Origin of the sequence: Leptolyngbya sp. KIOST-1, assembly GCF_000763385.1 — a bacterium.
GTDB lineage: Bacteria > Cyanobacteriota > Cyanobacteriia > Phormidesmidales > Phormidesmidaceae > Nodosilinea.
On sequence record NZ_JQFA01000004.1, the window covers coordinates 798871 to 853260 of the forward strand.

Here is a 54390-nt window from a genome sequence, read left to right on the forward strand (position 1 = left end):
ATTCTGTTTGACGAAATTGAGAAGGCGCACCCCGACGTGTTCAACGTCATGCTGCAAATTCTCGACGACGGCCGCGTCACCGATGCCCAGGGGCACACGGTGGACTTCAAAAACACCATCATCATCATGACCAGCAACATCGGCTCCCAGTACATCCTCGATGTGGCCGGGGACGATGCCCAGTACGACGAGATGAAATCCCGCGTTATGGAGGCCCTGCGGGGCAACTTCCGGCCTGAGTTTCTCAACCGGGTGGATGAGATGATCATCTTCCACGGACTGCTCAAGTCGCAGCTGCGCGACATCGTCAAGCTGCAGGTGGTTCGCCTCGAAGATCGCCTGGCCGACCGCAAAATGGCCGTCAAGCTCACCGAAGCGGCCCTCGACTTTTTGGCCGAGGTGGGCTACGACCCGGTCTACGGCGCCCGTCCCCTGAAGCGGGCCATCCAGCGAGAACTGGAGACCCAGATCGCCAAGTCCATTCTGCGCGGCGAGTTTGGCGAGGGTGACACCATCTACGTCGATGTCGAAAACGAGCGGCTGGCCTTCAGGCGGCTGCCCGCCGAACTGTTGACCCTGTAGGCGCGACGGCCAGGGGAGGACCGTTCCCTTACCTGGCTGATTCCCAAAGATAAGCCGCTGGCCGGTAGGCTTTGTTAAGATCCCCCCGCTTTACCGCTGAAGTTTTGTGCCTACGGTTGCAGGGATCCACAAAATTTTGCCATCATAGCCAGATAGGCCAATTCGGCATATTTACCCGGTCAGGTCATCCACTGCTCGATAGAAAATTCCGTAAGTTTTCGGAATTTATTTGGGCATACTGTTGTTAGTACAGGCCATTGCCCTCAACCATCCCCACTGCCTTAGTTAACCCCTGGGTACATTTTTAGGGAGTTTCTGGTTGAGGGGGGTGGTTAACCAATCGGGGGCATCGCCGTGGCGATTCCGATATCTCGGAGCTGCACCAGTTTATTCAACCGAAAATGGGGTTGGTTATGAAAATCGCTCATGATGTTCCAAGACATAGCTATATGAATGTTATGGAACTCCTCGTTGCCGAAGAGGTGGACAAGCAGGTCAAAACCATGCACCCCCGCATGCTGAAATATCTCAAGCGGGTCGAGGTGGAGACCTACGCCCTCAACCGCCTGCCGTCGCTTTACGCCTCTAGCGAGAAGGGGTGGCAGCTGCAGTACGAAAAAGCCAAGCGCGAGCTGCACAACCAGATCAAAAGTGCGGTGCGTCAGGCTTTTGCGGCGGTTCAGGTAGACCCCATTCGCGCCTCACAGCCCCTGCGCGGGCAGGAGGACGAAGCCGCCAACGTGGCCCTCAACGCCCTGCGGGAAATTCTCAAGCAGCCCGATCTCAGCTGGGATGGCGCTATTAACCGGCTGCGGACGGTGCTGGGTCGCCGCAGTGATGGGGCCCTGCCGACCGCTGACGCCACCGATACCTCCCACCGCACGCGCTACCGGGACGGGGCGGCTAATATGACCAGCGCCGAGCGGGCCGACGGTAGTCATGCTCACTACTGGCGCCCTGGCACCTATGGCTCCGATGTGTCATGGCAAAAGACGCACACCCCCTCAGAGACAGGGTTCGACTGGAATGACGCCCGCTACTCCAAGTAGCTTGTTCCACGTCACGCTGGGCAAACACCGTTTGCCCCTACACCAGTCCCGTCTGGGCCAATAGTCCGGTCGGGATTCCCAGTTTGGCTACCCCCTGGCGCAGGCTGGCGGCGGTGGCCGGGTCGGTGGTGTCGTAGAGGGCGATCGCCCGCTGGAAGGCCTGGAGTGCCTCGGGCAACTGACCCAGCTTGAACAGGGCCACGCCCAGGTTCTGGTGAGCGGCCGCGTGGTTGGGGTCGAGGGCGATCGCCTGACGGTAGGCCGCAATTGCCTCGTCGAGGTAGCCCCGGGCTCGGTGGGCGGTGCCCAAGTTGTAGTGGGCCACCGCCAGGGTGGGGTCGGCGGCGATCGCCTGCTGAAACAGGTCGATAGCGGCCTCAAAATCCCCCTCAGCTTTCTTCAAACTGCCGCAGTTGATCCACGCGCCCAGCTTGAGCACCGGGGGCACCGCCTCGGCCAGGGCGGCCTGGTACTCGCGGGCGGCCTGCTCGGGCTGGGAGGCCAGGGCCAGGGCGCGGTGGTAGTGCAGCTCGTAGCGGGTGATCTCATCAAGGGCACCTGCCTGCTCCAGGGCGCGGTTCAGCAGGGGCAGAGCCGCTGCATTCTGGTCGGACTCGATGTAGAGGGCGGCCAGCTTGTTCAGTAGGTAGCCGTCGTCGGGGTGGTCGGCCAGGTAGCCTTCCATAATGGTGCGGGCGCGATCGAACTTGCCCCGCTGCATCACCACCGCCGGGTCGTAGCCCGTGTGGTGCAGGGCGGGCTCGGCCAGGGTCACCACCTGCCAGTGGGGAGACTGCGCCTGGAGGGCCGCAACGGCGTCGTCTACGGTTTCGTGGTAGGGGCGGCTGAAGCTGACCTCGCTCAGGCGGCGAAAAAATCGGGTGATCAGCGTGTAGGGGGCCTGGGGCGCACCCAGCTCCAGGCGCAGCAGGTTCACCGCCAGCACGTCGGCGGCGGCGACCTCCCCCAGGGGCTGCCCCCGGTCAAGGGCCATCAGCACCTGGGCGGTTTGGGGCAGCAGCACCTCGTCGGCATCGAGCACCAGCACCCAATCGCCGGTGGCGTGGCGCAGCGATGCGTTGCGGGCGGCAGCAAAGTCGTTGGTCCAGTCAAAGCGGTGAACCTGGGCTCCGTGGGCCTCAGCGATCGCCACCGTGTCGTCGGTGGAGCCGGTATCGACCACAATGATTTCTCCCACCACCCCCTGCACACTGGCCAGGGTGCAGGGCAGGCTTGCCGCCTCGTCTTTGACAATCATGCAGAGGCTGATCATTACCCTTCTCCCAGCGCCTGTTTCGCCCGCGCGATCGCCTGACGCACCTGCTCAAAGCCGGTGCCGCCGTAGCTATTGCGGGCTGAAACCACCTGCTGCGGGGCGATCGCCGCGTAGATGTCGTCCCCAAAGGCGGGATGGATTGCCTGCCACTCCGCCAGGGTGAGTTCCCGCAGCAGCTTGCCCGCCGCCAGCGAGGTTTTGACCACCTGGCCCACCAGGTTGTAGGCCTCGCGGAAGGGGATGCCCCGCGCCGCCAGGTAGTCGGCCACATCGGTGGCGTTGGCATAGTCTTCGTTGACGGCTTGGCGCAGGCGCGGCACCTGAAACACCACCCCCTCCCCCAGCAGAATGGTCATCGCCTCCAGACAGCCCTGGACGGTTTGCACGGTGTCAAAAATCGCCTCTTTGTCCTCCTGGAGGTCTTTGTTGTAGGCCAAAGGCAGCCCCTTCATCATCACCAGCAGCCCCTGTAGGTGGCCGAACACGCGCCCGGTTTTGCCCCGCACCAGCTCGGGTACGTCGGGGTTCTTCTTCTGGGGCATGATGCTGGAGCCGGTGGAGCAGCTGTCGTTGAGGGTGATAAAGCTAAACTCCTCCGAGGCCCAGAGAATCATTTCCTCCGATAGGCGCGACAGGTGCACCATGATCAGGCTGGCGGCGCAGGCAAACTCAATCGCAAAGTCGCGATCGCTCACCCCGTCCAGGCTGTTGCCGTAGACCCGCTCAAACCCCAGCAGCTCGGCTGAATACTGGCGATCGATGGGGAAGGTGGTGCCCGCCAGCGCGCCGCTGCCCAGGGGCAAAATGTTCACCCGCTTTTGGATGTCACCCAGCCGCTCCCAGTCCCGCTGAGCCATATCAAAGTAGGCCAGCAGATGGTGGGCCAGACTCAGGGGCTGGGCCCGCTGCAGGTGGGTATAGCCGGGGATCAGGGTTTCCACATGGACCTCGGCCAGATCGAGCAGGGTCTGCTGAAACTGGCGCAACTGCCCCTGAATGCCTTCGATCTGGGCCCGCAGGTAGAGGCGCACGTCGGTGCCCACCTGGTCGTTGCGGGATCGGGCCGTGTGCAGCTTTTTGCCCACATCGCCAATCAACTCGGTCAGCCGTCGCTCCACGGCGAAGTGCACGTCCTCGGCCTCCACGCCGGGGGCAAAGCTGCCGCAGCGGTACTCCTGGCGAATGGTCTCCAGACCGTTCACGATCTGCTCCCCTTCCTCAGGGCTGAGAATGCCGGTCTTGACCAGCATTTTGGCGTGGGCCTCAGAGCCGGTGAGGTCGTACTCGATCAGCTCGATGTCGAAGCCGATGCTGGCGTTGAACACCGCGATCGCAGGATGCAGCGCTGTTTCAAAGCGCTGGCTCCAGGTCTGGGGATTGGGCGTTTCCATGGGCAGGCTAGTGCGTTTAAGCGATTGCGGTTAAAAAGCGGTCAGGTTGCGGATCATATAGCCAAGCACAATGCCAAACAGCAGCGCCCACAGCTGGCCCGACTCGACAAAGTTATTCCAGATATCGACCATATCGCCGAGAATATCCTGGTCAAACTGCTGGGCCAGTACGGGGGAGAGGGGGGCTGAAGACGGCGAGAAGCCTGCCATTCCGGCTACGGCCAGGGGCTCCACTCCGGTAAAATAGCCGCTGAACCCATCCCCGGTATCCAGACTGACGGGGCGAAGGACTGTATCTATAGAAAGGGACTGAGCCGCGCTTTGAAACAGAGAGTTGGGCAGAGAAGAACCGTGAGGCTGGGGTATAGCGTCCATGGCACCGTGACGACCTGAACATGGTTAACACCCAACAGACTATCACCATACCGCAGCGACCGAGCCTCTGGAACCCAAAAACGGTCAGCGCTTTAGCGGTTTTGATCGGCCTCGGCCTGGCCGCGTACCAGGCGGGGCTGGGCCGACCCGGCTTGGTGCTGATCAACTGGGGCGGCTGGCCGCAGCTGCGGGAGTTCTGGCTGGCCAGTCTGCACCCCGACCTCAGCCCGGAGTTTGTGGCGCTGATGGGCCGCGCGGCGCTAGTCACCCTGGCCTACGCGGTGCTGGGCACCACCCTCAGCGTGGGGCTGGGGCTGGTGGGGGGAGTGCTCTCCTCGGCGGTGTGGTGGCAAACGCTGCTGCCTGGCGGCGGGCCGCGTCAGGGGCTGCGCCAGGGCCTGTGGCTGGGGGTGCGGGGGCTACTGGCCTTTCCCCGCGCCATCCACGAGCTGATCTGGGGACTGGTGCTGCTGCAGGTGCTGGGGCTGGACCCCATGGTGGGGGTGCTGGCGATCGCGATTCCCTTTGGCGCGATCGTGGCCAAGGTGTTCTCAGAAATTTTGGACGAAACCCCCCAGGAGCCGCTGTACGCGCTCCTGAACGCTGGTGCGCCGCCGCTGGCGGCCCTGGTCTACGGCCTGCTGCCCCAGGCGTTGCCCAACCTGCTCTCCTATACCTTCTACCGCTTTGAGTGCTCCCTGCGGTCCTCGGCGGTGCTGGGCATCATTGGAGCGGGGGGACTGGGCTACGAAATTTTTCTCAGCCTGCAGTCCCTGCGCTATGAGCAGCTGTGGACCGGATTTTACGCGCTGATTCTGCTCAACGGGGCCGTCGATGCCTGGAGTGGCCTGGTGCGCCGCCGCATGGGCTTTACCAGCCGCCTCGACATCAACCGCAAACCGGGGGATGTTGCCCCCCGGCCTGGACTGAAGGCCCCCCGCCAGGACCGATGGCTGCGGCTGTCCTGGTTGGGGGTGGTGCTGGCCATCCCCCTGAGCGGGTGGTTTCTGGGGCTGGATGTGGCGGTGCTGTGGTCGGCTCGCACCCAGCGGCTGCTGGGCGAACTCCTGGCCACCGGCTGGCCGTCCCCGCCGAGCTGGCCTGAGATCATAAATCTGGCCCAGCTCGCCTGGCTGACGCTGGCCATGTCCATGGTGGCGATCGCCCTGGCAGGCCTCTTCGGCATTTTCGTCTCGCTGCCGGCGGCCCAAAACCTGCTGCTGCCGGGGGGGCTCCTGCAGCCGATCGGGCAACATCGGCCCTGGCCCTGGGTGGAGTACGGACTGCTGGGCCTCAGCCGACTGGTGCTGCTCATCAGCCGCGCCATCCCGGCCCCGATCTGGGCGCTGGTGCTGCTGTACATGCTGTTTCCGGGGGTGCTGCCCGGAGCCCTGGCCCTGGCCCTGCACAACTTCGGCATTCTGGGCCGGCTGATGGCCGAGGTGAACGAAAACCTGGACGATCGCCCTGTGCGTGCCCTTTCGGCCCTGGGGGCTGGCCCCGGCGCGGTCGTAGCCTACGGCATTTTGCCGCAGAATTTGGGGCGCTTTCTAGCCTACATTCTCTATCGCTGGGAAGTGTGCCTGCGCGAAACCGTGATTGTGGGTCTGGTGGGAGCCGGGGGGCTGGGCCGCCTGCTGACGGAGCAAATCAGCAGCTTCGACTACCGCGGCGTGACGATTACCCTGGCGGTGTTTGTCGCCCTCACCTTTGGCGTGGATGCGGTGAGCCAGCAGCTGCGCGGAGTGCTGAGGGAGTGAGGGGTAGAGGGTAAGGGGTCAGGGGTAGAGGGTAAGGGGTCAGGGGTAGAGGGTAAGGGGGCAGGTGCAAGCCGCAGCCGTCAACCCAAAACCCCACTCCCCACTCCCCACTCCCCACTCCCTACTCCTTACTCCTTACCTCGCCAGTCGGGACACTCCCCACCCCCCTGCCAACCGTGGGGATGGATGGCGCACACCAGAATACAGCGCTTGGCGCGGCTGGTCCCGTAGGCAATGCCATGGTAGTTGGTGCAGCCCTGGCAGGGGCTGGGCCGATGGGTGGGGATTGCCTGAAACCCCACCTGCGATCGCAGAATTTGCTGCTTGCTCTGTTTGCGATGCCACTGCTCGTAGGCCCGTCGGCGGCACAGATCGTTGGCTCGGTAGAAGAGTTCGTTGGTCACGCTCATGACCTATCCTCCCTGTAGGGGCTGATGACGCGGGACGCGCCGGGGTAGCTGTGGATGAAGGCTAATCAGTCAGCCGCTGCCAACCGCTTATCTGCACAGTACCAGCGATGGCCCTAAAACTAGACTACCCAACGGAGCAGAGCGATTCGGTAAACGTTAATGGGTTGCAATGTCGCGTTTTGACCCTGGGGCGTATTGTCAATTCTAATTACACGTCTTATCTCGTCAGGGTTGCCACGCCCGACACCAAACTCAGGCTAGCGCGCCACCCAACCTACGGGAACCCTAATTTTTAGCTTTGACGCTGCACTAGTCTAGAGTAGCGGCTGAGGAGAATGGATTCCCGTAGACCCATCCGGCCGCAGTGTTATGCAGAAGCCGCATTGATTATCGCAAATAACGCATATTACGGAACCGCAACAGTCAATGGTGTGCTAGGCGACAAAATTACAGCATTTGTTAATGGCACAGCCTCTTCATTAAGGGGAAAATAAGCGCAAGCTGCTAGTCAAACCCTAAAAACTATCAGTAAACTGGGATACGGAATCTAAAGATTCTTGTCTGGCTTATTTGACCTTTGTCTTGTGCAGCTCCTCCGTCGTTAACTGGGTTTAGGTATGCTTCAGTCCCTCCACTATTCCATCGACATCATTCGTGACGAAGCCCGACAGCTGATTCAAAAGGGCGTAGTTAGCCGTCAGCAGCCCATCTATACCCTCTGCCGTCACATCCCCGCCCGCGAGTGGGCACTGGTGGAGACTGAGCTAGAGTCTTCGGGTTTTCTACTGCGCGATCGCGTGGGCGATCTCATGGGCCGCGAAGACTGGGAAAACGACTAGACTGTCACTCCCGTGGCCATTTCAACCGTTATCCAAACAAACTGAGCTGGGTCGAGGAGGCTTCTTCCTCGGCCCTTTGTTGTGCGACCACATCCCACAGCAGCGGGGGCAGTGGGGCACCGGCCTGCTGTAGCTGGTGATAGACCTCGCGGGCCACCGCTGGGGACCGGGCCTCCTGGGGACAGTGGGCAAAGAAATAGACGTCGGTACCCCCCGCCAGCCACTGGCACAGCCGGGGCACCCACTCGTCGAAGTAGGGCTGGTTGTAAGCCAGGTTAGGGTGGCTGATGTAGCGCACGATCGTAAACGCCGCCGTCACCTCAGGCTGTAGCGGCAGCTTGGGCTTTTTGCGCTCTGAGCCGATCTGCGGGTCGTCACTGGGGGTATTGATGCAGTCGTAGATCGGTCGGGTATCCAGCAGCACCCGACCCACCCCCAGGCCGGTGAGCAACTGGTTGAGGCGGGTGGCGTGGGGCTCGGCAAACCACCCCAAGTGGCGCACCTCCACGGCGATCGGGGACTGCTGCCGGGGCCAGCGGGCGAGAAAATCCCTCAGATCGGCCAGGTGCTCGGGGCCGTAGGTGGGCGGCAGCTGAATGAACAGTGGCCCCAGGCGATTCTCCGCTGGAGCTGCGCCAACGCCCAGGGGCATCAGCGTCTGTAGAAATCGGTGGGATGCTTCGACAAAGGGCACCAGTTTGCCCTGGTGGGAAAACGCGCGGGGCAGCTTAGGGCAAAACCGAAACCCTGGGGGCATGGTGGCCGCCCAGCGATCGATGGTTTTGGCGTCAGGCATGGAGTAGAAGGTGGTGTTGCCCTCCACGGCGGTCATGCGATCGCCGTAGAGTCGCAAAAAGTCTCCCGCCTTGCTGCCCCTGGGGTAAAAGCTGCCCACCCAGTCTTTGAACGCCCACACGGCGCACCCGGTAAAGTAACGTCCTGCCATGGCTTTCCTACTACCCTGCCCGATTCTAGTTTAAGGAAGGGTTGCCCGGAGTTTTGGACGCTCCCGTCAGGGTTCGTTATGCTGAAACCCCACTTGGCAAAGGTAATCTTTGTCCCTCTCCCTGCCGTTTACCGTGCTATCCATGGAATCTTCCTCTGTTCTGGCTGCTCTCCATCCCGACTCGATGGTGATTGCCCCTGGCACCCAGGTCAACCTGAAAGACTTTGACTCGGGCTTTACCGGTGCCCTGAAGAAAAAAGAGGCCAAGGACCTTTTGCAGGTCAGCGTAGGGGAACTGGCCAAGTACCAGGACGTGCTCTACGCCCAAAACACCTACGCCCTGCTGCTGATCTTTCAAGCGATGGACGCAGCGGGTAAAGACAGCACGATTAAAAACGTGCTGTCGGGGGTGAACCCCCAGGGTTGCCACGTGGTCAGCTTTAAGCAGCCCTCCAGCGAAGAACTCGACCACGACTACCTGTGGCGGGCCAGCAAAGCCCTGCCCGAGCGCGGCAAAATCGGCGTGTTTAACCGCTCTTACTACGAAGAGGTGCTGATCGTGCGGGTGCATCCCGAAATTTTGAACACCCAGCAGCTGCCCGACAGCCTCAAGAGCGAAAACCTTTGGCAGCAGCGATTTGAAGACATCAACAACTTCGAAAAATACTTGGTCAACAACGGCATTCTGGTGATGAAATTCTTTCTCAACGTGTCGAAGGAGGAGCAGCGGCAGCGGTTTCTCAAGCGGATTAATCGCCCCGACAAAAACTGGAAATTTTCGGTCGGCGACGCCAAAGAGCGCGGCCACTGGGACGACTACCGCATCGCCTACGAAGACGCCCTTACCCACACCAGTACCGACTGGGCCCCCTGGCACGTCATACCCGCTGACCACAAGTGGTTTACCCGCCTGGCGGTGGCCAGTCTAGTCCAGCAGAAGCTGGAGTCGCTAGATCTGGCCTACCCCGTACTGGAGGAAAACCATTTGGAGCGGCTGCAGGAGGCAAAGGTGATGCTGGAAAGTGAGGAGGAGTAGGTGAGTGGGGGGTGGATAAGGGAATGGAGGGATGAGGGGATGAGGAAGTCTTAGGTTTTGGATTTGGACTTACCCTTCCTCACCTCCTCATCTTCCTCACCTCCTCACCATTCCGTTTTCCGCCAACCGCGCGGCGACTCGAAACAACTGCGCCTCCTGATACGGTGCGGCTATCAGCTGAACACCCACGGGCAGTTGTCCCGGTCGGTGAATGGGCACAGAGAGCACCGGCAACCCGATAAACGAAAGGGGCTGGGTGTAAAACCCCAGGTGGGGGCGCAGGGGGTAGGTGTCGCCGTCGATCTCTAAGATGGTTTGGTCGAGGGGTGGGGCGACGCAGGGGGTGGTTGGGGCAATCAGTACGTCGTAGGGCTGAAAGATGTCGCGGACGCGATCGCGGTACCAGCGCCGCAGCCGCTGGGCCTGCAGGTACCAGGCGGCAGGAATCATCGCTCCGGCCAAAAAGCGATCGCGGGTGGCTGGGTCAAAGTCCATCGGGCTCTGGCGCAGTCGTTCCAGATGCAGTTGGCTGCCCTCGCAGGCGGTGATGATGTAGGCGGCGGCCCGAGCCCGGTGGGTTTCGGGAAATTCTACCTGTGCAGAGACTCCTAGGGCATGGAGTACTTCGGTCAAAACCTTGCGCACCAGCGGCTCCATGCCCCGCTCAAAATGCCCCCCCAGTTGGGCAATCCGCAGCCCCTCGGTTCCCTGGGTAAGGGCGGGAGTGACGGGCACTGGGGGCCGTTGGGTACAGACGGGGTCGCCTGGGTCTGGCCCCTGCATAGTGTCGTAGATGGTGGCGAGGTCGGCGAGGGACCTGGCCATTGGCCCCACATGGTCTAAGCTGCTGGAGAATAAAAACGACCCTGCCCGCGACAGCCTGCCGTAGGTGGGCTTGAGGCCGTAGATCCCGCACAGCGCAGCGGGTACGCGAATCGAGCCATTGGTGTCGGAGCCGAGGCTAAAGGGCACCAGCCCCGCCGCCACCGCCGCCGCCGACCCGCCCGAGGAGCCGCCCGCCATCCGCGTCGGGTCGTGGGGATTGGGGGTGGTGCCGTAGTGGGCGTTGATGGTGACAAAGCCGTAGGCGTACTCGTCCATATTCAGCGCTCCCACCAGCACCGCCCCGGCCTGCTGGAGGCGGGCGATCGCCGTAGCATCCTTTACCGCTGGGGGATGGCTCTGGTTGAGCTTGGCCCCCGCGATTGTAGTCAGCCCCGCAATGTCAAACAGGTTTTTGACGGCAAAGGGAACGCCCGCCAGGGGGCCGGGGTTTTCCCCTGCGGCGACGGCAGTGTCGATGGCCTGGGCCTGCGATCGCGCCCGTGCTGCCGTCACCGCCGTAAAGCAGTTCAGCGCTGGGTCGCGAGTGGCGATATCGTCCAGCGCCCCCTCCACCACCGTGGCCGCACACAGTTTCCCGGCCTTAACGGCAGCGGCCAGGGCCAGGGAATCGGGCGGTTTGCTCATGGCTCAAAGGTGGCAGCACTTTCCACCGGATCTGGCAGCGGAAAGGTCAGCACGGGCTGGGCCAGCTCCCACAGGTGCTCCACATTGGCCACCACCCCCGGTTTAATCTCGGCGGGAATGGAAAGCCCCAGGGATGTGGCGATCGCATCAATATAGTTGGTCAGGGCAGTTGAGTCAGGCGGTCCAGCGCTCATGTCGCTCAATAACATCTACAACGTACTAATCCAGTTCACCCTTTTGCTTTGCCAAAAATGGCTCAGTAAAGCGAACGCAATCCAGACATGAGCTAAGTTTATCCCAGTTCTGCAATGAGCAATAATGCTCAGGGCGGCTCAGAGGTGTGTAGCCCAATGGCTACTTTTGCGCTTGCAGAAAAAAATATCTCCAACGCCGTGCTCCTGATGGTCATACCCTCTACTCCGACAAAGGTGGCCACCATTGAGATCGTGGGATGGATAATCGGTTAAACCGTTGCGGCTAAATCAGCCCCTTGTTCGTGGGGAATCCCTCCCTGTAGCCCCTGATCCGCAAACAGCGCCCCTTCACCCCACACTATCCAACTCCTGCTGCCAGATCTGCTCCTGCAGGGCCTCGTTCTCCAGGCTGAGGGCCACCGCTCGCTGCTTCAGGCCGTCGCGTTCGGCAGCGATCTCCTGGCAGCGGTACTTGAGGCTGGTCTGCTGGTGGAACTGCTGCCCCAGCTCGGTGCTGAGTTCGGCGATTTTTTGCCGCTGGGCCTCAATGATGGCCCGCAGTGCCACGGGATCGTCCGCCTCTGAGGGTTGCTCTGGGGAAGCGGGGGGCAGGGCGAGAGACATGGGCGGTTCGATCCCCCCCCCTACCCCCTGGTGGGATGCGTTGACGTAGGCCTGCATCCGGGCCAGGGTAACCTGGTGGCGGGTGAGGGTGTTGTCGAGGTGCTGAATGTGCTGCTGGGCCGCCTGGAGCTGGCTGCTAAGGCTAACCGTGAGCGATCGCGCGATCATCACCTCAGAGTTCAAATCCAAATTTTGCCCGGAGGGGCGACCCAGGGCCAAGTTCTGGTAGTGGTTCTTGAGCCGCACCAGGTAGTCCTGCACCTCGGCCTGGCCCTGCTGAATCCGCACCCGCAGCCGCTCTAGCTCCAGCTGCTGGTCGGTCACCAGGCCTGTCACCCCACCCAGCAGCTGGTCGAGAACCTCGTGCTGCCACTGGTCTTTGGCCTCGAGCTGCTGCTTGAGGTTGACAATGATTTTTTGCTGAACGTTGGAATATTCTTCGGTTTGGACGAGATGAGCCTGGAGCATCTGGTGGTTAGCCAACTGCTCCTGCATGTCTTCTAGGGATTCTTTGGCCTGGTCGAGGGCCTGCTGCAGCAAACAAACACGTTGAACCAGCTTGAAGTCCAGCGAGCTTTCCTGGAACATAAGCGAAACCGATGAAGAGGAACTCGGAGCAGGGTGACGATTTTGAACGGTAGACGGAAACGGTAGGGGCGGTCGTAGGGGCGCTTTGGCGGGGGTAAGCTGTACCCTATCAGGCCGGGCCTGGACGCAACTGTGGGGGGCACTACTTTAGGACTGAACCCTACTGAAACTTTACACGGCGGCGGGGATTAGATCGATAGGGGCCGCACCCTGCTTCAACCGCGACGGTGGCCTGGCTAAAAGCCCGGAATCAGGCTCCACAGGCTGAGGCCCAGCAGGACCGTGCAGGCGTGCTGAAGCCAGCGCTGCAAACTCGACTGGCGACCAATTTTGGTGGTTAGCCACACCGACAACCCCATTCCCAACAGCAGCGTTGCTCCCTGTAGAAAGGCTACCACTGCTGGGTGGGCAACCCAAACCGGCAGATTTGCCCCTGAGAGTCCAAAGGTGGCTAAAGACACGGGCAAAACGCGCCCCCCCTCCCCCAGACCCAGGCGCAAATAATGGGCCAAATTGGCCGCCCACACCAGGGGCAGATAGCCGTAGGCCAGCCGCACCACAGGTCGGGGGGATAGGCCCCGGGACTTGCGCCAGAGCCCCTGCGCCCCCTCCACCCCCAGGGGTAGCAGGGCGGGCAGCGCCAGCACCCCCAGGGAGACCAGGCTGTGGCCCAGCACTGTCTCTGTGGGCAGCTGAATGCCCAGCCGGGTCTGGATTTCAGGCAGACGGTGCAGGTACACTGCCCCCAGCAGCAAAAACATCAGCGCCACCTCAGCGGCGCGGGGGCGGTGGGTGGTCCACAGCTCGATACCGGGGGGGCGCAGGTTTAGTTCGACGGAGCGGTGGGGGCAGGCCTTGAGACAGGTCATGCAGAGCACGCAGTCGCGGTTGTCTTCCAACTGGGCCGGGTGGGAGTACAGGGGGCAACCGTTGGTCTCCTGGCCCTCCCCTTTGGCGGGGCCGCCCTTGTAGCACTGGTAGGTGGTGCACTCCGCCGAGCAGGTGCCCTGCTGCGCCCGCAGCTCGGTCACGGAGAGCTTGGCGAACATCCCGTTCATGCCGCCGATGGGGCACAGGTAGCGGCACCAAAACCGGCGCTCAAACAGGGCCGAGAAGATCATCGCTCCGGCGGTGATCAGCAGCAGCAGGCAGGCGGAGAGGTAGGCGGTGTTTTCTAGATTCCACACCTCTTCCCACACCAAGATCAGGGCAAATAGGGCGAACAGAAACCAGGCGCCCCAGCGCTCGGCGGCCTGACGGGGCCAGCGTTTGAGTTTTCCCGGAAATAGCCGCTGCGAAATCCACTGGGTGACTTCGCCGTAGATCATAAACGGGCACACCGCGCACCACAGCCGCCCCACAACCGGAAAGCTCAGCAGCACCAGGGGCCACCACCAGGCCCAAAACACGGTCAGCGCCACGTTCTGGTCTCGCGCCTGGGGGCCAAGCCAGAGCACCGCCACGACGACGGCAAACAGGCCCAGGGTAAGGCCGTAGTTGATGCGATCGGGCCACCAGGGGCTGCGCAGAAACCGGCGCAGGCCGGGGTAGCGGTTGAGCAGGTTCAGCCGCAGCTGTTTCTTTTTGCTTTGGGCGGGCCAGATGATTTCTTCGGTGATCAGGCCGCCGCCGGAGAGCTGGGCCGCCGCCCGCTCCACCAGGTTCTCCAGCTCCCGCAGGTTGTTGGGGAAGTCGTAGGACTGCAGGCGGCGAATGGCCTCGGGGGCAACGGTGATGCGCCCGGTACCCCGGCGGCGGCAGATTAGCGACAGGTAGTAGTTGACCCAGTCTTCGATGTCGGCCTTGCGCACCCGCAGGGGCGGCACCTTGATGGTGTCGTCGATGGCTTCATTGAGGGTGGGCAGCCCCTGCTCGGAGAGCAGAATAATTCGGGCTTCGGAGGTGACCAGCGGGGCGTCGCCGTTGCGGCCCACGGGGCGGTACTGCCCGGTTTTGAGCAGCTCGGCCACGGGTTCGACCAGCTCGGCATCCAGTTCGTTGGGGTTGTTGAGCACCAGGGTGCCTGCCCCCAGCGCCCCCAGCAGGCCCAGCCTGCCGCCCGATCGCCCAAATAGGTCAGCCCCGCTGGCCTGGAGCTGGCCGCAGTCGACTTTGATGATGGGCTGCCGCCGCTGGATGGAGCCAAAGTGAATCAGGGCGGCCAGGTTGTCTTTTTCCAGCCCCGGCTCGCCAAAGATCAGCACCGATCGCCGATGGCTGGCGGCTTGGCGAATTTCGGCCCGCAGGCGATCGCCGTAGCGGCTGCGGCCAATGACTCCCCGCTTGGCCTTGGCCACCAGGTAGGGGCGCAGCACCCCCTGGCGCTCCTGCTCGCGGTCAAACTGAAAGGACAGCCGCTTGACCGCGTCCACCAGCTGCCGGGTAAAGGTCTGCAAAATGCCGGGGTATTGCTCGACCAGGGCCTGAAACTGGGCGCGATCGATAAACCACAGGGTGCTGTCCGTGAGGGTGCGGATGGTTTGGGCCACGGGCTGTTCCAGCAGCAGCGCCTCCAGGTTCAGCACCGCGCCGGGCAAAAAGCTGACGCCCCCCAGGTCCGCCTCGGTTTCGAGCTTGCCCTGCCAGAGAATGTACAGTCCCTCGGGGTCTCGTTCGGCCTCGACCACCGTATCCCCCGCCGCCAGGGTGAGGGGCTCTAAACGCTGGGCCAGGGGCGTCAGGGTGGTCGCAGGCAGCAAACTCAGGGGCGTGCGCTCCTGCAAAAAGATCACCCGGTCGGATACAGTCATGACATTCACCCACGATTCCCACGGTGTAGCCCCCATGATGATGGCAAATGACCTCTGGGTGCCTCTGGTATTACTCAGCTTAATCATTGCGGCGGCGATCGCCTTCAGCCGCGCCAAGTAGACCTGGGGCGTGTCATCAATTGTGGTCAAAATCCTTTGATAACAGCGGGGCTACGCCCACTCGGAATGAAAACTCAGAGGTTTTGAGAGCATTTATGAATTTCTTATGTTTTTGATTTAAAGTCTTGATGCTGAAAACAGTGGCATGCTGTTGCTGTTCTTTCTGCAGATCCATCGATCGGCTCAGGCGTTAAAAAACCTGTTCAAATCGTGAAAACTGTAGGACAAATATGTTCCCTGCATCGGCAGAATGCCCGCCTCGCCCACGCGAGTGTCAGGGTTTTTCTGTCGAAATAAAGGTTGCTTTGGTCGCTTTGGATAAGCAACGGCAGGACTCAGGATGAATTTACTTGGTTTATTTTCTGTGCTTTAGACATTGCTGAACTGGCTTGAACCAACCTTAAAGATTGTGGGCGTGATGGCCCTGCGGCTCGATGGATTGAAACTGGTTTCTATGGTCTTCTTTGACGTCCAAACATTCTGGTGATTGAGTATGTTTAAACGCCACGGTGCCCCTGCCCCCAGCGCTCTAGCCAACCCTAGGGCAACCCGCCGAGGCTGGCCCTTGCTGTGGATGACGGCCACCCCTCTGCTGGTAGTTACCACCCTCGGGCTTGGGCCGGATAAAATCCTTTGGGCCCAGCCCCCCAATCCCCTGGAGGGGGTCGAAATCCCCACCTCCCTGGAGCCCGGTAGCCAGCTGGTCATCGGCAGTTCGGAGGCCATGCGGCTGGTCAATGATGCCCTGCGATCGCGCTTTTCCAGCCTCTACGACGACGCCGAGGTGGAGGTCACCTACGACAGCGCTGACGACGCCATTCAGGCCTTACTCGCTGGCGACACCGACCTGGCCGCCGTGGGCCGTGCCCTCAGCGAGGCCGAAGTCAGCGCCGGGCTGCGTGAGGTGCCCGTCAGCCGCTCGAAAATAGCCATTCTAATCAGCCCTGAAAATCCCTTCGCCGGCAGTTTGACCATCGAGCAGTTTGCTCAGATCTTTCGCGGCGAAATCACCAACTGGTCCGAGGTCGGTGGCCAGGATGCTCCCATCGTGCTGGTCGACCATCCAGAGACCAGCGACACTCGCCAGGCCTTTCGCAACTATCCGGTGTTTGAAGCCGCCCCCTTTGAGGCCGTTCCCAATGCCGTGACGCTGAGCGAGCCCAGTGCCGAAGCGATTGCCTCCAGCCTCGACGCAAACGGCATTAGCTACCTGATCGCCGAGCAGGCCCTCAACAACCCGGCGGTCAGCATTGTGCCCATGCACGACACCCTGCCCGATGACCAGCGCTATCCCTTCTCCCAGCCGCTGTCCTACGTCTACAACGCCGAAACGGCGAGCCCGGCAGCCCTGGCCTTCTTGGGGTTTGCCGCTAATCCCGATAACGAAGAGTTGATTGAAGCCGCTCGGGCTGCCGCCGTCGCCCCCGCTGCTGAGCCCACAGCCGAGGCCGAGGCCGAGACCGAAGCTGTGCCAGGGGCAGGGGCCGCAGCGACGCCAGAGACCACACTCGACCAGGCCGATTCGGTGGCGGTGGCCCCCGCCCCCACCCGAGGGCTGCCCTGGTGGCCCTGGTTGCTGGCCCTGCCCCTGCTGGGCGGGCTGCTCTGGTGGCTGCTCAAAGACCGTGCCTCGGCCCCCCTGGCGGCTGGTCCCCTGGCAGCAGCCCCCCTGGCAACCGCCGCCGATCGCCGCATCATACTCACCCCCCGAAACTGCCGCGATGCCTACGCCTACTGGGAGCTGCCCGAGGCGGAGGTGGAGGCCCTGCGCCAGCAGAACTGCTCCCTGGCGCTGAAGCTCCACGATGTCACCGACATCGCCGACGTCGATCGCCAGTCTCCCCACAGCACCTACCAGTTTGACTGCGACACGGTAGCCGTAGGCGATCGCCACCTGCCCGTCGACGTCGACAACCGCGACTACCTGGTCGAGCTGGGTTACCTGGGCGGCGACAACACCTGGCACGCCCTGGCCCGCTCGGCCCACGTGCGGGTGCCTGCCTGCCCCAGCACCGTCACCCAGGCGGCACCGGGTTTGGGGACGGCGGCGGCGGCGGCGGCGGGCCTGGGGGCGGCAGCAGCAGGGGCGGCGGCGGCGCGTCCAGCCCAAACTGTTGCCCCAGCCAGAGTTATCCTCACCCCCCGCGACTGCAAAACGGCCTATGCCTACTGGGAACTGCCCCAGGGCATTGTAGATGAGCTGAAAACCGGTTCTCGTACCCTCAAGGCCCGACTCTACGACGTCACCGAGCTGCCGGGGAACGGCCACGGCCTCAACAGCCTGCAGGAATTTAGCGCTCCCCTGGCGACCCCTGGCGACCTGCACCTGCCTATCGCCATCGGCGATCGCGACTACCTGGTCGAAATCGGCTACGTCGATGGCAGCTACCAGTGGCAGGCCCTGGCCAAGTCTGAGCCGGTACGGGTACCCGCCTGTCCGAGTGCCGCCGCCGCCGCTGCTGGGGGCACATCCCTGGGCGCTGCTAGCGCTGCGGTGGGCCTGATCAATGGCAGCTCAGTCGCCGCCCCAGTTCCCGAGGCCCCGCTTCCGGGCGCTGCCATCGCCGCCGCTGGGGTGGGAGCCGCTACCCTGTGGAACCCTAACCTAGACCCGGGCGCGTCCTCTATGGCCGATGCGGAAGCCGGCCTCGCCGCTGGGGTAGGTCGCCGTACCGATATGGGGGTCGAGAGCAAGATTATTCTGGTGCCCCGCTCCGCCGATGCCGCCTACGCCTACTGGGAAACTGCCCCAGCCCACCGGGACGCCCTCCAGCAGGACGGAGGCCGCATGCTGGCCCTGCGTGTCCACGATGCGACCAACCTGGAGCTGGACTACCAGGCCGCCCACGCCACCCAGGAGTACATCCTGCAGCCCAACGACACCGATTGCCACGTGCCCATCCCCGTCCCCAATCGCGACTACGTGGCCGAACTGGGCTACCTCACCGACAGCGGCCAGTGGCTACAGCTGGTGCGATCGCTCCACGTGCGCGTCCCCGCCGCCTGACCCAAGTCTCACCAGCCCTGGGTTGCCCTTCTGCCCCAGGGCCAGCGCCCTTGACCTGTCATTTCAACTTACAGATTCCAACTTACAGAAAGGAAACCCTATGTCGCTCTTTTTTGACGTGCTCAGCTCGATCAACAACCCCAACCAGCAGGGCAGTATCGACCAGCTCAGCTCGATGCTCGGCTCAGTGCAAGATTTGGCCGGTAGCCAGGGCCTCAGCAGCGATCAGGTTGGTTCGCTGCTCAACGCCCTGGGCGGAGCCCTCCAACCCGCCCTCCAGCAGCAGGCTTCCGGCCTGGGGGCAGGCCAGCTCGACGGCATGCTCGGCAAGCTCGCCGGAGCGGGCGGGGCCGCCGCCCTGACCTCGGCCATTCCACCCCAGATGCAGCAGCAAATCATTCAGGCCGTCGCTCAAAAAAGCGGCATGAACCCCGGCATGATTCAAACCCTGCTGCCCAAGCTGCTGCCCGTGGTCATGGGTCTACTCGGCATGGGAGCCGCCAAGCCCGGTGCCCCCAGCGGGGGCAACCCGCTACTCGGAGCCTTTCTTAACCCAGAAACTGCCAACACCACCGACCTGGGCACGGTGATGAAGTTTGCCGGGCGCTTTTTGAACCCGCCCCAGTAGCTGGATGGATTTGCTTACAACCTCTCCGATGCGCTGCCCTTGGGTGGCGTTTTTTTTGGGTGGGATGGGTGGATGGGTGGGAGAGTGGGAGGGTGGATTTTCGGGTTTGAAATCACGCCACCTCCTCACCTCCTCACCTCCTCACCTCCTCACCTCCTCACCTCCTCACCTCCTCACCTCTTCACCTCTTCACCTCCTTACCTCTTCACCTCCTCGCCGCAGGGTCCAAAAGGTTGGGGCCTGCTCCCCGAAGGGGCCGGTTTTGACAATTTCAAAGCCGTGGCGCTGGTAGAAGCGCACCGCGCCCTCGGTGGAGGTTTCGACGTAGCAGGGCTGGCCGACGCGATCGCTGCCCTCCAGGCCCGGCTGCATCAGCTGGTGGCCGACGCCCTGGCGCTGGTAACGGGGGCTGACCGCCAGCAGCATCAGGTACCAGTGGGGCATGGGCATGGCCTGTTTGTGGTCGCGATCGAGGGCCAGGGCGGACTGCCAGCGGAGCAGGTACTGCCAGGGTAGGCGAAAGGGCAGCTCGTACAGCCCGAACCGCAACAGGTCGAGCAGATCCACCGTTTCGCCTGGGGGCAGCCAAATGCCCACGCCTTTGAGGGTCTGGTCATTGTCATCGTTCAGGCCATAGGTGTGGCCGCTGCCGCAGAGCAGCAGCATGCGAAACAGGTAGGTCATCACGTCCTGGCGATCGCTCACATCGGCGGGCACCAGGTAGTTGAACAGGGGGTCGTCGGCAAAGGCGGCACAGAGCAGATCGGTGGCGGCATCGAACTGGGTCGGTTGCAGAAGGGGCAGGGGGGATAGGGTTTCCATGGGGTTCACCAGAGCAGATCGTTGAAAAATTCCGTCAACTTGACACTGTCGATTTTGACCAGGGTGGCCATCCAGCGAATGGCGGCGCGATCGCGGGCCTGACCGCACTCCACCAGCAGTTGCCAACCCGCCACCGTCAGCACCAGCCAGGGGTAGACCCGGCGGCGACCGTAGCGGCACCAGACCATAAGGGATCTGAGGTTCACGGCTGGCCTCCCGGCGATTTCTCCAGGTAGGCGGTGAGCAGGTCGGCCAGCAGCTCAGCCTGCTGCCGGTACGACACCAGCTCCGGGTTGACCATGCGCTCCGAGATCAGGCCATCGACCAGGCAGAGTACGTGGGTGGCCAGCAGGGGGCTGTCGATCTGCAGGGCAGTCATGATTTCGTCGCGCGATCGCAGGCTCGCCCGCTGCACGGCCTCATTCACCCGCGATGGCCCCAGCCCCGCCTGCTGGTAAAAGTCCATCATCAACAGGGTTTGCTTGATGAAGTAGTCTTCGTTGGCTTCCAGGAAATCTCCCAGGGCCAGAATGCGCTCCCGCAGGCTGTGCAACCCGGCGATCTCGGCACTGGCGCGCAGCAAATCCTGGGTAGTTATCTCTTCGATCAGCTGCATAAACAAATCCTCCTTGCTGGGGAAGTAGTAGTACAGCGTGCCGGTGGAAACGTTCAGCGCCCTGGCAATCTGCCGGGTGGTGAGGCTGGCGTAACCATGCTCGGCAAACAGGTCAAAGCATTGGTTTAACAGCTCTTTGCGGTACTGGTCGTGGTCGACAACCTTGGGCATTTATTTTTAACTGAGCGCTCGTTATTTTTAAGAATAGCACGAGTTTTTAATATGGCAAGCCCTTGGTCTGCGTTAGCTTAGGGTAACGCTGTCCCCTCCAGCGGAGGGGTGCCCGCAGGGCGGGGTGGGTCAGATCTGGGGCAAAATGCGAGCCTCTTGATGGGGCCGTTGCCTGGCTGGCAAAGATTGACCCACCCCTACCCCTCCGAGGAGGGGATGGCGAATCTGCTTGTGCAGAAGCTCCTAGACCTGGGCACCCAGTTCTTGCAGGGCGGCGATCGCAAACTCGTCCAGCCCCTGGGCCTGGGTTAGGGCCATGCCCTCATAGAGGCGGGGGTTGCGTACCACCTGCAGGCACTCGCCCGTCTCAATGTTCCACAGGCGGATGGTCTCATCGTGGCTACCGCTGGCCAATACCGCAGGGGTGTTCTGACCGTGGGGGTCGCTGGGCAAAAACGTCAGCGACGACACGGAGCTGGTATGGCCGGTTAACAGGTGCAGGCAATCCCCCTGGCGGTTCCAGACCCGGAGGGTGCAGTCCTGACTGGCGGTCACCAGAAATTCTCCCGTGGGGTCAAAGGCCACCGCCTTGACCTGGCTGGTGTGACCGGTGAGGGTGTGCAGGCATTCCCCCGTGGTGGGGTCCCAGAGCTTGGCGCTGTAATCTTCGCTGCCCGAGGCGATCAGGCTGTCGTCGGGCGATAGGGCGACCGCCCAGACCCGCTCCCCGTGGCCGGTGAGGGTGCGCAGGCAGTCACCCGTGTGAATGTCCCAGATTTTGATGGTTTCGTCATTGCTGGCGGTGACCAGCCAGGGCTGGTGGGTGGCCAGCACGCAGTCCCACACCCAGCTGCGGTGCCCCTCGAAGGTGCGCAGGCACTCCCCGGTGGCCACATCCCACAGCTTGGCCAGGGCATCGACGCCGCTGCTGGCCAGGGTGAGGCCGTCGGCACTAAAGGCCAGCCCATAGACATTGGCGTTGTGGCCGGTGAGGGTGCGCAGGCAGTGGCCCCGGGTGACATCCCACAGTTTGACGGTGCCGTCGCCGCTGGCGGTGGCCAGCAGTTGGCGATCGGGGCTGGTGGCCACCCCCCAGACCCAGCTAGTGTGGCCCTCCAGCACCTTCAGGCAGGTGCCGGTGGCAATATCCCACAGACGGGCCACGTTGTCATCGCCGCCGCTGGCCAACAGCCCTGGGCCAAGGGCCACCACCCCATAGATCTGACTGGAGGCTCCCTGGATGGTTTTGGTGCACCGTTTGGTATCCACCTGCCAGAACTTGACCGCTTTGTCGTTGCCCACGCTGACCAACTGAGAGCCGTCGGGGGCACAGGCCACGCCCCAGACCTCGGCCCGGTGGGCCACGGTGGTGTGCACACAGGTGCCCTGGTCAATATCCCAATACTTGAGAGTTTGGTCAAAGCTGGCGCTAACCAGCAGATTCGTGCCCGGAACAAACACCGAGGCGCTGACGATGTGGGTGTGGCCGCTCAACACCCGACGACAGGTGCCGGTGGCCACCTCCCACAGGCGAATGGTGCCATCCATACTGCTGGTGGCCAGCAGCTGCCCGTCAGGGCTAAAGGCCAGGTTCCATACCAGGTTGGTGTGCTCTCGCAAAATATGGAGGCACTGGCGGCGCTGCAAGTCCCACAGGCGGACAGTGCGATCGTGGCTGGCACTGGCCATCATCACCCGGCCCTGGGCATCGGCCACCGGAGCAATGGCGACAAAGGTAACCCGATGGCTGTGCTCCTCCAGGGCACCGATCAGGGCCCAGGTACCGGTATTCCAGAGGCGAACCTGGTTGTGGTAGGTGCCCACCAGAATGCTGTTGTCGGGGGTAAAGGCCACTGAAGATCCGCCATTTTCCTCACCCTCCAGCACCCTCAGGCACTGCCCGGTGGCCACCTCCCAGATTTTGATCACATTGCCGGTGCAGCCGCTGGCCAACCATTTACCGTCGCGGCTAAACACCATCCGCCAGGTCCAGCGCATGGTGCGCATCAGCCGCCCGGTGGAGACCTGCCACAGGCGCAGGTAGTTGAAGTCGGCGGTGGCCAGCATGTCTCCCACAGGGCTAAAGGCCACGGCCCGGCTGTAGGTGCTGGGTTCGGCAAAGACAGTGTGTTCAAAGGTCGCCCCCGTGAAGTGGGTCTGGTGCAGGGGGGTGTTGACCAGGTAGGCCTGCCGAATCCAGAGGCCAGAAAAGTCGTAGCCGGTGAGGTCTAAACCCAGATGATGGAGCAGGTTGAGCAGGTTGCCCGCGCTGTAGCTGGGGGTGCCAGCAAAGCGGGCTCTGACCTGGGCCAGCAGATGTCGGGCGTGGGCCTCCAGGCGTTCGGAGGGGCAGAGCTCTACCCTGAGACGCTCGGCTAAGGGCGTCAGGATGACCCGCACCTGGCTCTGGCGAATGTAGTCTTTGGCGCTGGCCTGAATTAGGGAGTAACGATGAAACCAGGGGTAGGCGCGCAGGTCCGGGGGGTTGGGCTCGCCCCAGGCGATCAGGTCGTCGAACACCTCCTTCAGCAGGCTCTCCACCAGGTATTCCATCACCACGGGCTGTTGGGTAAAGCCCAGCTCACCCCGTTCCACCAGGGAGCGGCGGTGGAGCGCCTCGATCGCCTCCAACAGATGCCGCCGGGAAATTGCCGTGCCCAGGTCCTGCTGGAGTTGCTCCAGACTCACCCATTCCCGATGGATGGCCAGCCAGGTCATGATCTGCTTTTCGAGATCCGAGGCGCGATCGCACTGTTGTTGCAGCAGCCGTCGCATGCCGCTAAAGACCAGGGTGTTGTCCTGCAAAAATTCGCCGATGCTGCCGCCAAACAGGTCGCGGATGGAGGTGGCGACAATTTTGAGGGCGAGGGGATTGCCCCGGTAGCGATCGATCAGCTGCTGGTGGTCGCTGGGGGTGCCGCTCAAGCCCTTGGCCCCACAGAGGATCTCACTGTCGCTGGCCTTAAGACCGGGCAATAGGTAAGAGCGCACCGGCAGCCCGTCGCCCTCCAGGGCGGCGATTTCCCCTGGCTTTTCGCGGCTGGTCAAAATCAAACAACTCTGGTGGTCGCTTTCGCTCACTTGCTGGAACAGGTCGCCGTAGGCCTCGTAGCCGGGCAGGTAGTGGCCAATGGTGCCACCCCCTTGCAGAATGGTTTCGCCGTTGTCGAGCACCAGCAGACAGCGGTGCTGCCGGAGATAGGTAAGCAGGCGGGCAATCTGGGCGGTGGGGCCAGGGGGCAGCTTAACCTCCTGCTGCTGCGACAAAATCGGCAGCAGATCCGCCAGCAGGTCGCTCATCTGGGGGGCATCGCGCAGGCTGCGCCACAGCACAAACTCGAACTGGGGCAGCAGGGTTTGGGCCAGCTTCACCGACAGGGCAGTTTTGCCCATGCCGCCCATGCCCAGCAGGGCCACCAGGCGGCAGCGGTCGCCCACTACCCACTGGTCCAGCAGGGCCAGTTCCTGGGTGCGGCCGCAGAAGAAGGAGACATCGATGGCTTCGCCCCAGGAGGTGTGGGGTTGGGGGAGTGGGTGGGTGGATGGGTGGGAGGGTGGATGGGTGGACGGGTGGGAGGGTGGATGGGTGGATGGGTGGATGGGTGGATGGGTGGATGGGTGGGAGGGTGGAGTTCTTGGGGATGGTGGAGAGGTGTCGGGGAAGTTGTAGTCGGCGCGATCGAGGATGAGGTCGAAGGCGGCGAAGAAGGCTTCGAGGGTGTGGCGATCGACGGTGACTTTGGCGTCGAGGACTTTGGTGATGGTTTTGAGGGAAAGCTGGGTGCGATCGCACAGTTGCTCTAGGGTGAGCCGCTGGCCGTAGTTGCTCTGGAGTTCTATCTGGCGCTGGGCTTGTTGTAACTTTTGTAACCCCTGGGGGGTCAAGGTCACTCCTCGCCGCCGCTGCGATCGCGTTTTTTCCACCCAATTTTCTACCCTTGCTCTAGCTCCATGGCGGGCAGGCACCTCCCTTGCCTGTCGCGGGCTGTCTCCCTCAGAGCATCGGTTCCAGCTTGAAGGAAATCATGCCATGAAAGACTTAAGAATCAGCTTTAAAAACAATAAACTTGATTCACTGACCTCCCCAGATAATCGGAAGCTCTGGACAACATTTGGCCCACTTCGCAATCGGAACCCTTAGAATCAGAGCTACCCCTTGAGATTGGGGATGACAACCGCTGTATTTATGGAGTCCAGACAAAAGGGTTGAGCACGGGTACCTGGGCCTCCTCGAAATCGGTGACGTTGCGGGTCACCACGCAGAGATGGTGCTTGATAGCGGTTGCTGCAATAAATAAATCGGGTTGGCTAAACGTATAGCCCCGCTTGCGGCCCTGCTCGACCCGTTGCCGCCAGATCAGAATCACGTCTTCATCAAGGGGCAATAGGCGATCGGCAAACCAGGGCCGTAGGGTGCCGTCGAGCCATTGGCTCAGTTCTTCGCGAAAGGTCAAATCCTCAAGCTGCTCAATGCCAAAGCGAATTTCTGCCAGAGTTACTGTGCTCAGGTAAAACGACTGCGGTGGCTGGCGTTCTGTCCACTGCTTGACGTTTGGATGGCAGTTGGTTTTGCGCAGCTCAGAGACAATATTAGTGTCAAGTAGCCACCCTTTCATAGTTCTATTGGGCGCACAGGAGCTTGAACGCTGGGTTGCTCGAAGTCTAGGCGGCTGAGGGGTGACTGGCTCAGCAGGTGGTGGAGATTGGGCTCTGCCAGCAACGGCAAAAGTCGGGCAAAGGTTTGGGCCGACAGCATCACCACCGCATCTTGCCCTCGCACAGTAATGCGCTGGGGTTCAGTATCCCGCGCCATGCGTACCACCTCACTGAGGTGAGCTTTAGCGTCTTCCAATTTCCAACTGCGAAACTGCTCCAGGTTGTGCAGCTGGGAATCGCTCGATGGTAAGGGGGCCATGGCCACAGCTGATCCGACTAGTACTAGTCGTATTGTAACCAGGCGGCGACGGTAGGCTGAATCTTGCCTTTAAACTTACCGCCTAACTTACTCTATCTTCCCTGGTATGCCCGGGGTGGGGAAGCGATAGTTAGAACAACGAAACGTTCACCACAAGCGTTTCCCGCCCAGGTTCTCCGCTTTTTTCCTGGGTTTGGCTTTTTCTCTCCGCTTTTTCCCTGATTGGGAGGTTTGTATGATTCACCACATGTCGATTCCGGCCAAGGATCCCCACCGGGTGGCGCAGGTTTTGGCCGAACTGTGCCAGGGCAGCGTGATGCCCTTCCCGCCCCTGGAGGGGGCCTACGCTGTCGCTGCCAAGGATGTCTACGGCACCCTGTTCGAGGTCTACCCCATCGGCAGCGAAATTATGCCGGGTCAGGGGCAGGATGAGGCCAGCTTTTGCCAGAATGCCCACCCCTACCATTTCACGGCGGTCCATGCGGCGGTGTCGGTGCCGGTGAGCCAGGCAGAGATTGAGGCGATCGCCCAGCGGCAGGGGTGGCGCACCCTGGTCTGCAACCGCGATGGCCTGTTTGACCTGGTGGAGTTTTGGGTGGAAAACCGGCTGATGCTGGAACTGCTGCCCCCCCAGATGGCCGAGGGCTATCTGCAAACCATGAGCCCCGCCAACCTGGAGCACCTGGAGGCCCAACTGGCCATGGTGCCCACCCGCAGCTAAGAGATATCCATTGCCCCATTTTCACCTTTGGAGATTTTAATCATGGCTAATGTTATTGCCCAAGCCCCCTCTGCCCCCAAAGTGCTGGCCCCTGGGGAGGGCGATCGCTTTCAAATGCTGACCCACGAGATGGTGGTCAAAGTCGATCGCACCGCCACCCAAGACCAGTGGGTTATGTACGAAGCCAGCGACACCCTGGGCAATGGCGCACCGCTGCACACCCACCCCTGGGAAGAGACCTTTTACATTCTCAGCGGTGAGCTAGAGGTCACCATTGGCCGCCGCGAGGTGGTAGCTGCCGCCGGAGCCTCGATCTATTTCCCGGCCAACATCGCCCACGGTTTTCGGATTAGCTCTGCGGAGGCCAGGCTGTTGATTATTTTGCCGGGCTTCTCCGAGGGCTTCTACCGGGAAGTGGGCAGCAGCGGCGTCCAGCTCCCGGCAGATATGGAGGAGTTCTTCGCCATCTGCGATCGCCACTCGGTCCGCATTCTGTAGATCTCTGCTACAGATCCCTGGGTTCCAAAGCCCATTGATAGCTGTCACCGAAATATCTCAGCTAGAACCCAGGGATCTAGCGTTTTGAACCTTGAATTTTGAATTGGAGTGAACCATGCAAGCAACCCAACCAGAACCCTTCAAGTGGCTGTGGATTGGCCTGGGGCTGCCCGTCGGTGGACTGGCGATCGCCGCCATTGGCTTTGTAGTTTTCTTTAGCTTTGGCCCCGAAGGCGGTGTGCGCGTGACCAGCACCCTGGAGCCCTACGCCAAGGAATACCTCGAAACGACCAAACTGCTAGAGCCCGATGAGAAAGTAATCGCCTACTACGACGCCACCATTGCCCTCAAGGGCACCGAGGCCGCCATTCTCACCGATCGCCGCGTGCTCTACCACCGGCCCAGGGGCAACACCAGCATTCCCCTGGTGCAGGTGGCCCGCATCGAGCACGAAGAGCAACCCGTAACGGGCGATATCATCCGCATCTTTGCTGAGGGCGGCGAACTGCTGGTGATCGAAATTGCCCCCCTCAACGGCGGCCTTAACTTTCTCAGCGCCCTGGAAAACCAGGTGGCCCTGGCCAAGCGAGTCTCCCAGGGCCAGCCCACGCCGCATTTATCTCAATTGGCGGAATAGAACTCTGTCAAACAATTCACCAACACATCCGATCCCATAGCCCCGATTCCCCCAAGGCCAAACCGCAGGGCAAATACCATTCGCCCTGCCAAATCGCAGGTCACTGAAGCCCAATGGAGCCCCATTATGATTAGACCTCTCAAGCTGCTGACTGCGGCGATCGCCACCGCCACCCTCAGCCTCGCCGCCCCCCGTCCCGCCGAGGCCCAGTTCACCAACCCCTACACCTTCAGCACCTGGAACAACCCCATCTCCAGCAGTGCCGACACCGCCATCATGAACCGCGCCTTTCAGCGCATGATCGAAGGGAGTTCCTCCAGCTCGGCCCCAGCGGCCCCGGCCCCGCTCAGCGCCAGCACCTTTCGGCCGGTGGCGGCCCAGCTGATGCCCCAGCGGCTGGCCGCCGACCCCGCCCTCAGCCCCACCGAACGGCAGCAAATGGCCGCCGTCTACAGCGACCTGCTGACCTTCTACCACGACTGGCTGGGGCAGGAGGGCGAGCAGCGCCTGCAAAACAACGTGGCCGGAGCAATGACGTACCTGCTGTTGACCAGCCACTACATCCTCAACAACGGCGCAGAGCTGAGCCAGTCCGACCAGGAGGCAATGCTGCAAAACTTTAACGAGGCGCTGTCCAGCGATGCCCACTTTCAAACCCTCAGCGCCCAGGCCAAGCAAGAACTCTACGAGATCCTGGTGATTTCGGCGGCGCTGCCTTTGGCCCTTTTCTTCGAAGGCCACGAGGTCGGGGATCCCGCCTCCGTGGCCGAGGCCCAGGCCATGGTCGAGGCGGTGCTGACCGCCATCCTATCGCCCTCCTGAGCAGGGGCCGCTGGTGGGATAAGCCTCTGGCCTGTCCAGTAGGGAAACGCTAGGGCAACCGTCTAGGAACTCTGCGGTGGGGCGATCGCCCCGCCAATGCCCTTGAGAATCTGCAACACCGCCTGCAATTCCTCGGGCAGGGTATACAGCGAAAACACCCGCGACAGACTGTAATTACAGATTCAAGAACTTCTCCAGGGCGGCGACCATGGCGGGAGGCCAGCGGCGCACGGTGCGCACCCAGTCGAGGTCTTTGTAGCGCCCATCGAGGCCCACCACCGCCACCCAGTTGCTCTCGGCCTCGCCGAGCTGGCCCTGGCCCCAGAGGGCGGCGGTGAGGGCAGCGCGGGCGTCGGCAAAGTTGGGGTAGCGGCGGGTGAGGCTACGGAACTGGCGGATCGCTTCCTCAGCGTGGCCCAGCTGATATTCCGCCAGGGCGGCGTTGACCCGGGCAAAGGCAAACTTGGGGTCGAGGTCGGCCGCTTTTTGGTAGTCGGCCAGGGCGGTTTCCCACTGACCCAGGCCCGCCTCGGCATTGCCCCGGTTGTTGTAGGCGGCGGCATCCTCGGGGTTGAGAGCCAGCACCTGGCTGTAGTCGGCGATCGCCTCCTCCCACCGCCCCAGCCCTTCTAAGGCCGCGCCCCGGTTGAGGTAGGGGTCGGGCTGCTCGGGGGCCAGGGCCACCGCCCGGTCGTAGTCCTCCAGGGCCTCCGCCAGCCTGTTCTGGCTCACCCGCACGTTGCCCCGGTTGCTCCACAGGGCGGCCTCATCGGGCAGGTACTCAATTAGCTGACTCCAGTAGGCTTCGGCCTCGGCAAACTGCCCCTTTTGAGACGCGGCAAAGGCTTTTTGGCGCAGATCAGAAATGTCTTGCACTACCTGAAGCGATAGCTCGGATGAATCGGATTGTGCCTGGGCAGGAAAGCTCCAGCCTGTAACGCAGAGCAGGCAAAAAGCAAATAAACATAACAACCGACACAAACCCAGCCTACTCATAGCGCAACTTTTTTGATTTGATTACGTCAAGCACATCATCATGCTTCTGGCCTTCAATGACGTCTTTGAGGTGAATCTCACCATTGACATATTGAATATGAATTCGCCAACCTGGAGTTTTATCAATGTCAGCCCGATAGATCGCTTGCTTGACGCCCTTTATCTTGTGAAGCCTGGTCTTTAGAAATCTTCTCGTTCTGTGACACTCGGCATCTTCAAGCTCAGCTAAAGCGTTTAAGAAGCTAGTTTTCAAATGATCATCGGGAAAAATCCTCATTGCCTGGTAGATCACTCCATATTCATCACAGAGAGTCAAAGTTTGTGCCATACGCACTTATGAGGCTTGGATGGTTTCTTGACCATGACGAACAATCTTCCGAGGAACGATTTCCTGATACAAAGATTTAGCTATAGCTTGATATGTCATGGTTGCATCGGCCAAATTTACCACTCGAAAAAGCGTAAAAATAACTTGATCAAAAATGGGATCTTCGTCCACTGCCAAAATTATTCTTAGTCCCTTTGAAACTCTTAATATGTATAGAGAAGACTCATACCCATTTAAGTCAATACCTAAAGTAAGACGATGAAGTTTGCGAAATACGTGGGCTTTTTGCGTGGAGAAAAGGTCTGCGTGTGCGTTGATCGTTTCGGCAACTAAAGCCTTTTCGTCATGGCTCAACCTGTCTAGGTCTTTTTCAAACCCTTTGGTTGATTCAATGAGAATATCCACGATGTGTACCGCCCATTAAGCTAGGTTTCTACTCTCAGTCCTTAGCATAACAATAAATGTTTCAGACAAACCCCAGGTTGTTGCTGCGCCCGGCGTGGGCGAGGGCGAGCTGGTAGTACTTCTGGGCGTGCTCCAGCAGCTCCAGGGCCTGCTGGTCGGAGACATCGCGAACGACTTTGCCCGGTACGCCCATCACCAGCGATCGCGGCGGCACATCTTTCGTCACCACTGCCCCGGCCCCGACAATGCTGCCGCTGCCCACCCTCACCCCATCCAGCACGATCGCGCCAATGCCAATCAGGCAGCCCCGCTCGATGTAGGCACTGTGGATGACGGCCCGGTGGCCGACGGTGACGTGGTCGGCCAGCACCGTCGGCTGGCCCGGATCGCCGTGGAGAATGGCCCCATCCTGCACATTGCTGTAGGGGCCTACCTCAATGCGTTCGACATCGCCGCGCAGCACTGCGCCGTACCAGATGCTACAGCCTTCGTGGAGAATGACATGGCCCATCACCGTAGCGTTGGGGGCGACAAACGCGGCCTGGGACAGGTCGGGTTGGGGCCAGAGTGAGGCAGAAGCAGCATCCATAGTCAGCCAGTTTTCTCAGCAGGTTCCTAAAAAAGTTAGCGGATTCCGTCAATGGGATGCCCAGCGCCCGGGAGAGCTGAGTTACCAAAGGTATAATGCAGCTACGGATATCGTGCAAACTGCCCGCCTCTTGAGGACACGTCTGGTTTCAGCCCAATGGTCAACTCCGCTTTGCAGTACCCCATCTATGGCCCAGAAATCCAGTGCCCTCACTGTCGGCAAACGATTCCGGCCCTGACGCTGACCGATACCTACCTGTGTACGCGCCACGGTGCCTTTGAGGCCAACCCCGACTCGAAGGAGCTGGTGCACCTGCAGTCGGGGCGGCACTGGCGACAGTGGGAGGGCGAATGGTACCGTCAGCACACCCACCCCGACGGCATTCGCTTTGAAATCCACGAGGCCCTCGATCGCCTCTATACCCAGGGCTACCGCGCCACCCGCGTGATTATTGCCCAGCGCTACCAGGAGCTGGTCAACGCCTACCTGGAGCGCAACTCCCCCTGGCGTGGTCAGATGGAAACCTCCGCCGCCCCCAAGCTCTACGGCCTGCCGGTGGAGTTTAGCCCCCCGGCCGAGGTTGACCCCCGCTGGGCCGTGATCAACTTCAGCCTTGAAAAAGAGCCGGGTGTGCCCGTGCGCTATCCTTATTTTCGCCTGTTTGAGTAGCCCGCCCGATGCTCCACCACGCATCAATTCGCACCCAGGACATTCACCGCGCGATCGCCTTCTACGAAGCCCTGGGGTTTACCGTCCACGAGCGGTTTTCCGCTGGCATCACCCTGGCCTGCTGGATGGAGGGGCTGGGGGGCCGCATCGAGCTGATTCAGATCCCTGAGCCGCGCCCCCCTGCCGATGCCTTCGGCGATGAGCACTACACCGGCTACTATCATCTCTCCTTTGATCTGACCCAGATGGCCCCCAGCCTGCCCGAATGGCTGTCGGAGGTGCGCCAGCGGTTTGCCGAAAGTCCCGGCGCGGTTGGTAGCCCCAAGGTTTTGCTGGAACCGCAGCAGCAGATCATCGGCGATCGCGTCTACGAAGTCGCCTTTTTGGCCGATGCCGACGGGCTGCCTTTGGAGTTTATTCGAGTGCTGGGCAATGTCCAATCCTGAGGGCCCCAACCCTGAAAAACTGGCTCCCTTTGCCGACAACTGGGCCTACCTGAAGACCGAGCTGGCCTGGCTCGATCGCCTGCTGATGGTGGCCGTATCGCGGCAGAAGCGCGAGCTGCAGGAGCTAGACGACTTTGCCATCTCCGATCAGGACCGGGTCACCCGCCACTGGTGGAAGGGCATCATTCACCTCACCGGGCAGCCCAACTACGACCACGCCCGCCCCCCCAAGGTGGCGCGCCCGGGCGGGAACTATGCCCAACAGCTGGAGGCCCGGATTGTGGCCAGCCAGCGCCAGGGGGTGGTACTGGCTTTGCCACAATTGCGCGATCGCCTCCAGCTCACCCTGTTCGAAAAAAATGTGCTGCTGCTGGCCCTGGCCCCCGAGGTCAACCAGCGGTTTGGGCGGCTCTACAGCTACCTGCACTACCAGCACGATGAGGCCGACTGGGACCTGCCCACGGTGGATCTGTGCCTGCGGCTGCTGTGCCGCAACGATCTGGAATGGCGGCGATCGCGCCCGCTAATTGCCCCCAACAGCCGCCTGGCCAGCCTCGGCCTGGTGGAATGGCTCAACGCCGACGACACCACGCTGCTCAGCCGTCACCTGCGTCTGACCGAAGACCTGGCCACTTACCTGCTGGCCGAAGCCCCCGACCCCGCCAGCCTCGACACCTGGGCCATCGCCCCGGCGGCTGAGGCCGGAGAGGCCTCTGAAGTTCCGGCGGAGAGCTGGGATAGCCTGGTGCTGCCCGACCCCCAACTGGCTCAGCTCCACACCGTGGCCGCCGCCGCCCGCGCCACCGATGGCACCATGGTGCTGCTGACCGGCCCCAGCGGCACCGGCAAAACCCTGGCGGCCAAAGTGCTGGCGGCGGAGCTGGGGCTGCTGCTGGTCATGGTCGATCTGGCTACCATTGCCCCCGACGAGGCCGGCACCATTCCCGAACTCGACGACCTGGCCGAGCTGCCCCCCTGCGTACTTCTGCTCAAAAATGCGCCCCACTGGTTTGGCCGCAACCCCGCCGCCGAAGCTGCTCTGGTGCAGTCGTGGGTGATTCAGCGCCGTCGCCAGCCGGGGTTGACCCTGCTGACGACGCCCTACCTGCAAAGCATCAAACCGTCCTGGCGACAGGCCATGAGCGGTCTGGTCGAGTTTCCCCTGCCCGATGCCGCCGCCCGGGAGCAGCTGTGGCGGCGAACGCTGCCCCAGGGCACCAAAAAAGCCCGCAGCCTGCGCTGGTCCCACCTGGCCCAGCAGCTGCCCCTGAGCGGTGGCGAAATCGCTACCCTGGCCCAGACTGCCGTGGCCCTGGCCCAGCAGGAGGATCCCCCAGTGCTGACCCTTGACTGCCTGCACCAGGCCCTGGCCCTGCACCACCCCGGCCTGACGCTCTCGCCGGCCAAAGCCAGCCGCGCCAGGCGATCGCCGTCGCCTAAATCGAGCTAATCCGATCGCCCCATGTACTGCCCGTGAATGCTGACGGCGTAGGGCACCAAAAAGGTGAGGCCCGCTGAAATCCAGCGGGCCTGAGTCATGGCCCCGGTTCGCAGGGCGGGGCCGTGGTTGATCACAAACAGCACCGTACCCACGAACAGAGCAACGCGCACCGCCCTGCGCGCCAGGTGGGGCGTGACTAGCGCCACCAGATAACCTTCAACTGCTTTCATCATCGATGGCAGCCCCAAGCACCCAGTCCCCTAGGAAACCATTGCTTCAGCCTTGGCCCGGTTTTCTTCCCACTTGCGGGGGGGGCTGGCGCGGCGAATCGTGCGCCAGATCTGGGTGGCGGCCAGGGTGCCATCGGCCACGGCAACCGACACTTGGTTGACGCCCTGCTTCAGGTCGCCAATGGCAAAGATGCGATCGTGGGAGGTTTGGCACATCGTGTTGGTGACCAGGTTTTCACCGTCCCACTCCAGGTTGGCAATGCCCTTGAGGTAGTGGTTGTGGTAGATCGACCCCATGTTGATCAGGCCGGTGGTGGCTTCGATCACGGTGCCATCGCTCAGCTGTACGCCGCTCATTTTGTGGTTTTCGCCCAGAAATTTGGCGATCGGGGCCTCGTAGAGGGGGTAGCCGTAGTCGGCCAGTTTGGCCCGCATCTCGTCGCCGACGGTACAGAGGCCGTGGGTGAGCACCGAAATGTAGGGGGTAAACCAGTCGAGCACAAAGGCGGCGTTAATCTGCGACTCTTTGCCCGCAATCAGCACGGCTTTCTGGTCCCACATGTCGAAGCCATCGCAGATCATGCAGACGTGGAGCGTATAGCCCGCGTAGTCGTAGACGTTCTGCATGTCGTCGAGCTGGGGCAACACGTCGATCACGCCGGAGGCCGCAATCAGGTATTTGGTGCGAAAGACCGGGTAAACGCTGTTGGTCTTGCCCACTTTCACCTGTACCGCCAGATGGTCGCCCTCGTCGACCACGTCTTCGACAAAGCCACGCAGGTAGTCGGCCCCCCACTCCACCGCCTGCTTCGCCCCGTGGATCAAAATGTCGCGTCCGGGCGTGTCGGGGTTAACGCCGACCACGTTGCGGACCTCCTGCATCCACAGCGATCGCCCCTTGCCCTTTTCGATCACCAGGCACTTGAGCCCGTAGCGGGCCAGGTAAATAGCTGCCGACAAGCCCCCCATGCCGCCGCCTACAACAATGGCGTCGTAAACCTGGTCCGTACGTTCATGAAGATTTTGGCGGGATAGTTTCATAGCGGTGATGGATGAAGAGGACTGCGTTCGGCCTAAGCCGTAGGGAAAGCATTGATCCCGCTCCAAGCCCAGACGTGGGGTTTGTTAGTGGGAAAACTCTAGATCTGGAGCTGGACTTGATCCGGGCTCTATCTCTAGGCTAAAGGATTTCCAAAAATCGAGATGAGAATTGTGTAAGAGGGTCAGGCTGGCGCACCTACCCAACCCCCCAACTAAAAAGGCAAAGGGGTACATGCCATCCCCTTTGCCTCAGCGCTCACCCAGGGTGAGTCAGCGGGTCACTAGCCCACGAAGGCCAGGCGAGGCTCGGACACACCGGCCGGCTCACTGCCCTTCAGGTAGGCCAGCATGGTGTCGGCATCAGATACCTCAAAGGGGTCGATGGGGCAGTTGTCGCCAAAGTCGGGCTCAACAAAGATTTTTTCGATGGTGCCGTCGTTGACGAGCATGGAATAGCGCCAGGAGCGCATGCCAAAGCCCAGGTTGGACTTGTCCACCAGCATGCCCATCTTGCGGGTAAATTCGCCGTTGCCGTCGGGCAGCAGGAAGACGTTCTTGGCCCCGATCTTCTGGCCCCACTGGAACATTACAAACGCGTCATTTACCGAGACGCAGACGATGGTGTCAACCCCGTGGGCTTTGAACTCGTCGTAGAGCTCTTCGTAGCGGGGCAGGTGGTTAGAGGAGCAGGTGGGCGTGAACGCACCGGGCAGAGAGAACACGACGACTTTCTTGCCAGCGAAGAGATCGCTGCTGGTCAGGTCTTGCCAGCGGTAGGGGTTAGACCCACCCACAGACTCGTCCCGCACGCGGGTCTTGAACGTAACTTCGGGTACACGTCCGTTAGCAACCATAATTACCTCTGTGAAAGTTTTACGAACTACTTAACTGCGTTTCCAGCCTTTGCTGTCTAACCCAGAATAATTCTGAGTTAAGAAATCTTCAATAAGCATATTAGCCTAAAAACTCGGACTTGTTAAGAAGTCAGACTGATTCTTAGATGGGAATGCTAATCTGTTAAGGGTGAGCTATCTTAGAATGCCAGGCCGCTGTCAGCTGACACCCGCTGGATGGCCCAGTTGCCGTACGCTAAACGCCGGAGTCGGGGAAAATGTCGTCCCAAGCCGATCAAATCGTCGCGATACTGAAGTCCCGGGGGTTGCGCGTTACGCCCCAGCGATTTGCCGTGTATGCCAACCTGTTGGGCCGCTGTGACCACCCCACCGCCGACGACATTCTCCATGACCTCAACCAGGACGTCCCGACCTCGTCCCAGGCGACGGTGTATAGCTCGCTGCAGGCGCTGCGGGAGGTCAATTTGGTCCGCGAGGTGCTGCTCGAAGCCGGGGTCTGTCGCTACGACGCCAACGTTGGCCCCCACCACCACTTCCGCTGTCAGTCCTGTGGCGCGATCGCCGATATTCCCTGGGAAACCCTGGCCAGCCTCAACCTGAAAACCCTCAGCCCCCAATGGCAGATTGAGGGGTATGAGGTGACGGTGCGCGGCCTGTGCGATCGCTGCCAAACCGCATAGGCTAGTTTTAATTAGTTTTGAACGGGTTTCAACGATGCCTGACCCTACCCTAGTCACCAGCCCCTGGCAGCTCAAACCCTGGTGGTGTCAGCCCTGGTCGATTGTGCTGACGGGGGTCACGATTGTAGGCGGCAGTTGGCTGCTGTTCCATCGCCTCTGGCTGAGCGGCCTGATTGCTATTCCCATTGGGGTGTGGATGGGCTTTTTTCTGCTCCTCTGGCCCCGCCTTATGGCCGAGGCCGGGCTGCTGGAGCCCCACCACCAGGTCGACACCCCCGACGCTTGATGGCTCACTCCCGCATTCCCCACCATCGCAATGCCCAGCCTTTATACCTTTACCGACTACTCCCCCGAGTGGCCCCACGCCTTCGAGCAAGCGGCGGCCCAACTGCGATCGCTGCTGGGTGACGACCTGATAGCCATCCACCACATCGGCAGCACCTCCGTGCCGGGGCTGGCGGCCAAACCGATCATCGACCTGCTGCCCGTGGCGCAATCTATTGAGGCCATTGCAGCCCAGACCCCACAGCTCGAAGCGGCGGGCTATCTAGCGTGGGGGGAATACGGCCTGCCGGGGCGGCGCTACTTTACCCGCGATCGCGACGGCTACCGCACCTACAACATTCATATCTACGGCCAGGGTGACCCGGATATCGATCGGCACCTGGCTTTTCGGGACTATCTCCGGGCTCACTCACCAGTGCGCGACGAGTATGCTGCTGTTAAGCGAGCCGCCTATGCCCAGCACCCCACGGACATCGGCGGCTACAGCGACAGCAAACACGACTGGATTCAAACGGTGGAGGCCAAGGCTATGGCCTGGTACCTGCAGTCCGGCAGCAACCCAGTTCCCGTGCCCTAATTAGGTAGCAAGCTCGCTAGCGTGGAGAGCCCGTTTGTGGCCATTGAGCTGCCCAAGCACAAACACCGGGGGCGATCGCCTCCGTCGTGCCCTATGTCCAGGAAGAGCGAGAAGAAGCCCTTGGGATGTCGCTGAATTGAGGCATGAATGTAGTTAGGGCCACCCAAGCTGCTTAATCTAAAGCTGTCTCTGTCATTGCGGTTTGGCCATTGCGGTTTGGCTTGGGCCTAAACCTTTTCGGGCACCCCGCCGTAGGAAGGTTCCAGCGCGGCCAGCTGATTAACCAGGGCGGTAATGGTCTCTGGGTTGGCGGGCTTTTGGAAGGTGGTCAGCAGCTCGCGGCCCAGCACGGTGCAGCCCAGGTGGGAGAGCTGTAGCCGCATTGCCACCAGTACCTTTTGGCCGCCGCCGCCGCTGTGGGTGGCCAGGGCCACGGGGCGACCGTTGAACAGGGCGCGAAAGTCGTCGGTGCTGACCGACAGCCAGGCGATCGCATTGCTGAGCACCGGCGGAATGGAGCCGTTGTACTCCGGGGCGCAGATAATTAGCCCCTTGTGGCGTTTCAGCGCCTGCTCTAGCTTGAGCAGACCATCGCCGCTGCTCTCCAGGAGCGAGTCGTACAGCGCCAGCTGCAGGTCAGGCAAACTCATCACCTCTGCGGGTAGCCCCTGGGCGGTAGCTTCGGCCTCAAAGGCATGGGCCAGCTCGAGATTTTTGCCGCTAGTGGCAGATAAGATCAGCATGGTTTTTAAGGGTGACTTTTTGGGTTACGTAGGGTGGTGAAGGGGCTGGGTGCGCTTTTAATCTACCACTGGTGCCAATCGGGCCTCTGTGCGGCAGGTCGTTAGCCCCTGATCGCCGACTCAGCCAAGCGACGATCAGGGCCATGGGAATCGACTGGGGAAAACTCGTGACCTACCCCAGGTTCTCTCCCAGGAAGGTCATCAGCGATCGCCAGGATTTGCGATCGGCCATCCCGTCGTAGCGGTTGGCATCGCTCCACAGGGTAAAGGCGTGGTCAACGCCGCCGTAGATTTCCATTGTGAAGTCGACTCCGGCTTCGTCTAGCTCGGCGGCCAGCTGGGCCACATCGGCCATGGGGGCGGCGGGGTCGTCGGATCCGTGGAGAACGAGAATTGGGCCCTGGGTCTGGCTGTAGTCCTGACCGTCGGGGGTTTCAAAACTACCGTGGAACGACACAAAGCCATCGACATCCATCCCCGCCCGGGCCATTTCCAGAACGGCGGCTCCGCCAAAGCAGTAGCCCATAGCCACAACCCGGCTCCCGTCCACGCCACTCTGGCTTTGGGCCTGGGTGAGCCCGGCCATCAGCCGCGATCGCATCGTCGCGCGATCGGCATAGAGGGCCCTACTCTGGGCGCGCGACTCGTCGGTGTTGCTGGGCCGCACACCCTGGCCATAGAGGTCCACGGCAAAGGCGGCATAGCCCTGCTCCGCCAGCATTTGGGTACGGCGCTTTTCGTAGTCGTCCAGGCCATTCCAGTCGTGGACGACCAGCACCAGGGGCTGGGTCTCGCCAAAGTTCTGGTTGAAGGCAAAGTAGCCCTCAAAGGGTTGCCCGTCGATGGTGTAGACCACCGGCTCGGCCACAATATCGGCTTTGGCCTGGGGGGACAGCCCCACGGCAACCAGAGTGCTGACAACAGCGGCCAGCAGCACCAGCAAAAGTTTTTTGATCACAAATGTCTCCTTAACCTTGACAGCACCAATGCCGCAACCGACAGGCTCAGCGCGGGGAAACCGCCAAACCAGCTATTCCCCTTGGCCCAGCCCTAACCTGAGCCGTCCCGATGGCGATTTCTCATTTTTGAGAGAAAAATTGTCGCCCAGGGGCCCTGGCTTTGGTCGTCGGCCGGTTGGCTCCAGTTACTGATATCGTAAAGAAGTTTGAAGCTGAACGCAAAATTGCGCCTCTATCTATGGAATGGACTGCTGACGCTGAGGCTCGCCTCAAAGAAATTCCCTTCTTTGTGCGCCCCGCCGCCCGCAAGAAGATCGAGAAGTTTGCCCAGGATCAGGGCCTGAGCCAGATCACCGTCGAGGTGTACGAAGCGGCCAAAAAACAGTTTGGCTAAACGAAAGATCCTCTTCTGCCCCCGATGGTAATGGCGTACCCGCTTGGTTCAGCTGCAAAAAGCGGGCGTTTCTAAACACAGGCCTGAAGCAAACATCCAATGTCCCTTGTAGGGGGCAAACGGTCGCTTGCCCCTACCCAAATTCTTGCCTCAGCTCAGTAACATGAAAAACCGCTCCCCAGAGACTAGGGAGCGGTTTCTACCGGTTGATAACCGAGCTATTGGGAATGGCTCAGATCAGCTTTAGCTCGGGGTACTGGGCCACCAGTTCGTCGCTGCTGAGCGTCTCGCCCGACTGCTGCGGCGTCCACAGCACTTCTACCGCTAGCAGGTTTTCGCCGGAGACCGCTCCAATTTGGTTGAGGGCCTGACGCAGGTCGCTGGAGGAGTAGATGTCGGGCAGGTCGAGTTTGCCCTGGGTTGCCACAACTACCGTCGCCAGAATGTATTCCCCAGGGGCCTGGTCGGCATCCCCGGGCAGCTTAGCCTGGGCTTCGGCCTGGGTGAGCTGGTTGTTGACATTCGACAGGGTTTCGGCGCTAAACCGGCTGCGGGCCGAGAGGGTGTAGCGGTTGAACTCTTGCTCGGCGCTGAGCAAGCGCGTCTGCTTGTCCTCGCTGGCGGCGTAGGCCCAGTAGTCGGGGTGGCGCAGCAGGGCCAGGGTGGTTTCCTGCAGCAGCTTGGCCAGCCCCTGGGAGGTGCCGGTATCGGCGGTGGTGGCCAGGCGATTGAGGTCATCTTGCAGGGCGCGGGCCTCGGCCAGCAGTCCCACCTGAAGTTTGGCCACCGCTACGGGAGGGTTGCTGCTGGCGGGAGCGGCGTAGTCATCCCCAGCGGTGGCACCCCTCAGGCCGCGCACCACCACATTGGCGATCGCAATGAAAATCAGCAGTGTAAACAGACCGCCAAAGCCGCCCCCAATGCCAATAAAGGGGAACAGAAAGGGAAAGCCAAACCCACCGCCGGGGTAGTACCCACCGCCACCAGGGGCGTAGGTACGCGGCGACGGAGCCATCGGTCGCGGGGCTGGTGCTCGAAAGCTACCGCCTCCCATCCGCCCACCGGCAGCGGCCCAAGCCCCGTCGGCGGTGCCAAATACCAAAACCACAGCCAGAATAACGGCCATCAGGGGCTTAAGCAGTGGCCTCAGGCGCTGAAAGAGTTGTTTAACCATCGGGTAAAACCGCAGTACTAACGTGGAATGCTTTATGTCTTTAATTTAACGCGAAGTGCCGGGGCTGCTGTGGTCAAAAGGCGTAAATTGAAGGCGGAAACCCGTACCCCAGGCCCTAACCGCCGCCCACAATGGTGACAATTTCGAGTTTGTCGTGGGGGCGCAGCCGAGTGCTGTCCCATAGCTGGCGGTGAAGAATTTCGCCGTTGTACTCTACAGCTACCAGGCGCGGGTTGAGGCCCAGGGACTCCAGAAATGCGGGCAACAGGGTGCCAGCAGGGCACGATTGCGATTCTCCATTGACCAGGACAGCAAAGGCATCGGCACTGGGGTCAAACATGGCGAGGGACGGGAGTTAAGAGATTGGTTTACGGTTTCAGGTCTTGGATTTTAGTACGTTACCCACACCGTTGGAATCGATCCGACGCCAGGAATTCTGGGGGTAGAGGGGTCCAGAAACCCATCTGGGTACCCTCAACCCACCGGGGCCGCGACAGCGTGAAACGCGTGGCGATGGTTAGTTTGGGCCACAAAGTACTGGGCGATCAGGGTGGGGTTTTCGGCCTCCATGATCGCCCTGACGATGGCCACTCGCTCTGCCCCCACCTGCAACACTTCGCTCACGTTTTCGGTGTCAATGCCGCCGATCGCGTACCAGGGCACCGTGGCGTGCTCGGCGGCGTAGCGCACGTACTCCAGGCCAGCGGCGGCTTTCCCAGGTTTGGTTGGGGTTGCGTACACCGGGCCCACGCCGATGTAGTCAGCCCCCTCAGCGATCGCGCGCTGCATCTCGTCGGGGTTTGTGGTCGAGCGGCCAATAATCCGCTGACTGCCCAGCAGCTGGCGGGCGGTGGCAATGGGTAGGTCGGTCTGGCCCAGGTGCACCCCGTCGGCCTCCACCGCCAGGGCTAGATCGACGCGATCGTTGATCAAAAACAGCGCTCCGTAGCGGTGGCACAGGTCTTTGAGCTGTTGGGCTAACTCCAACCGCAGGGAGTCGTCGGTGTGCTTGTCGCGGTACTGCACCAGGGCGATTCCTCCCTGTAGAGCGGCTTCAACCACCGGCAGCAGGCGATCGCTGGGGGAGGTGACCAGGTAGGTCAGGCCCTGGCGCAGGCGCTGCAGCCGGTGCCCCCCCAGAATCTCGCTTTCCAGCGCGTAGATCTGGTAGCGCATCGCCTTACTACCGGCAGCCAGGTCACTGCGGTAGAGCTTGCCGTACTCCTCCAGGGCCCGCAGCGCCTCCTGCACGCGGCAAAAATTGGCCTGCAAAACCGCTGTGATGCTGGTGCGCTCAGCTTCCTGGGGATGGGTAAGGGCTGTGCCAGGGTCCGCCGGAGTGTCGCGGCACAGGCGTAGCTCCGGGGCATGCCACTGGCCCAGGGTCTGGCGCAGGTGCTTGAGCCGCTCGGTCTGGTCCGCATTGTTCAGCCCAAAGCGGCACCACTCTTCAATAATGCGCAGTCCCTCTCGAGCCCGATCCAGATTGGCGTCGAGAATGCGGTAGACGGCGGCATCCGTGGGGTTAGGTAGCGCTGGCAGCCCGGTCAACTCCGGCATAGCAAGGGTGTCCAACAGAACCTCCACATCCTAGCAGGCGGCAGGGGCCAGGCGGCAGAGGCCACCGGGCGGGAAAGCAGGAGGTGGGTTGGCGGCTACTTCTGCTGGTCTAAAATTTGCTGAATGCCCTGCACCGCCGGGTCTGAGCGCCAGGTTTCAAAGGCCTTCCAGCCGACGAAAGCCAGCAGGCCAATGGCCGCGATCGCCACCAGCGTCGAAAAAAACTGACTGACAGAATCACTCGAATCGAGGCGCATAAACCAACTCCATGAGTTAACGACAGCAAACAACACGGGTAGATTCACGGATGAGATGGGTCACCGCCTGTGCAGTGCCCCCTATTGTCTGTATACCCCAGCAGCGGCCCATTTTTATCAAAGGTTATGGAATCAGCACCTGAATATGGGAGGGTGAGTTCCTCGTAGCGGTACCAGGCCGTTGCCAGTCCCTTGAGTGAGGGGCAGAGCGGCTAACTCGAGGGCGCGACGCGTTTTCTTAGAGAGTCGGCCCGGCGGCGGGAGGTGGAGTTTTTGGGTTCCAGGGCCAGAGCGGTTTCGTACATTTCCAGGGCCTGAGTGGTGAGCTGCTTGCGCTCGTAGGTGTGACCAAGGTTGTTCAGGGCGGTGACGTACTCAGGCGATATTTTGAGGGCTTCTTTATAGTTGCGAATGGCCAGGTCGTACTGCTCCTGAGCAAAGTAGGAGTAGCCCAGGGCGTTGTAAACGACGGCGGCATTTTCGGCTTCGTCGTCGCCTAACTGCTTCAGGGCTTGCTGCAGGTACAAAGCGGCCTGGGTGTAGAGCTTTTTGTCGAGCAGCAGGCTGCCCAACTCGTAGTATTCCTGGGCGGTGCCTTTTTCCTTAGTCAGGCGCGACTGTAGCCGCGACAAAGTGCCCTCAATGCGCCGAGTTTTCAGCACTTGGCGCACGACAAAAAAGGCGGCAACGCTTAGCAACGTCAGCAGAACACCTAGGTAGATCAGGAGCAGGTTGCTGTTTTCCATCCGGTCTTGGTTTTTCGTTTGGGATCTAACTTATCTTGCCACGGCTAGGGACCGCCATCAATTGGCCTCTGATGCCCAGAAACCAACGATCGCAGCCCCTGGTCTATCGGTTGGGTCGAGCGTGGCAAAGCTCTGGCCATGGGGGTTTCAGCAGAAATGGATCGTGCGCTCAGGGCAACCCCCAGAAGGTGGCGCGGTCTTCCAGCCAGCCACTCTGATGCCACTGGGTCACCGTTTGGTCAATCAGGCGGCGCAGGTCAGTGTACTGGTCGCCCTTGGGCAGAGCGATCGCCAGCGGCTCCGCCGACAGCAGACTGGGCAGCAAATAATACCCTGCATGGTCCTGCTGCCAGCCGGTCAGCACCGTCACATCCCCAGCGAACCCGTCGATCTGGCCGCTGCTGAGGCGGTTGAGGGCTTCCTGGTAGCTGTATAGCGGGGTGAGGACCGCCTGGGGCAGCAGGTACCGCAGGACGGCGACAGTACTCGATCCCTGCAAAACCCCCAGTCGTCGCCGCTGCAGATCGGCCAGCCGACGGTACTGGGGATCGCGCACCAGTACCCCGGCCCCGTCGAGGTAGTAGGGTTGGCTAAAGCTGACCAGACGCTGCCGCTCTGGGGTGAGGGTAACCCCGGCTATCGCCACATCGACCCGGTCCTCGAGCACCGCAGGCAGGCGATCGGCATTGGGCACCACCCGGTATTCTACCGCTGTGGGGTCGGCCAGAATCGCCGCCGCCAGCCCCTGGGCAATGTCAATTTCAAGGCCGATCAGATTGCCGTCGCGATCGCGAAAGCTCAGCGGTCGCCATCCCTCCCGCACGCCCACCACCAGGTGCCCCCGAGCCCGGATGGTGCTCAAATCTGCAGCAAAAACTGGGAGCACAGCTAGCTGCGCTCCCAGTGCTAAACCAAACCCAAACCAGTTCCATGCCATGGTGCCGACGTGTCGAGGCTACGACTGCTCCGCGTTACTCGTCGGGTCCAGGGGCTACACCCGGTTGGCCACTTCAACCACTTTGGCGAAGCCGTTGGGATCTAGCACCGCCATCTGGGCCAGCATTTTGCGGTTGAGGTCGATGTTTGCTTTCTTGAGCTGACCAATTAGCTGGCTATAGCTCAACCCGTGCATGCGAGAAGCCGCGTTGATACGGGTAATCCACAGACGACGAAAATCGCGCTTACGGTTGCGGCGATCGCGGTAGGCGTACCGCAGGGCTTTCATCACCTGCTGGTTGGCCGTGCGAAACAGCTTAGAGTGGGATCCTCTGAACCCCTTGGCCAGCTTGAGAACTTTGTTGCGGCGCTTGCGTGCTACGTTGCCGCGCTTGACACGTGCCATGACTGTTTAACCCTTGGAACTAGTGAAACATGACTTATTCAATGGCCGACCGCCGAAAGGGCCAGGCCGGGCAGGATAACCCTAGAGGTAGGGCAGCATCAGCTCCACATTGGGAGCGTCCTCCTCTGACACCACAGCAATCTTAGACAGCCGAGAGCGGCGCTCAGCATTCTTGTGCTGTAGCAGGTGGTTCTTGAACGCCTTACGGCGCATAATTTTGCCGCTACCACTGCGACGAAAGCGCTTGGCGGCAGCTTTGCGGGACTTGAGCTTGGGCATGGTTACCAGAATTTCGACACAGTCTTAAACTATATCACGGGCGCTTCCCATTGGCACCCCAAGACTGATTGACGTACCGCTGGAATCCTGCCCTGGATCAGGTCGGCAAACAAAACAGGCGGCATCGCCTCAGCTTTTTTTGAATTTGGGGTTGCCAAGGTTGCACCCTTGTCGCTAGTATAAGTTTTGCGCGTAATCCTCAGTAGCTCAGTGGTAGAGCGGTCGGCTGTTAACCGATTGGTCGTAGGTTCGAATCCTACCTGGGGAGTTCTAGCTGTTTTATCAGCACTAGCTCTAAGTCTTAACACCGAAGTCATGAAAGGCTTCGGTCAGCGAACCCTGACACTGGGCAACTCTTGACATCGCTGCAAATCAAAAGGGCAAATCTAAAGAAAATCTTAAACCCTCGGGCTGCGGCCGCCTGGGTCGAGAAAAATTAAGCGTTTTGCTTATAATTTAGCGAGGAATTGTATTATTCCGACACGGCTCTTTACGTTGGGAGTGCTAGGCTACTCAAAGCTCTGTCGTTTTGTTTCGGGTCGGGCCAGTTTCTGTTTAGGGTTGTCAAGTTTAATTGCTAATGCCTCGTATTCTCGTCATTGATGATGATCCTGCGATCGCGGAGCTCGTCTCCGTCAACCTGGAAATGGCAGGCTACGATGTCAACCAGGCGGGCGATGGCGTCAAGGGGCAGGCCCTGGCGGTGCAGCTACTGCCCGACCTGATCATGCTTGACCTGATGCTGCCCAAGGTTGACGGACTTACCGTTTGCCAGCGCATCCGCCGCGATCGCCGCACCGCCGATATTCCCGTGCTGATGCTGACGGCCCTGGGCCAGACCCAGGACAAGGTCGATGGATTCAATGCCGGAGCCGACGACTATTTGACCAAGCCCTTTGAGCTAGATGAAATGCTGGCTCGGGTGCGTGCCCTGCTGCGCCGCACCGATCGCATTCCCCAGGCGGCTAAGCACAGTGAAATCCTCAACTACGGCCCCCTCACGCTGATCCCCGAGCGCTACGAGGCAATTTGGTTTGACGGTACCGTCAAGCTCACCCACCTGGAATTTGAGCTGCTGCACTGTCTGCTTCAGCGCCACGGGCAGACCGTATCGCCTAGCCAAATTTTGCAAGAGGTCTGGGGGTACGAGCCCAACGACGACATTGAAACCATCCGCGTGCACGTGCGGCACCTGCGCACGAAGCTCGAACCCGATCCCCGTCACCCCAAGTTCATCAAAACAGTCTACGGAGCTGGCTACTGCCTGGAGCTGCCCGCCGTCGTCGTCGATTCGTAGCGCTACTGTGCAGCGTCAAAGCTAAAAATTAGGGTTCCCGTAGCTTGGGCGAAGTGGAGCGTAACCCAACGGCAGTCAGCCCTGTTGGGTTACGCTATCTCGCCCCCAACCTACAAAGCTAGGCTTGACAGGGCATTAGGGCGTGTCATCAATTGTGGCAAAATGCCCGGTATATCAAGCTTTGCCACGCCCGACCCAAACGACAGGCTAGGGGCTGTACCCTTGATTTTTGAGCGTTTAGCAGCTAATTGATGACAGCCCCTAGAGGGTTTGAGTCAGAACTGATGAGACCCCCTAGCTGAATCGGGGTTGGGGCCCGAGGCTTTAGTCAGCGGTCATCTGCATGCTGCCGCTTCCGTAGATTAACTCGATCACCAGATTGCCATCCTGGAAGAAATAGCTGTCTGCATTGCCCAGCGCCTGAACAAAGTCGTTTCCGATAGACCCCTCTGGACAGGCTGCCAGGGTAGTGGCGATGGGCGACACTTCAAGGCTGCGATCGTCGCTGGTGGAAAACTGACCGCGACCGCGATTGCAGTCGGCCCGGACTAGCAGAGTGCCATCGGCTAAAAATTCGGCGGTATAGTGCTCGGGTTGGTCGGGCACCAGCAGGGTGTCATCATTCATCTGAATTTGCTGGAGTTTCCACAGGGTACCGACCAGGGCGGGGGTAGGGGCACTGGAAAACTGCATCGTACCGCTGTCCAACTGAAGATCGATAAACAGGTCGTCGTTGTCAAAGAAGTAGAGGCTGGCGTTGTCTAGCGCCTGCAAAAACTGGGTGCCAATGCTGCTTTCGGGACAGGCGGCGAGCGTTGTTGGGCCGATATCTATGGAGACTTGACCATCGGCGGTAGCGGTGAACTGGCCAATAGCCCGGTTGCAGTCCGCTCGGATAAATACCTGGCCATCCTCTGAAAACTCGGCGGTATAGTGTTCGGGTGGATCAGCGCTCAGCAGAGTGCCATCGCTCATTTGAATTTGCTGTAGTTCCCATACGCTGCCGGTTAAGGGGGGTACCCCAGGCTCGCTCGAAGGAGCAACGCAGGCCGCGGCTCCCAGTAGAGCGGCGGCGACCGTCATAACCGCAGCGGTGCGAGATGAAATCATACAATCACCCAACTTTTGTAATGAACTGATAGTCCCATTGCGCCTGTCAACGTTGCTTCGAGTTAGTGAACTCAAAGGGGCTTTGGGGAAAGTCTTGATTGAAATTCATAAGGGCTGATTACCAACGTTTATTGAGAGCTAGCAGAACACTTGCCCGGCCCCCTAATAATTGCTGCAAGGCCCGAAAACGTCAACGCTTCGGCGATAAAGTCATGGTTTTTAACCTGAAACTTTTCGCGCCATAGCCATTTTTGAGGTGGCGTTCCTATTTTTTTCATATTTTTTGAGGCCCCATGTGAGCTGCGATCGCTATTTTGATAATGACCTTCTGGGCGTTACCAAAAATACTGATTGACTTCGAACGACGGTTTGATTGGTGGCCAGTCCTGCCAAGGCTCAAGATAGTTGCGTCTTCGCTGGGGCATGCGATCGCATGTACCCAGACTTGGGACAGTGGAACCAGCGCCAGCATCGGGCGCAAGCAATTAATTGGATCAATAGAATATTCTTTATTGAATAAGCCTGGCTTATAGACTGAATTGAGCATTACGTTCTAAACTCGAGCCCCAAAGGGGTTTACCCCCGGAAAGATTGGTATAGACTGATAGTCATGGCAGAAGCCGAAAGGATTGATTAAAGTCAATCGAAGCCTTGGCTATACTGGGCCTAAGCCTGGTTTTTGGGCTTCACCCTATTGCCATCGCTACCAGCGATCCAGTTTTGATGCGCTGCAAGGAGGTTTTGTGGTCAGTTTTCGGCTATCGATCTGCCGCAGGTTTTGGGTTGCCGCTGGCGTCCTGATAGTCAGCGCCATGCAGCCCCATTGAGGAGCGGGATGGATGGGCCAGGGAAGGGAGGTCACAGCTTGAGGCTTGCTGTGACCTCCCTCCCTAACCCGATCCCCTCTCCTTCTCCAGCACTGGTTCAGAGAGAGATGACCAGGGGCAAAAGCGTGGGGCCTCCATCGCCAACAGCAGCTCCGCACCCCTTTGCCCTGGTGCCTGAACCAGCCTACCCCGGTCGGTCTCCCCAAAGAAAGACCGGGGTGGGTTTCCTCTTCACCACCTCTGCTGCAGCCAGGCTACAACGCAGGTCACAACAGTGGCCACAGCGAACGTAGGACATGATTGCCTATTCGTGCGATCGCTGGCAGACAGTCCTAACGCTTGCCTGGCTGAGGATCCCCACAATATCGATGAGGCCGTGTTTTGGCCCCTGCAAATTCCCGTTTTGTTGGTTATGCTTTAGCCAGCCGATGTTCTAACTCAAAGCGCTATGAATCAGAAGAATGTACTGTCCGTGCTTGGCTGCTCAGGCTCATTGGCGCTAGCCGTAGCATTTGCCAGTCCTGCCTCTGCGAGTTTGATGGCGCCAGGTGAGGCTGAACAACTTCGGGCTGAAGCGGCTTTTTTGGTGGCCAGCCAGGACCGGGGCAGCACTCTGCGCGATGCCCTGGGCTGTAGCTGTGCCACCTGCCAATCTACCCAGCGACAAACCCTGTTCTAAACTTCTCTGGTTTGCAAACAGATTGCCCTGGGTCTGGGCCGGTGGTGATTCGCCCCGGCAGGCTGTTTAGGAATCTGGCTGTTTAAGAATAAGTAGGAATGGGCGTAAGTAGAAAGGCACTATCGAAGACGCGATTAAAAACTTAAGCTCTGCGCAGGGTGGGCAAAGCAAAATCGGCCCATCAACACCGCTGATTGAAGAGTAAATTATCGCGATCAAACACTCTCTCCGAGTCCTCTAAAGGGCGATCGCAGGTCTTTCAGCATTAAGATCCACCTGTGCCTGTCTGGCCACTATTGAGGCAGGTGCCGTAAGATTTTGTTGACCTGGTAAGCTGTCCCTATGGACTTTGAGCAGGCGATCGCCGCCGCCAATGCCAAGCTGCAAGCCCACTGCGATCGCTCCCTCACCGACCTAGAGATCGATCTGTTGCGCGGTGCCTGGAATAACCTCACCTACGAGCAAATCGCTGACCTATCGGGCTACTCGCTCAACTACCTCCAGCGCGACTTTGGGCCCCGGTTCTGGAGGCTGCTGAGCGAGGCCTATGGCCGCAAGGTGAGTAAGGTCAACGCCAGGGCGGTGTTGTCGAAGGGGGTGGGGAGTGGGAGAGTGGGAGGGTGGGAGAGTGGGAGGGCAGGCAGTGGACGCATCCCACCACCCCATCACCCCATCACCCCATCACTCGACGGACCCCCTAACCTGGTCGGACGGCAGACAGAGTGGGCGGTGCTGCACCAGTGGGGCCAGGGACTGGGGCGACTCGGCCCGGCAGATCCGGCTCGGCCCGTGCTGCTGCTGACGGGGGAGCCGGGGATTGGCAAGACCCGCTTGTTAGAAGAATTTTGCGCTAGGGTGCAGCAACAGCAGGGGCGGGTGCTGTGGGGGAGCGGTTTTGCGGCGGAGATGATGCGCCCCTACGGCATCTGGATTGATGCGCTGCGATCGCTCGCTCTGCCCACCAAAGCAGAGCTTGCCCTCGAGCTGGGTTTTTTGCTGCCGGAGCTGGGCCAGCCTACCCAGGCGCTGCCCGACCCCAGCCACCTGTTCGATGCGGTGGTGAAACTGCTGGAGCAATGGGCCAGGCAGGCGCCGCTTCTGCTGGTACTGGATGACATTCAATGGCTGGATGAGGCGTCGGCGGCGCTGCTGCACTACGCCCTGCGGGTGCTGCGATCGCGGCCAGTGTGGATGGCATGCACGGCACGGTCGGGGGAGCTGGCCGACAATGCCGCCGTGGCCAAGGTGCTGCGATCGCTGCGGCGGGAGCAGCGGCTGCAAACCCTGGCGATTTCCCCCTTAGATGCAGGCCAGATCGCTGAGTTGATGACTCGATCGACGGCAACCGCCCCCAGTTTGGCAGCCGAGCAGGTGTTTGTGGACAGCGGCGGCAACCCCCTGCTGGCGCTGGAAATTGCGCGATCGCAGGGGCACGCCCAAACTAGCTCCGCCAGCAGTCTGGAGGTGCTAATCGGCGATCGCCTGGAGCAGCTCGACGATTCCACCCGCGAGCTACTGCCCTGGCTGGCGGCGTTGGGCCGCAGTTTTCAACCCAGCACCGTTGCCCTGGTGGCCGACTGCTCCACGGGGCAGCTGTTGACGGCGATCGAGCAGCTCGAGCAGCAGTCCATCATTCGCCCTACCACAGCGCTGTCCGGTGCCACGCCGCCGATCAACGGGTATGACTTTGCCCACGGCATCATCCGCCAGGTGGTCTACCAGCAGCTCTCGGCCCCCCGCCGCCAGCTGATTCACCAGCAGATTGCCCAGCGGTTGCACCAGCAGGCCCCCGACGACGACACCCTGGCCAGCGACATTGCCTACCATGCCGGGTTGGGCGGTGACCCTGCCCTAGCGGTGGCGGCGGCGGTGCGGGCCGCCGAGCACAGCCTCAAGCTGTTTGCCTACGGCGAGGCGCTCCACCAGGCCCAGCAGGGGCTGGCTCACTGTCAGGCGCTCGATCGCCCGGCCCAGATTTTGGCTCAGACCCAGCTGCTGCGCGTGTCGGCCCTGGCGGGGTTTTCGGCGGAGTCTGCCGCCCAGCTCGAAGTCGAGGCCCAGCAGCTCATGCAGGAAGCCAAACGCCTGGGCCTGACCGACGCCGAAGCCGGGGCGCTAGAAATTCTGCTGATTTTGCAGTTTGAGGGAAACAATTACCGCAAAGTGCACCAGCACTCCCTGCGGGCGGCTGAAGTCGGTCGTCTGGCCAGCCCCGTGACCACGGCGCGGATGCTGGCCTACAGTGGGGCCTGCCTGGCCGAAATTGGCCGCGACATGGCCCGTGCTGAAGCGCTGCTGCTAGAGGCCCAGGCTTTGGCCAGCCGGGCGGGCATCGAGCACTGTGACATTGCCAGCGGCTTGGGGTCGGTGCATCGCCACTGCGGGCGCTACGACCAGGCCCGGTTGCACTTTCAGCGGGCCTGGCGCATGGCCCAGACCCAGCGCGACCACTGGCGCGAATCGACCTGCCTGAGCTACCTAGCGATGACCGAGCTAGAGGCCGGGGCCCCGGATGCGGCCCTGCCCTACTGTGCCGAAATTGTCGCTGTAGCGGCCCACATGCCCGAAGACAGCAGTGCGGCAGCGATCGCCCAGGCTCTGGCAGCGGTGGCCCACTACCAGCTCGACACCCCCGCCGCCGCGCCCGAGCTGGCCCAGGCGATCGCCGCCCTGGAAGAGGCCGATGCCAAACGTATGCTGGCCTACGTGCTGATGCAGGCGGCTGAGATGGATCTGAGGTGCGATCGCCCCGATCTCGCCCTCAGCCGCGCCGAGCTGGCCCTGGCCCATGCTCAGATCATCAACCACCCCAGCGAAATTGCCCAGAGCTGGGCGATCGCGGTGCAGGGGGCGATCGCCACAGCAAACATGCCCCAGGCCATTGCCCAGTTTGAGGCCCTCTACCCTACTATCAACCTCTACGACCTCAGCCTGCCCGCCCAAACCGCCGTCAACCAGGCCGTCCAGCAAATACAGCCCGATCGCAAATAAGGAACCTCCCATGTCGCTTATCGTTGTCGAAACCCTGGCCGATGCACCCCTGACCCCAGAGAACCCTACCGAAACCGACTACAAAATCCTCGACTGCCTGGGGGCGCGCCTGGGCACCTGGCAGTATTCGCTGCTATCGAGCGATCGCCTGCGCATGCTCTGTGTCTTCGAGGCTCCCGACGCCGAGGCGGTGCGCGAGTCCTACCACCGAGCCGGGGGTGCCTTTGACCGGATTTGGAGCGCCCAGCGGATGGCGCCAGCCACGCCGTCCCAGGCTAATGGGGCCACACTCCAGGTGATTGAGAGCGTCTATTCCCCAGCGCTGACCCTTGACCAGTGGCAGGCCACCCACGACTCGCTCCAGGCCTACTTTGCAGGGCAAGAAGGGGTGGAATGGGTCAAGTCCTACCTTTCGCTCAACCGCATCCGAGGCTTTTGTGAACTGTATGCCCCCGACACCGAGGTAATACAGGCGGGCTATCGACAGGCGGGGGGGCCGTTTCATCGGGTGTGGTCGGCGAAGGTGATTCAGGCCTAGGGCAGGCGGAGGAGATATTACCGACCGGATGGCGCCTTGGAGACCTGGCCTGGCGGTAGGGCGGCGTCAGCAGGGGAATGATGTCGGTGGCGGGGATGGTGCGATCGCAAATCTGCAATGCGCTAGTCATAGGGGGCAACCTCAATGAATTGCTGGGACTTGAAGCAGGGAAAGTTGAGATCCCAGGGTTCTAAGCGCAAGGCTTTGGTCATTTGGGCTGGTGGGTCGCAGAACCCTGGGATTTGGGTTAGAACGGGTCGGTGCTCAACACTCTGGTCAGCGGTGTGTACTGGACGCTAAAGATAAGCGCTGTTGCGTAGGAAGCAGCGTTTAAGGGGCGATCACGAGTCCAATCGCCGCCAGTGCCTTGAATCTGAATAATGTTGTTGGCGTCGTAGCGCTCCTTGAATCCCCTGGTGCCGACAATCTCATGCTTCAGGGTGTCGTAGATGAAACTAATCCCCTGCTCCCCCCACTCTGGGGCAATGTCGGCCCGGTCGTGGCCAGTTTTGTCGTCATCGTTGATATCTACATGCACTGCCAAGAACCGCCGATTGGGGTTGACAAAGTGAGTGAACGTTTGATCTCTAACCACGTCACTATCGGTGAAAGGGCCAAAGTCAAACCTGCGATCGTCAATTCTCACCGTGCCGACAAAGTCAGCCTGATGCCAGTTGGTAAACGGCACTCGGGGGTCAAACTGTTGTATTGCACGGATTTCGTGCAGTATCACCCGGATTCGTCCCTCTGCCAGCGGGTTTGCCTCCAAACTGAGGCGGTAGGCGCTGGTGCCTGAGCGGGCTGGGTTTCGCACTTGCAGGTAGTAGGTGCCAGGAAGAAGCATCCTGTGTTCAATCGTCTGAATTTGAGTGCCGGGTTGGGTCGATAGCTTAAGTCGCTCGATTGAATTGTTGCCTGCACCAGACGTGTCTTCGCGGTGAAGCGTCAACGTCACCCCTCCCCGCAGCGGTGTGGCCACGGCCTTAAAGGTCACCGACTGGGTCAGGGTAAAGCGATAGAATCGACTAGATTGGGGGCCAGCGTTCATGGCTCCGGCAAACTCCCGTAACCCATTGAGATGTCCGGTAATGACATCGGCTCGCTCCATCACATCTGCCGTGGCGGGCACCTGGGGCATACCCACCCGAGCGGAAAGGTGGATGCGGTAGTTGCTGAACCCCCCAAGGTCGCGACCTACCTCCAGGAGGTAGGTTCCTGCCCCCAGCCCTTCTAGGTGCAGAGGTTGACTGGGCTGGGCTGGGGAATGGGTGCCAAGAATTACATCTTTGGCTTCGACAGCATCGTCAGGGAAAAACTGACGGATTAAACGCATCGGCACCGCTGGGCTTTCCTTGCTCCAGCCCACGAACAGGGTAGCGGGTTGATGCAGGACAAAGCGATAGTAGTCCACTACAGTACCCACCACATTGCGACCCACAATTTCGCGGTGGTAGGTCTGAGCGTGGGAGGCACTGGCGGGTACCAGGTCGCCAAAGCTCATAGCCCGAGTCGGGGTGGACGTATGGCGTTCGGGGATAACGGTTTGAGCAGTCATGACGGGTTCTCCTTGGGGGAATAGATTAAGGTTTGGAGGTTTATGGCCTGGGGGAGGGCGTTGGCTACCCTTTGCCGTGCATCCGGCATCTAACACTCACTACCCCAGCAGGCCCAGCTGCTTAAACAGGCCGATCGCATCTTCTTCGCCGCGCTCTTCGACAATGCGGCCCTCCAGCAGGCGGTAGATGATGATGCCGCTGAAGCGAACAGAGCGTCTGGTCGCTTCCAGATTCAAAAAGCCGATGGGGCCAGTGTTGGTGCCCTCTGCCGTCCAGGCAATGACGACCTTGTCGCCCTCGCCAACCACGTCGGTCATCGTGAATTGCAGATCGGGCAGGGCGGTGTGCACATCGCTGACCCAGGCTTTGAAGCCATCGCGATCGAGCGGCGCAGGCAAAATTGGGTAGTCAACAATGAAATCGGGGCTGGTGAACTGGTCTACGACAGCGAGACGGCCTTTACCCCAGGTGGCGTCGCAGAACTGCTGGGCAATCTGCTTATTGCGTTCGGTGGGAGTAGGGCAAAACCACTGGTGGGCGGTGCGGCGCTGCAGGGGCAAGAGGTTGGGGGCAAGCATTAGGGGACTCCTTTTGGGGGTGGATGGGTGGATGGGTAGGCGGGTGGGCGGGTGGATGGGAACGCATTGAGGGCTGGTAGGGGCAGCGCGATCACACCCCGATCGCGGACAACGGATTTTGATTCAGATGCGCCCAGGCGATGGGCAGACAGGCATTGGCGATCGCCTCCACGTGACGAAAGTCAGTGCCGCAGCAGCCGCCCAGCACAGTGATCTGGGGAAACTGCGCCCGCAGGGCACGGTACTGCTGGCCCAGTTCGGCGGGGTTGCCGTCGTCCAGGGTTTCGGCCTCATCCAGCTCGGCATGGCTGAGGGTGGAGGCGTTGGCCCGCAGGGCGCGAATGCGCTGTACCCAGGGCTCGCCAGCGATCAGGGCATCGGCGAAGTGGGTGGGGTGGGCGCAATTGATCATGTAGTAGGCTGGCCCGTTGCCCGTGGCGCCATCCACCTGGGCAATGGCCTCGCCCAGGCTTTGCCCGCTGGGCAGGTGGCCATCGGTCTCCACGGTGAAGGAAATCACCACGGGCAGGCCCACCGCCTGGGCCGCGCGGACGATGCCGATGGCTTCCTGC

At 61.0% G+C, this 54390-nt stretch carries 59 protein-coding genes and 1 tRNA gene (2 of these 60 cut by a window edge); 24 read left to right on the top strand and 36 right to left on the bottom strand.

Annotated features, from left to right (window positions below; all coding sequences use genetic code 11):
• On the top strand, nt 1-582 hold the 3' portion of the coding sequence (gene clpB / locus NF78_RS20515) for an ATP-dependent chaperone ClpB (RefSeq protein WP_035991306.1). Its footprint begins 2034 nt before the window's first position; the window shows 582 of its 2616 coding nt (coding positions 2035-2616); the start codon falls outside the window, past its left edge; its stop codon occupies nt 580-582.
• Between the two features lie 458 nt (nt 583-1040).
• Nucleotides 1041-1631, top strand: a complete 591-nt coding sequence (locus NF78_RS28470; protein WP_052050786.1) for a late competence development ComFB family protein — start codon at nt 1041-1043, stop codon at nt 1629-1631.
• A gap of 37 nt (nt 1632-1668) precedes the next feature.
• Here NF78_RS28470 and NF78_RS20525 read toward each other — a convergent pair whose 3' ends face one another.
• The 3 genes from NF78_RS20525 to NF78_RS31945 are packed head-to-tail and all read right to left on the bottom strand — an operon-like array spanning nt 1669 to nt 4673.
• On the bottom strand, nt 1669-2904 hold the full coding sequence (locus NF78_RS20525; RefSeq protein WP_035991307.1) for a tetratricopeptide repeat protein: 1236 nt from the start codon (nt 2902-2904) through the stop codon (nt 1669-1671).
• On the bottom strand, nt 2904-4298 hold the full coding sequence (gene argH / locus NF78_RS20530; RefSeq protein ID WP_035991308.1) for an argininosuccinate lyase: 1395 nt from the start codon (nt 4296-4298) through the stop codon (nt 2904-2906). Before argH ends, NF78_RS20525 begins: the two co-directional genes overlap by 1 nt.
• Before the next feature lie 30 nt (nt 4299-4328).
• Entirely contained in the window at nt 4329-4673 is a 345-nt protein-coding gene (locus NF78_RS31945) for a hypothetical protein (protein ID WP_197064930.1), read from the bottom strand.
• A 20-nt stretch (nt 4674-4693) separates the two neighbouring features.
• Between NF78_RS31945 and NF78_RS20540 the strand changes: the two genes are divergently transcribed.
• The gene (locus tag NF78_RS20540) at nt 4694-6433 is read left to right on the top strand and encodes a PhnE/PtxC family ABC transporter permease (RefSeq protein WP_035991310.1); all 1740 of its coding nucleotides are present in this window, start codon (nt 4694-4696) and stop codon (nt 6431-6433) included.
• 128 nt (nt 6434-6561) lie between these two features.
• Here the strand turns inward: NF78_RS20540 and NF78_RS20545 are convergent, their stop codons facing one another.
• Nucleotides 6562-6843, bottom strand: coding sequence for a hypothetical protein (locus tag NF78_RS20545; RefSeq protein WP_035991312.1), 282 nt, complete (start codon nt 6841-6843; stop codon nt 6562-6564).
• A 617-nt stretch (nt 6844-7460) separates the two neighbouring features.
• On the opposite strand from NF78_RS20545, the gene NF78_RS20550 reads away from it, so the two are divergent.
• Nucleotides 7461-7682, top strand: coding sequence for a DUF4327 family protein (locus NF78_RS20550; RefSeq protein ID WP_197064931.1), 222 nt, complete (start codon nt 7461-7463; stop codon nt 7680-7682).
• A gap of 28 nt (nt 7683-7710) precedes the next feature.
• On the opposite strand, the gene NF78_RS20555 is transcribed toward NF78_RS20550, so the two are convergent.
• A complete protein-coding gene (locus NF78_RS20555) occupies nt 7711-8628 on the bottom strand; it encodes a DUF72 domain-containing protein (protein ID WP_035991315.1) in 918 nt (305 codons plus the stop codon).
• A 142-nt stretch (nt 8629-8770) separates the two neighbouring features.
• Here NF78_RS20555 and NF78_RS20560 point away from each other — a divergent pair, with 142 nt between their 5' ends.
• Entirely contained in the window at nt 8771-9664 is an 894-nt protein-coding gene (locus NF78_RS20560; RefSeq protein WP_035991321.1) for a polyphosphate kinase 2 family protein, read from the top strand.
• A gap of 96 nt (nt 9665-9760) precedes the next feature.
• On the opposite strand, the gene NF78_RS20565 is transcribed toward NF78_RS20560, so the two are convergent.
• From NF78_RS20565 to NF78_RS20580, 4 genes are all read right to left on the bottom strand, one after another.
• Nucleotides 9761-11134 carry an AtzE family amidohydrolase gene (locus NF78_RS20565; RefSeq protein ID WP_035991323.1) on the bottom strand — a complete coding sequence of 458 codons (1374 nt, stop codon included), beginning with the start codon at nt 11132-11134 and terminating at the stop codon, nt 9761-9763.
• Complete coding sequence (locus NF78_RS20570; RefSeq protein WP_035991324.1) at nt 11131-11328, bottom strand: DUF4089 domain-containing protein; 198 nt, start codon at nt 11326-11328, stop codon at nt 11131-11133. The genes NF78_RS20565 and NF78_RS20570 overlap by 4 nt, the downstream gene beginning before the upstream one ends.
• 348 nt (nt 11329-11676) lie before the next feature.
• Complete coding sequence (locus NF78_RS20575) at nt 11677-12540, bottom strand: hypothetical protein (RefSeq protein WP_156119899.1); 864 nt, start codon at nt 12538-12540, stop codon at nt 11677-11679.
• A gap of 236 nt (nt 12541-12776) precedes the next feature.
• The gene (locus tag NF78_RS20580; RefSeq protein WP_035991328.1) at nt 12777-15290 is read right to left on the bottom strand and encodes a cyclic nucleotide-binding domain-containing protein; all 2514 of its coding nucleotides are present in this window, start codon (nt 15288-15290) and stop codon (nt 12777-12779) included.
• Between NF78_RS20580 and NF78_RS33070 the strand changes: the two genes are divergently transcribed.
• From NF78_RS33070 to NF78_RS20590, 3 genes are all read left to right on the top strand, one after another.
• A complete protein-coding gene (locus NF78_RS33070) occupies nt 15289-15411 on the top strand; it encodes a hypothetical protein (RefSeq protein ID WP_263970666.1) in 123 nt (40 codons plus the stop codon). The two genes, NF78_RS20580 and NF78_RS33070, sit on opposite strands and share 2 nt — an antisense overlap.
• Nucleotides 15412-15903: 492 nt before the next feature.
• Nucleotides 15904-18417: a DUF4912 domain-containing protein gene (locus NF78_RS20585; protein WP_081972796.1), complete on the top strand. Its 2514-nt coding sequence runs from the start codon at nt 15904-15906 to the stop codon at nt 18415-18417.
• A 100-nt stretch (nt 18418-18517) separates the two neighbouring features.
• Entirely contained in the window at nt 18518-19045 is a 528-nt protein-coding gene (locus tag NF78_RS20590; protein ID WP_035991330.1) for a DUF937 domain-containing protein, read from the top strand.
• A gap of 189 nt (nt 19046-19234) precedes the next feature.
• On the opposite strand, the gene NF78_RS20595 is transcribed toward NF78_RS20590, so the two are convergent.
• The 6 genes from NF78_RS20595 to NF78_RS20620 all read right to left on the bottom strand — a co-directional run bounded on the left by NF78_RS20595 (nt 19235) and on the right by NF78_RS20620 (nt 25569).
• Nucleotides 19235-19867 (bottom strand): GNAT family N-acetyltransferase, encoded by a 633-nt coding sequence (locus tag NF78_RS20595; RefSeq protein WP_035991336.1) that lies wholly within the window; start codon nt 19865-19867, stop codon nt 19235-19237.
• Nucleotides 19868-19872: 5 nt separating this feature from the next.
• The gene (locus NF78_RS20600; RefSeq protein WP_156119900.1) at nt 19873-20073 is read right to left on the bottom strand and encodes a hypothetical protein; all 201 of its coding nucleotides are present in this window, start codon (nt 20071-20073) and stop codon (nt 19873-19875) included.
• Complete coding sequence (locus NF78_RS20605; protein ID WP_035991338.1) at nt 20070-20654, bottom strand: TetR/AcrR family transcriptional regulator; 585 nt, start codon at nt 20652-20654, stop codon at nt 20070-20072. The genes NF78_RS20600 and NF78_RS20605 overlap by 4 nt, the downstream gene beginning before the upstream one ends.
• Nucleotides 20655-20897: 243 nt before the next feature.
• Nucleotides 20898-24545, bottom strand: a complete 3648-nt coding sequence (locus tag NF78_RS20610; protein ID WP_156119901.1) for an NB-ARC domain-containing protein — start codon at nt 24543-24545, stop codon at nt 20898-20900.
• A gap of 293 nt (nt 24546-24838) precedes the next feature.
• Nucleotides 24839-25270 (bottom strand): type II toxin-antitoxin system VapC family toxin, encoded by a 432-nt coding sequence (locus tag NF78_RS20615; protein WP_035991340.1) that lies wholly within the window; start codon nt 25268-25270, stop codon nt 24839-24841.
• Complete coding sequence (locus NF78_RS20620; protein WP_052050790.1) at nt 25267-25569, bottom strand: type II toxin-antitoxin system Phd/YefM family antitoxin; 303 nt, start codon at nt 25567-25569, stop codon at nt 25267-25269. The genes NF78_RS20615 and NF78_RS20620 overlap by 4 nt, the downstream gene beginning before the upstream one ends.
• A gap of 235 nt (nt 25570-25804) precedes the next feature.
• On the opposite strand from NF78_RS20620, the gene NF78_RS20625 reads away from it, so the two are divergent.
• From NF78_RS20625 to NF78_RS20640, 4 genes are all read left to right on the top strand, one after another.
• Nucleotides 25805-26290, top strand: a complete 486-nt coding sequence (locus NF78_RS20625) for a hypothetical protein (protein WP_035991341.1) — start codon at nt 25805-25807, stop codon at nt 26288-26290.
• A gap of 42 nt (nt 26291-26332) precedes the next feature.
• Entirely contained in the window at nt 26333-26788 is a 456-nt protein-coding gene (locus tag NF78_RS28475; protein WP_156119902.1) for a cupin domain-containing protein, read from the top strand.
• 115 nt (nt 26789-26903) lie between these two features.
• Complete coding sequence (locus NF78_RS20635) at nt 26904-27425, top strand: hypothetical protein (protein ID WP_035991343.1); 522 nt, start codon at nt 26904-26906, stop codon at nt 27423-27425.
• A 126-nt stretch (nt 27426-27551) separates the two neighbouring features.
• A complete protein-coding gene (locus NF78_RS20640; protein WP_035991345.1) occupies nt 27552-28247 on the top strand; it encodes a DUF6683 family protein in 696 nt (231 codons plus the stop codon).
• A gap of 174 nt (nt 28248-28421) precedes the next feature.
• Here NF78_RS20640 and NF78_RS20645 read toward each other — a convergent pair whose 3' ends face one another.
• The 4 genes from NF78_RS20645 to NF78_RS20660 form a co-directional block, all read right to left on the bottom strand.
• The gene (locus tag NF78_RS20645) at nt 28422-29123 is read right to left on the bottom strand and encodes a tetratricopeptide repeat protein (RefSeq protein ID WP_081972802.1); all 702 of its coding nucleotides are present in this window, start codon (nt 29121-29123) and stop codon (nt 28422-28424) included.
• Nucleotides 29124-29235: 112 nt separating this feature from the next.
• Nucleotides 29236-29571 carry a hypothetical protein gene (locus NF78_RS20650; protein WP_035991347.1) on the bottom strand — a complete coding sequence of 112 codons (336 nt, stop codon included), beginning with the start codon at nt 29569-29571 and terminating at the stop codon, nt 29236-29238.
• A 6-nt stretch (nt 29572-29577) separates the two neighbouring features.
• Entirely contained in the window at nt 29578-29976 is a 399-nt protein-coding gene (locus NF78_RS20655) for a hypothetical protein (RefSeq protein ID WP_035991349.1), read from the bottom strand.
• A gap of 61 nt (nt 29977-30037) precedes the next feature.
• Complete coding sequence (locus NF78_RS20660; RefSeq protein ID WP_035991351.1) at nt 30038-30565, bottom strand: gamma carbonic anhydrase family protein; 528 nt, start codon at nt 30563-30565, stop codon at nt 30038-30040.
• A gap of 156 nt (nt 30566-30721) precedes the next feature.
• Here NF78_RS20660 and NF78_RS20665 point away from each other — a divergent pair, with 156 nt between their 5' ends.
• The 3 genes from NF78_RS20665 to NF78_RS31950 are packed head-to-tail and all read left to right on the top strand — an operon-like array spanning nt 30722 to nt 33130.
• On the top strand, nt 30722-31234 hold the full coding sequence (locus NF78_RS20665; protein ID WP_035991353.1) for a TIGR02652 family protein: 513 nt from the start codon (nt 30722-30724) through the stop codon (nt 31232-31234).
• A gap of 8 nt (nt 31235-31242) precedes the next feature.
• On the top strand, nt 31243-31680 hold the full coding sequence (locus NF78_RS20670) for a VOC family protein (protein ID WP_035991355.1): 438 nt from the start codon (nt 31243-31245) through the stop codon (nt 31678-31680).
• A complete protein-coding gene (locus tag NF78_RS31950; protein ID WP_052050793.1) occupies nt 31667-33130 on the top strand; it encodes an AAA family ATPase in 1464 nt (487 codons plus the stop codon). The genes NF78_RS20670 and NF78_RS31950 overlap by 14 nt, the downstream gene beginning before the upstream one ends.
• On the opposite strand, the gene nrtS is transcribed toward NF78_RS31950, so the two are convergent.
• From nrtS to NF78_RS20690, 3 genes are all read right to left on the bottom strand, one after another.
• Entirely contained in the window at nt 33127-33351 is a 225-nt protein-coding gene (gene nrtS / locus NF78_RS20680; protein ID WP_197064932.1) for a nitrate/nitrite transporter NrtS, read from the bottom strand. The genes NF78_RS31950 and nrtS overlap by 4 nt on opposite strands.
• A 30-nt stretch (nt 33352-33381) precedes the next feature.
• Nucleotides 33382-34392, bottom strand: a complete 1011-nt coding sequence (locus NF78_RS20685) for an NAD(P)/FAD-dependent oxidoreductase (RefSeq protein ID WP_035991359.1) — start codon at nt 34390-34392, stop codon at nt 33382-33384.
• A 281-nt stretch (nt 34393-34673) separates the two neighbouring features.
• On the bottom strand, nt 34674-35246 hold the full coding sequence (locus NF78_RS20690) for a peroxiredoxin (protein WP_035991361.1): 573 nt from the start codon (nt 35244-35246) through the stop codon (nt 34674-34676).
• A gap of 257 nt (nt 35247-35503) precedes the next feature.
• On the opposite strand from NF78_RS20690, the gene NF78_RS20695 reads away from it, so the two are divergent.
• From NF78_RS20695 to NF78_RS20705, 3 genes are read left to right on the top strand one after another with little or no spacing between them, the layout of a single operon-like run.
• Nucleotides 35504-35926 carry a Fur family transcriptional regulator gene (locus tag NF78_RS20695; RefSeq protein WP_035991362.1) on the top strand — a complete coding sequence of 141 codons (423 nt, stop codon included), beginning with the start codon at nt 35504-35506 and terminating at the stop codon, nt 35924-35926.
• Between the two features lie 34 nt (nt 35927-35960).
• Nucleotides 35961-36212, top strand: a complete 252-nt coding sequence (locus tag NF78_RS20700; RefSeq protein ID WP_035991364.1) for a DUF6737 family protein — start codon at nt 35961-35963, stop codon at nt 36210-36212.
• A gap of 30 nt (nt 36213-36242) precedes the next feature.
• On the top strand, nt 36243-36788 hold the full coding sequence (locus NF78_RS20705) for a GrpB family protein (protein WP_035991365.1): 546 nt from the start codon (nt 36243-36245) through the stop codon (nt 36786-36788).
• Between the two features lie 227 nt (nt 36789-37015).
• Here NF78_RS20705 and NF78_RS20710 read toward each other — a convergent pair whose 3' ends face one another.
• Both NF78_RS20710 and NF78_RS20715 read right to left on the bottom strand, forming a co-directional pair.
• Complete coding sequence (locus NF78_RS20710) at nt 37016-37531, bottom strand: NADPH-dependent FMN reductase (RefSeq protein ID WP_035991367.1); 516 nt, start codon at nt 37529-37531, stop codon at nt 37016-37018.
• Nucleotides 37532-37703: 172 nt separating this feature from the next.
• Nucleotides 37704-38489 (bottom strand): dienelactone hydrolase family protein, encoded by a 786-nt coding sequence (locus NF78_RS20715; RefSeq protein ID WP_035991369.1) that lies wholly within the window; start codon nt 38487-38489, stop codon nt 37704-37706.
• Nucleotides 38490-38728: 239 nt separating this feature from the next.
• Between NF78_RS20715 and NF78_RS20720 the strand changes: the two genes are divergently transcribed.
• A complete protein-coding gene (locus NF78_RS20720; protein ID WP_035991371.1) occupies nt 38729-38884 on the top strand; it encodes a PCP reductase family protein in 156 nt (51 codons plus the stop codon).
• A gap of 232 nt (nt 38885-39116) precedes the next feature.
• On the opposite strand, the gene NF78_RS20725 is transcribed toward NF78_RS20720, so the two are convergent.
• The 8 genes from NF78_RS20725 to rpmI form a co-directional block, all read right to left on the bottom strand.
• Nucleotides 39117-40058, bottom strand: a complete 942-nt coding sequence (locus NF78_RS20725; protein ID WP_035991373.1) for a DUF1517 domain-containing protein — start codon at nt 40056-40058, stop codon at nt 39117-39119.
• Between the two features lie 115 nt (nt 40059-40173).
• Nucleotides 40174-40398: a sulfur carrier protein ThiS gene (gene thiS, locus NF78_RS20730; RefSeq protein WP_035991375.1), complete on the bottom strand. Its 225-nt coding sequence runs from the start codon at nt 40396-40398 to the stop codon at nt 40174-40176.
• A 134-nt stretch (nt 40399-40532) separates the two neighbouring features.
• Nucleotides 40533-41633 carry a thiamine phosphate synthase gene (locus tag NF78_RS20735; RefSeq protein WP_318655495.1) on the bottom strand — a complete coding sequence of 367 codons (1101 nt, stop codon included), beginning with the start codon at nt 41631-41633 and terminating at the stop codon, nt 40533-40535.
• A gap of 80 nt (nt 41634-41713) precedes the next feature.
• Nucleotides 41714-41875: a hypothetical protein gene (locus NF78_RS31395; protein ID WP_156119903.1), complete on the bottom strand. Its 162-nt coding sequence runs from the start codon at nt 41873-41875 to the stop codon at nt 41714-41716.
• Between the two features lie 212 nt (nt 41876-42087).
• Entirely contained in the window at nt 42088-42621 is a 534-nt protein-coding gene (locus NF78_RS20740; RefSeq protein ID WP_035991378.1) for a tetratricopeptide repeat protein, read from the bottom strand.
• 169 nt (nt 42622-42790) lie between these two features.
• Entirely contained in the window at nt 42791-43507 is a 717-nt protein-coding gene (locus tag NF78_RS20745; protein WP_225885388.1) for a transporter substrate-binding domain-containing protein, read from the bottom strand.
• Between the two features lie 105 nt (nt 43508-43612).
• The gene (gene rplT, locus NF78_RS20750) at nt 43613-43963 is read right to left on the bottom strand and encodes a 50S ribosomal protein L20 (RefSeq protein WP_035991382.1); all 351 of its coding nucleotides are present in this window, start codon (nt 43961-43963) and stop codon (nt 43613-43615) included.
• An 81-nt stretch (nt 43964-44044) separates the two neighbouring features.
• Complete coding sequence (rpmI, locus tag NF78_RS20755) at nt 44045-44242, bottom strand: 50S ribosomal protein L35 (RefSeq protein WP_035991383.1); 198 nt, start codon at nt 44240-44242, stop codon at nt 44045-44047.
• A 196-nt stretch (nt 44243-44438) separates the two neighbouring features.
• On the opposite strand from rpmI, the gene NF78_RS20760 reads away from it, so the two are divergent.
• Nucleotides 44439-44510: transfer RNA gene (locus NF78_RS20760), tRNA-Asn, on the top strand.
• Between the two features lie 312 nt (nt 44511-44822).
• Complete coding sequence (locus tag NF78_RS20765) at nt 44823-45539, top strand: response regulator transcription factor (protein WP_035991385.1); 717 nt, start codon at nt 44823-44825, stop codon at nt 45537-45539.
• A 324-nt stretch (nt 45540-45863) separates the two neighbouring features.
• Here the strand turns inward: NF78_RS20765 and NF78_RS20770 are convergent, their stop codons facing one another.
• Nucleotides 45864-46649: an META domain-containing protein gene (locus NF78_RS20770; RefSeq protein ID WP_081972806.1), complete on the bottom strand. Its 786-nt coding sequence runs from the start codon at nt 46647-46649 to the stop codon at nt 45864-45866.
• Nucleotides 46650-48014: 1365 nt separating this feature from the next.
• Here NF78_RS20770 and NF78_RS31400 point away from each other — a divergent pair.
• The 3 genes from NF78_RS31400 (at nt 48015) to NF78_RS20780 (ending at nt 51684) form a co-directional block, all read left to right on the top strand.
• The gene (locus tag NF78_RS31400) at nt 48015-48155 is read left to right on the top strand and encodes a hypothetical protein (RefSeq protein WP_156119904.1); all 141 of its coding nucleotides are present in this window, start codon (nt 48015-48017) and stop codon (nt 48153-48155) included.
• A gap of 342 nt (nt 48156-48497) precedes the next feature.
• Nucleotides 48498-51146: an ATP-binding protein gene (locus tag NF78_RS20775; protein WP_052050794.1), complete on the top strand. Its 2649-nt coding sequence runs from the start codon at nt 48498-48500 to the stop codon at nt 51144-51146.
• Between the two features lie 10 nt (nt 51147-51156).
• On the top strand, nt 51157-51684 hold the full coding sequence (locus tag NF78_RS20780) for a nickel-binding protein (protein WP_035991389.1): 528 nt from the start codon (nt 51157-51159) through the stop codon (nt 51682-51684).
• A gap of 247 nt (nt 51685-51931) precedes the next feature.
• On the opposite strand, the gene NF78_RS20785 is transcribed toward NF78_RS20780, so the two are convergent.
• The 3 genes from NF78_RS20785 to NF78_RS20795 all read right to left on the bottom strand — a co-directional run.
• Nucleotides 51932-53239: a hypothetical protein gene (locus tag NF78_RS20785; RefSeq protein WP_156119905.1), complete on the bottom strand. Its 1308-nt coding sequence runs from the start codon at nt 53237-53239 to the stop codon at nt 51932-51934.
• A 99-nt stretch (nt 53240-53338) separates the two neighbouring features.
• Nucleotides 53339-53818, bottom strand: a complete 480-nt coding sequence (locus NF78_RS20790; RefSeq protein ID WP_052050795.1) for an ester cyclase — start codon at nt 53816-53818, stop codon at nt 53339-53341.
• A 91-nt stretch (nt 53819-53909) separates the two neighbouring features.
• On the bottom strand, nt 53910-54390 hold the 3' end of the coding sequence (locus NF78_RS20795; RefSeq protein ID WP_263970667.1) for a homocysteine S-methyltransferase family protein. The gene runs 569 nt beyond the window's last position; 481 of the gene's 1050 nt are visible here — the last part of the coding sequence; its start codon lies off the right edge, out of view — the gene reads right to left on this strand; it ends in the stop codon at nt 53910-53912.

Excerpts from the sequence above, each read along its gene's own strand:
- NF78_RS20575 (WP_156119899.1), bottom strand. The coding sequence starts at position 12,540 with ATGTTCCAGGAAAGCTCGCTGGACTTCAAGCTGGTTCAACGTGTTTGT.
- NF78_RS33070 (WP_263970666.1), top strand. The coding sequence starts at position 15,289 with ATGACATTCACCCACGATTCCCACGGTGTAGCCCCCATGATGATGGCA.
- NF78_RS20775 (WP_052050794.1), top strand. The coding sequence starts at position 48,498 with ATGGACTTTGAGCAGGCGATCGCCGCCGCCAATGCCAAGCTGCAAGCC.
- NF78_RS28475 (WP_156119902.1), top strand. The coding sequence starts at position 26,333 with ATGGCTAATGTTATTGCCCAAGCCCCCTCTGCCCCCAAAGTGCTGGCC.
- NF78_RS20565 (WP_035991323.1), bottom strand. The coding sequence starts at position 11,134 with ATGAGCAAACCGCCCGATTCCCTGGCCCTGGCCGCTGCCGTTAAGGCC.
- NF78_RS20605 (WP_035991338.1), bottom strand. The coding sequence starts at position 20,654 with ATGCCCAAGGTTGTCGACCACGACCAGTACCGCAAAGAGCTGTTAAAC.
- rpmI (WP_035991383.1), bottom strand. The coding sequence starts at position 44,242 with ATGCCCAAGCTCAAGTCCCGCAAAGCTGCCGCCAAGCGCTTTCGTCGC.
- NF78_RS31950 (WP_052050793.1), top strand. The coding sequence starts at position 31,667 with ATGTCCAATCCTGAGGGCCCCAACCCTGAAAAACTGGCTCCCTTTGCC.
- NF78_RS20785 (WP_156119905.1), bottom strand. The coding sequence starts at position 53,239 with ATGACTGCTCAAACCGTTATCCCCGAACGCCATACGTCCACCCCGACT.
- NF78_RS20555 (WP_035991315.1), bottom strand. The coding sequence starts at position 8,628 with ATGGCAGGACGTTACTTTACCGGGTGCGCCGTGTGGGCGTTCAAAGAC.
- NF78_RS20550 (WP_197064931.1), top strand. The coding sequence starts at position 7,461 with ATGCTTCAGTCCCTCCACTATTCCATCGACATCATTCGTGACGAAGCC.
- NF78_RS20640 (WP_035991345.1), top strand. The coding sequence starts at position 27,552 with ATGATTAGACCTCTCAAGCTGCTGACTGCGGCGATCGCCACCGCCACC.
- NF78_RS20695 (WP_035991362.1), top strand. The coding sequence starts at position 35,504 with ATGTCGTCCCAAGCCGATCAAATCGTCGCGATACTGAAGTCCCGGGGG.
- NF78_RS20740 (WP_035991378.1), bottom strand. The coding sequence starts at position 42,621 with ATGGAAAACAGCAACCTGCTCCTGATCTACCTAGGTGTTCTGCTGACG.
- NF78_RS20540 (WP_035991310.1), top strand. The coding sequence starts at position 4,694 with ATGGTTAACACCCAACAGACTATCACCATACCGCAGCGACCGAGCCTC.
- NF78_RS20580 (WP_035991328.1), bottom strand. The coding sequence starts at position 15,290 with ATGACTGTATCCGACCGGGTGATCTTTTTGCAGGAGCGCACGCCCCTG.
- rplT (WP_035991382.1), bottom strand. The coding sequence starts at position 43,963 with ATGGCACGTGTCAAGCGCGGCAACGTAGCACGCAAGCGCCGCAACAAA.
- thiS (WP_035991375.1), bottom strand. The coding sequence starts at position 40,398 with ATGTTTGACCCCAGTGCCGATGCCTTTGCTGTCCTGGTCAATGGAGAA.
- NF78_RS20665 (WP_035991353.1), top strand. The coding sequence starts at position 30,722 with ATGGTCAACTCCGCTTTGCAGTACCCCATCTATGGCCCAGAAATCCAG.
- NF78_RS20685 (WP_035991359.1), bottom strand. The coding sequence starts at position 34,392 with ATGAAACTATCCCGCCAAAATCTTCATGAACGTACGGACCAGGTTTAC.
- NF78_RS31400 (WP_156119904.1), top strand. The coding sequence starts at position 48,015 with ATGGCGCCAGGTGAGGCTGAACAACTTCGGGCTGAAGCGGCTTTTTTG.
- NF78_RS20625 (WP_035991341.1), top strand. The coding sequence starts at position 25,805 with ATGATTCACCACATGTCGATTCCGGCCAAGGATCCCCACCGGGTGGCG.
- NF78_RS20595 (WP_035991336.1), bottom strand. The coding sequence starts at position 19,867 with ATGGAAACCCTATCCCCCCTGCCCCTTCTGCAACCGACCCAGTTCGAT.
- NF78_RS20710 (WP_035991367.1), bottom strand. The coding sequence starts at position 37,531 with ATGCTGATCTTATCTGCCACTAGCGGCAAAAATCTCGAGCTGGCCCAT.
- NF78_RS20770 (WP_081972806.1), bottom strand. The coding sequence starts at position 46,649 with ATGATTTCATCTCGCACCGCTGCGGTTATGACGGTCGCCGCCGCTCTA.
- NF78_RS20705 (WP_035991365.1), top strand. The coding sequence starts at position 36,243 with ATGCCCAGCCTTTATACCTTTACCGACTACTCCCCCGAGTGGCCCCAC.
- NF78_RS20720 (WP_035991371.1), top strand. The coding sequence starts at position 38,729 with ATGGAATGGACTGCTGACGCTGAGGCTCGCCTCAAAGAAATTCCCTTC.
- NF78_RS31945 (WP_197064930.1), bottom strand. The coding sequence starts at position 4,673 with ATGGACGCTATACCCCAGCCTCACGGTTCTTCTCTGCCCAACTCTCTG.
- NF78_RS28470 (WP_052050786.1), top strand. The coding sequence starts at position 1,041 with ATGGAACTCCTCGTTGCCGAAGAGGTGGACAAGCAGGTCAAAACCATG.
- NF78_RS20590 (WP_035991330.1), top strand. The coding sequence starts at position 18,518 with ATGTCGCTCTTTTTTGACGTGCTCAGCTCGATCAACAACCCCAACCAG.
- NF78_RS31395 (WP_156119903.1), bottom strand. The coding sequence starts at position 41,875 with ATGCGCCTCGATTCGAGTGATTCTGTCAGTCAGTTTTTTTCGACGCTG.
- NF78_RS20525 (WP_035991307.1), bottom strand. The coding sequence starts at position 2,904 with ATGATCAGCCTCTGCATGATTGTCAAAGACGAGGCGGCAAGCCTGCCC.
- NF78_RS20545 (WP_035991312.1), bottom strand. The coding sequence starts at position 6,843 with ATGAGCGTGACCAACGAACTCTTCTACCGAGCCAACGATCTGTGCCGC.
- NF78_RS20790 (WP_052050795.1), bottom strand. The coding sequence starts at position 53,818 with ATGCTTGCCCCCAACCTCTTGCCCCTGCAGCGCCGCACCGCCCACCAG.
- nrtS (WP_197064932.1), bottom strand. The coding sequence starts at position 33,351 with ATGAAAGCAGTTGAAGGTTATCTGGTGGCGCTAGTCACGCCCCACCTG.
- NF78_RS20690 (WP_035991361.1), bottom strand. The coding sequence starts at position 35,246 with ATGGTTGCTAACGGACGTGTACCCGAAGTTACGTTCAAGACCCGCGTG.
- NF78_RS20660 (WP_035991351.1), bottom strand. The coding sequence starts at position 30,565 with ATGGATGCTGCTTCTGCCTCACTCTGGCCCCAACCCGACCTGTCCCAG.
- NF78_RS20635 (WP_035991343.1), top strand. The coding sequence starts at position 26,904 with ATGCAAGCAACCCAACCAGAACCCTTCAAGTGGCTGTGGATTGGCCTG.
- NF78_RS20585 (WP_081972796.1), top strand. The coding sequence starts at position 15,904 with ATGTTTAAACGCCACGGTGCCCCTGCCCCCAGCGCTCTAGCCAACCCT.
- NF78_RS20650 (WP_035991347.1), bottom strand. The coding sequence starts at position 29,571 with ATGGCACAAACTTTGACTCTCTGTGATGAATATGGAGTGATCTACCAG.
- NF78_RS20615 (WP_035991340.1), bottom strand. The coding sequence starts at position 25,270 with ATGAAAGGGTGGCTACTTGACACTAATATTGTCTCTGAGCTGCGCAAA.
- NF78_RS20670 (WP_035991355.1), top strand. The coding sequence starts at position 31,243 with ATGCTCCACCACGCATCAATTCGCACCCAGGACATTCACCGCGCGATC.
- NF78_RS20560 (WP_035991321.1), top strand. The coding sequence starts at position 8,771 with ATGGAATCTTCCTCTGTTCTGGCTGCTCTCCATCCCGACTCGATGGTG.
- NF78_RS20620 (WP_052050790.1), bottom strand. The coding sequence starts at position 25,569 with ATGGCCCCCTTACCATCGAGCGATTCCCAGCTGCACAACCTGGAGCAG.
- NF78_RS20780 (WP_035991389.1), top strand. The coding sequence starts at position 51,157 with ATGTCGCTTATCGTTGTCGAAACCCTGGCCGATGCACCCCTGACCCCA.
- NF78_RS20725 (WP_035991373.1), bottom strand. The coding sequence starts at position 40,058 with ATGGTTAAACAACTCTTTCAGCGCCTGAGGCCACTGCTTAAGCCCCTG.
- NF78_RS20765 (WP_035991385.1), top strand. The coding sequence starts at position 44,823 with ATGCCTCGTATTCTCGTCATTGATGATGATCCTGCGATCGCGGAGCTC.
- NF78_RS20570 (WP_035991324.1), bottom strand. The coding sequence starts at position 11,328 with ATGAGCGCTGGACCGCCTGACTCAACTGCCCTGACCAACTATATTGAT.
- argH (WP_035991308.1), bottom strand. The coding sequence starts at position 4,298 with ATGGAAACGCCCAATCCCCAGACCTGGAGCCAGCGCTTTGAAACAGCG.
- NF78_RS20700 (WP_035991364.1), top strand. The coding sequence starts at position 35,961 with ATGCCTGACCCTACCCTAGTCACCAGCCCCTGGCAGCTCAAACCCTGG.